Source organism: Fictibacillus solisalsi (assembly GCF_900103485.1).
GTDB classification, from domain to species: Bacteria; Bacillota; Bacilli; order Bacillales; family Fictibacillaceae; genus Fictibacillus_C; species Fictibacillus_C solisalsi.
In genome coordinates, this window is the sequence record NZ_FNHW01000001.1 from 728041 (window position 1) to 785037 (window position 56997).

Here is a 56997-nt window from a genome sequence, read left to right on the forward strand (position 1 = left end):
TGCTAAGTAGTAAAGACCAGATGATTGTCCAGATATAACGCATTTTGTTCACCTCAACTTTATGTAAACGACTTCTTCTTCTGATATAGTAACAAAAAATAAAGATTTTGTCTTTAAATCTTTAAGGAAATCATTTGAGAATAGGCATATCCCTTCTCCAGTTTCACAAAACGGACATAGTATAAGTAAGAAAATTTTGGATGAGGGGAGAAAAGTGAGCATCGAAGAGAGGAATTTCCGCTTAGATGGACAATGGAATACGATACATCTTCCTGAACAGCCAAACGGTTTTGCTGTCATGATATTTGGCGATTGCAATCATTTCGTAGATCAACAGACAAGTTTGTGGAAACAAAACAAGGATCGGTTTGAACTTATTCAAACGCTCAAGCAACAAGGCTATACCGTATTTTATTCCAATCTATATGGAAGAAATTGGGGTAACCAGGAAGCGGTAACTTTAGCAAGAAGAGTTTACCGTTATGTCATAAAATATGAAATTCTTAATTCATCTATTCATATTTTGGCGGAGGGTATGGGTGCGCTCGCAGCAATTGATTTTATAAATGACATGGAAGGGTCCATACGTTCTGCGGTTTTTCTTAATCCGTGCCTGAATCTTAAAAGCCATTTCCAGCAGGAGAAAAAGAACAAATTATTTTTAAAAAGAATCCGTAAAGAAATTAGCCAGGCCTACGGGGTTAATGAGCAAAAAATGGACGAATTTTTGGAAAGAACAGTAGCGCGTTTTACATTAAAACATGAAGTGCCGGTTAAAATTTTTCATGATGCAACGGGCACGGTTTATCCCTTTAAAGATCACAGCCGACCATTTGAAGCATCCTGCCTTGAAAAAGGATATGCTATTTCCCTGACTATACAAATGAGCAGTAAAAGTCAGGAAAAATTTCTGGCCGTGCCTCGGTTTTTCAGATTATATGAATCCATCCTGTAGCAATTTGCTGCAGGATTTTTTGTGAAAATCGATTGAGATGCATACTCAGCGGGATGAAAAATACGATATAGAGAGAGAAAAAGAACGGAGGAGCATTTGATGAAACGTGCTGTCGTTACAGGAGCCGCGGGATTTATTGGCTCACATTTGTGCACAAAGCTGCTGGAAGATGAGATCGAAGTAATTGGAATTGATTCGGCGCGGTCAACAGAGAAGTTGGATTATATTGGCCGTCATGCAAGTTTTGAACTGATCAACGAGCCCGTGGAACAAGTGGATTTAAAGAAAATCATTAAAAAAGCTGATACCGTCTTTCATCTGGCATGCGGTATCCATCCAAATGAAGAATGGAATGACATAGAAGATAAGGTGAAGCAGCATATTCAATCCACCAGGAGCCTGATCCAGGCGATACCTTCGAAAACAGTCAAGCTCATCTATGCATCATCCTATGATGTGTATGGAAAAAAAACAGGAAAAGTGACAGAAACCTCTTCAACCAATCCAGAAACCTTATTTGGCCTCATTAAGCTGACAGAAGAAAATTATATTCGTATGGCAGCAGCAAACCACCCGGTTTCTTACATTATTCTTCGCTTTCCCACGATATATGGTCCCTGGCAGCCATCGGAAATGACTTTCCAACAAATCATCAATGTTAACGAGCAGGACCGGGACACCATGAACATCCGAAAAGATTCTATAACCGAGGATGCCATTTATGTGGACGATGCCGTACGTGCATTATGCCTGGCAGCTGAAAAAGGAGAAAAACGGACCATTTATAATATAGGAAGCGGCACAAACGGTGAGTGGCGGAAGGGGTTAAAACTGCTCTCCATAAAAGAAGAGGACTTTCCAAAGGAAAAAAGGAACATGGTGGTTGTCGGTGAAAAAGCTCAACAGGAATTAGGATTTCATTCAGACATTCACATTGAAGAGGGGATAAAAAGACAAATACAGCATACTAGACAATGGAGAAAGAATGAAGGATGAAAAAGGGGAATTTTGTTTCCCTTTTTTTTATTCCTTCCATTATACTAGTTTAGGGGGATGACCGTGACGATAGAATGGGATGTGTTCGTGAACCATGAAGATCTTACAAGGGCTATTGGTGGCATGTTTGCTGGCCGCACTGACTGGATGTCAGGAAAAAAGGGAAGGAAAACTTAAAAATGCAGGGCTGTTCGTACAGGATACCATTAATGATCAAGGCTGGGCTGACCAGGGATACAAAGGCCTGATCAAGATCCAGGATACATACGGAAATGAAGTTGTATATAAAGAAAAAATGCAAATGAAAGGAAAAGTTAAGAAGGCAGTCAAAGAATTTCAAAAGGATGACGTCAATCTTGTTTTTGGACACGGGAAAATTTATGCTGATTTATTCAGTCAGATCAGCAAAGATTATCCGAAGATGCACTTTGTGAGCTTTAACGGCGAGGTGACAGGTAAAAATACGACAAGCATTCATTTTAAATCGTATGCGATGGGGTTTTTTGCCGGAATGGTTGCTGCAAAAATGAGCCACTCCAACCACCTGGGTGTGATCGCCGCTCAGGAATGGCAGCCTGAAATCAAAGGATTTGCCGAAGGGGCCCATTTTCAAAAAAAAGATATCACTGTCGATACCCAAGTGATGCACAGCTGGAGCGATAAGGATCGAGCGATTGCTTCATTCAAGCGAATGGCCGCTCAGGGTGCAGATGTTTTTTATCCGACTGGTGACGATTATACTGTACCGGTAATTGATGAAGTGAAAAAGAAGGCATTATATGCCATCGGATATGTAACGGATCAATCAGATTTGGGTCGTGGTACGGTATTGACAAGTACGGTGCAAAACGTAGAATATGTATATAAATCTGTTGCTGGACAGCATGATGCTGGAAAGCTTGAGACCGGTAATCTTCAATATGGCTTCAAGGAAAAAGCCATTACAATGGGGCGTTTCAGTCCCCGGGTGCCTTCTGCATTTCAAAAAGAGATCAGGAAGGGCATTGAAGAGTATAAAAAAACCGGAAAACTCCCCAACGGAAAATTCAGTCGAGATTGAGCGCAGGAGGAAGTCCAATGAATCAGGAATTGAATATGCAGTTTATGCAAATTGCCATGAAGCATTTGCCAGAAGGAAAAGAGCTTTTGGAGAAAAAAGGAGTAGAATTGTCCATGGAGGATATCCAGCCTATGCTGAATCTTCTTCTGAAAGTCATGAACGATGCATATGAACTCGGAAAACAAAATCAAGAATAACGTTTGTCAGTAAAGTAAAAGAGCCAACTTCACTTGTTGGCTCTTTTACTTTTTCCTGAAAGCCGTAAACAGAGGTGAAACCTGCTGTGCAACTTTCACGGTCTGATCGATGACAGCCATCAGCTTGTTGTAATCAAAATTCCCGTCGTTTGTCCGGAAGGCACTGATTAAAGGATTCGGCCTTGGGAAAGGCTGGCGGTAGGCCATTGGGATAAAAGGCGGCTCGCTGGGTGGAGGCGGCTGTTCCCTTGTTTGCCGGGGGGGTGGAAATGGGTGTCTGGCTTGCATGGCCGATCTTTGCCGCATCGGGGAGGGCAGCCCATTGCGAGGAAAATTCACATGTACCACTCCTGTATTCAGACTGATAAGCTCTATATATAATATGTCTGGATGAATAGATGGTGTGTTGTCCCATGTAATCAGCATACTGGACAAAAAATGAAAAATAAATTAAAATTAGTACCAGGTCTTAAAAATTGATACTAAACCAAATGCAGAAAGAAACAACATAAAAATATGGATAAAGGGGTAATAACATGAATGCTGGAATAATAGGTTTAGGTGCTTATGTCCCTGAAAAAGTGTTAACCAATTTTGATCTTGAAAAAATGGTGGACACCAGCGATGAATGGATTCGCACCCGTACTGGAATTGAAGAGCGAAGAATTGCGGCAGATGATGTTAATACATCACATATGTCAGAACAGGCAGCAAGGGAAGCTTTGGAAAATGCCGGGCTGAATGCAGAAGAGCTTGATCTAATCATCGTTGCCACCGTAACGCCTGATTCCCCATTTCCTTCTGTGGCTTGCTTGATCCAGGAAAGATTGGGAGCAGTTCATGCTGTAGCGATGGATATTAGTGCGGCATGTTCAGGATTTATGTACGGCATGGTGATGGCGAAACAATTTATTGAATCTGACACCTATAAAAATGTATTAGTGGTGGGAGCTGAAAAGCTGTCCAAGATAACCGATTGGAATGACAGAAATACAGCTGTATTATTTGGTGATGGAGCGGGAGCTGCAGTTATGTCCAAAGTATCTGAAGGAAGAGGAATTCTGTCCTTTGAACTGGGATCTGACGGCAGAGGCGCTAAACACCTGTACCAGGATGAGTACCTTCATATGAATGGGCGCGAGGTATTTAAATTTGCGGTACGCCAAATGGGTGAGTCCTCCATGAATGTGGTTGAAAAGGCAGGACTGACAAAAGATGATGTTGATTACCTTATCCCACATCAGGCCAACATCCGTATCATGGAAGCATCTCGTGAGCGGCTGGAGCTGCCAAAAGAAAAAATGGCAGTAACGGTTAATAAATATGGAAACACATCATCTGCTTCCATTCCTATGGCTATTTCTGATGCCTTAAAAAATGGTAAGATAAAAGATGATGACTTGCTTGTCCTCGTTGGATTTGGCGGCGGCCTGACATGGGGTGCCGTTGCGCTCCGATGGGGAAGATAGAAGATAAAAGCTGACTATTCTTCAAAGGAGAGTTGTATTAACAATGAAAAGACGCGTAGTAATCACAGGAATGGGAGCCATTTCTCCCCTTGGAAATAGTGTAGAAGAAACCTGGAACCGAATCATTGCCGGTGAATCCGGTGTAGGTCCATTAACTCGCCGGGACGCGGAAAAATTCCCGGTAAAAGTTGCTGCCGAAGCAACAGAATTTGATCCACATGAATATATGGACCGTAAGGAAGCAAGGAAAATGGACCGCTTTACTCAATTTGCCATCGCTGCGTCAAAAATGGCGGTAGCCGATGCCGGCCTTGATATCACAGACGAAATCGCACCTCGTGTCGGAGTGTGGATCGGTTCCGGTATTGGCGGCATGGACACACATGAAGAGCAGTTCCGCATCTTTGAGAAAAAGGGATACCGCAGGGTCAGTCCGTTTTTCGTACCGATGATGATCCCGGATATGGCAGCAGGCCAGGTTTCCATCATGCTTGGTGCTAAAGGAATGAATTCTTGTACTGTAACGGCTTGTGCTTCAGGGGCCAACTCTATTGGCGATGCATTTAAAGTCATTCAGCGTGGAGATGCAGATGCCATGATTTGCGGAGGAACGGAAGCACCAATTACAGATATGGCGCTTGCCGGCTTCTGTCAGGCTGGCGCATTGTCCTATAATGAAGATCCTGCCACTGCAAGTCGTCCGTTTGATGCAAACCGCAGCGGGTTTGTCATTGGTGAGGGTGCAGGAATTCTGGTTCTTGAAGACCTTGAATTTGCAAAAAAACGCGGAGCCAAGATTTATGCTGAAATCGTAGGATATGCCGGAACAGGAGATGCATACCACATTACGGCACCAGCTCCTGGCGGGGAAGGCGGCGTCCGTGCAATGACTCAGGCTGTACAGGACAGCGGACTGGCACCTGAAGAAATCGACTATATCAACGCGCACGGAACGAGCACTGATTATAATGATAAGTTTGAGACCATGGCCATCAAGGAAGTCTTTGGTGAGCATGCACACAAACTGGCTGTGAGCTCCACTAAGTCCATGACAGGACACCTGTTGGGAGCAGCAGGTGGAATCGAAGCGATTTTCTCAGTAAAATCCATTCAGGATGGAATTATCCCGCCTACGATTAATTATGAAACACCAGATCCGGAATGTGATTTGGATTATGTACCAAACGAAGCCAGAAAAGCGGAAGTGAATACCGTTTTAAGTAATTCTTTGGGCTTTGGCGGGCATAATGCTACCCTGATCTTTAAAAAATACAGCGAATAAGAGTAAAAGATGGTTGACCGCAATCAACCATCTTTTTTTATTTGCTCTAGATAATTCTTCTTACAAAAGAATAATTTGGACAACCTCTGACTATACTGTTTTTAACAAAATCGGTAAGTGAGGGGTAGCAAATGTTATATTTACGAGATGTTTGGGTGAATTGGTTTGAAGGTGAAGAAAATGGCTATAACGTTTGTGAGTTTCATGAGTGGAGGAAGGACGATTTCATCGAGCTTTTGGATCAGGTGCCAATTGTTAAAATAGAGTCTTCACTGTTTCACTACATCGAAAACGAACTCAGCGATCTTCCAGACTCCCTTTTAGATGAAGTACACCAGAAAGCATACGTGAGGAAAAACAACCAGAGAGTTCAACTGGACCATTGCTTTATCATCACTGATGAAATGAAAACCATGGTGATAGATACAATGGGCTACCGTATTCCCATCCGAAAAAGCAGGCTGATTCCAAGGCAGGAACAGCTCGTGTATGAAATGGCAGAGCAAATGGAGACCGTTTCTTACACGTTTACTCCGGATATAAAAGAAAAAGAGCATCATATTCTTTCGCCTGAGCCGGTTATGATGAGAGGACTTACAAGAAAAGAGCGTCAGCTGAAACAGCTTTTGTTCATGTTGCTTGACCAGCTGCATACGACCCAGAATGTCGCAGAGGTGAGATACTGGTATACCGAGTGGATGCCTGAAGAGTATATGAAAATCCAATCGATGGAATTTGAAGAAGCATGGGCGGCGTTGTATGCGGAAATCAAGGACGGCTGGAGCAATCAGCATTACGCCATTTGCGAACGGCTTGTAAAAGGGCAGCCCTACTTTGAAAAGATTTGGGAACTCGAAAATGGAACTCATGTAAACTAAAAACAACAAAACCTCCGCTTTATGCGGAGGTTTTCTTCTGTTATACACGTTTTCTGGCCAATCCCATGGCCCGTTCCGCTTTGTTCAGCATTTTGTTCGCCACGCGATTCGCTTTTTCTGCTCCATGATCCAGGATCTGATCAAGCTCATCAGATTCGATCAAATTGTAATAACGTTCCTGTATCGGCTTTAAGCGGCTTACGACAGCACTTGCCGTTCCTTCTTTAAAATCTCCGTAGCCTTTTCCTTCATACTTTTTTTCAAGTTCATGGATGGATTCTCCTGAGCACAGTGAGTAGATGGTTAACAGGTTGGAAATGCCGGGTTTGTTTTCTTTATCATATTTTACAACGCCATCAGAATCCGTAGTGGCCCGCTTGATCTTTTTGGTGATGACCGCTTCGTCATCCAAAATAGAAATAAAGGCGTTCACATTGGCATCGGATTTGCTCATTTTTTTCGTAGGATCAACAAGAGACATAATCCTTGCGCCAACTTTAGGAATGCGCGGCTCAGGTATGGTAAAGATTTCACGGTATTTATTGTTGAACCGTTCCGCAAGGTCACGTGTCAGCTCAATGTGCTGCTTTTGATCATCTCCAACAGGAACAAGCTCCGTACCATAAAGGAGGATATCGGCAGCCATGAGCGGAGGATAGGTCAGCAACCCTGCAGAAACCGCTTCTTTTCCTTTGGATTTATCCTTAAATTGAGTCATGCGTTCCAGTTCCCCGATATACGCAACACATTGCAGAACCCATCCCATTTTTGTGTGGGCAGGAACCTCTGATTGAATAAAAAGAGTGGATTTCTCCGGATCAATGCCGACAGCGAGGTACATGGCAGCAAGGCTGCGGCTGTTCTTTTTCAACTGAACCGGATCCTGCGGAACAGTAATGGCATGCTGATTCACCACACAGAAATAACAGTGATTATCCTCTTGAAAGCCCACAAAATGCTGCAGTGCCCCCAAATAATTCCCCAATGTTATGGTACCGCTTGGCTGGATACCTGAAAAAATAGTTGCCATAATGAAACTTCTCCTTTTAAATAATTTATTTACATACAAAAAAGGCCCATCCATCCCGTGAAAAGGGACGAATGGACCGTGGTGCCACCCTTGTTATTCCAAAAAAAAGAATATCTCTAACCCGTACTGTCATACGGCGCCCTTTCTATCGTGCGGACACACACGCCTGTTCCTACTAAATAATGTTCAGACAGGAGCTCAAAAGACCATTCCATGTTCATTCACTGCCTGTTTCCACCGGCCACAGGCTCTCTGGAAGCTTCAAAAACATGTACTTTTCTTTATCATCGCCATTCGTTATTCACTCAGTTAAAAATAGTATATAAAAATTACAATAGAATTGCAACCAGACTAGAAAAAACAAACAATACAGCTCCGGAACAAAGCAGAGGAAAGATAAAATTGCCAGATACCCGTTCGGACAGGCTGAAGTTTGAGGCTTCTTCCTGGCTCTCTGCGTACTCGGCTGACTTCGAGAATGATTTCACCACTTTTTTGACCGTCTTTGAAAAAAGGTCGAAGAATCCGCCTTTAACAACAAATAACACTAAGCCGATCAGGACCAGAGCAAGTCCCGCCATAAAAAGGTTGTCCACCACATGAATGAGATGAAGCTTTTTATCAGATAAAAATTCAATGATAAGTGATAGTACAACAGACCCTGCGGTTAATAGTGCTGAAGCCAAAAAACGTGACATCGATTTACTCCCATCATTTTCAGATTCATAGCTGTATTATCTATTTTACCATGAACACAAGACCGGAGCACACTACTTTATACCTATAAATTTTCCGGCCGTTTATTGAAAGAGAGTGCATATAGGTTCAGAGTTATTAGAAAATATAAAAAACGACGGGTAAGAAAGGAGGATATTTTACAGATTTTGTTGGAATTTATTGGATAGGGGAAGGGAGGAAAACGCTGGACGTGTATAGGAATTTAGTCCTATTTTTTGTTAAAGAAACGTAAATAAATTGGGCTTTTTGTAAAAGTCGTAAAAAAAAGTATATGCATAATAGTATGAAAACTTGTATAATACGAATGTGGGCAAAATGTCTGATAATTCACGAAGCTTTGGCTCACTAATTAGGTAAACAGAAAAAGGGGAGGTCAATCAATGAAGAAGTCAAAATGGTCGTTATTACTAACGATTGTGCTCGTTTTGAGCGTTTTCCTTTCTGCGTGTAGCGGTAAGAAAGAGGAAAAGGCAAACGGGAACACTTCAAGCAACGGAGGGGGTTCTAAAGAAAAGGTCCTAAACCTTATGGAAACTTCCGAAATTCCGTATCTTGACAACATCATGGCAGACGATCAAGTTTCTCTAAACTTGGCAAACAACGTATACGAAGGTCTTTATACTTTGAACGAGAAGGATGAGCCAGTTCTATCCGGTGCTGCTGAAGAACCAGAAGAGAAAGATGGCGGCAAGACTTGGGTATTTAAACTTCGCGATGACGCTGTTTGGAGCAATGGTGATCCAGTAACAGCAAATGATTATGTATTTGCTTGGAGAAAAGCTGTTAGCAAAGATACAGCTACTCAATACTCTTTCATCTATCAAGTTGCAGGCATTCTGAATGCTGACAAAATTCTAAACCCTGAAGATCCAATGTATAACAAAACGGATAAGCTTGGTATCAAAGCTATTGACGAACATACAATTGAAGTGAAGTTCGCTGGTCCAACCAGTGCGAAACCTTACTTAAAAGCAGTTCTTTCATTCCCGACTTTCTATCCACAACCTGAAAAGTTTGTTAAAGAACAAGGGAAGCAATTCGCTTTAGAAGCTGACAAAGCTCTTTACAACGGTCCTTTTGCTCTTACAAAATGGGAGCATGAAAAAGGATGGGTATTGGAAAAGAACGATAAGTACTGGGACAAGAAGAACGTAAAAGTAGATAAAATTAACGTAAACATCCTTAAGGATGAAGCAACTCGTATCAACTTGTTTGAAACTGGTAAACTAGACCGCACCTCAATTTCTGCGGAATACGTTGACCAATACAAAGACAAGAAGGACATTTTCAGCACTGTGCCTGAATCTTCTGTGTTCTTCCTTCGTATGAACCAAAAGAACAAAGCACTTGCAAACAAAAATATCCGCCATGCGCTTGACATGGGCTGGGATAAGAAGCAATTAACCGATGTACTTTTGAATAACGGATCTGTTCCTGCATACTTCTTGGTACCTTCCAAGTTTGTTAACGGTCCGGACGGAGCTGACTTCCGTGAGAAGAATGGCGACCTTAACAAAGGTGATGCTAAACAGGCAAAAGATTACTGGGAAAAAGGCTTGAAAGAGCTTGGAGTTAAGAAATTAGACCTTACTCTTCTTAACTATGACACTGATACGGCTCAAAAAGATGCACAGTTCATCAAAAACCAATTGGAGAAAAACCTTCCTGGTCTATCTCTGAAAATCAAAGCTCAACCATTCAAACAAAAGCTGAAGCTTGAAGAAAACATGGATTATGACATTTCTTATGCTGGCTGGGGACCTGACTATCCAGATCCAATGACATTCGTCGACATGTTTGTTACTGGTGGTTCTCACAACGAAATGAACTACTCCAACAAAAAGTATGATGAGCTAGTTAAAAAAGCTTCATCTGAAACAGATCTTAAGAAACGTTGGGAAATGATGCAGCAAGCTGAAAAAATCCTTATCGAGGAAGATGCGGCAATCAGCCCAATGTACCAACGTGGATATGCCTTTATCACAAAATCTAATATTAAAAACATCCACAACCACTCATTTGGTGGGGATTATAGCTACAAAGATTGGGACGTTGAGTAAAAAACAGATTGTTTTATAGCGGTACCAGGAGAGTATATGTCAGTAAGTCATATACTCTCCTTTTAACTGCAAATGACTTATTAGTAAAAATTTGTCGAAAATTCCAACGAGTTATTGTAGGATATTGTTTTGTCACTTAATATAGAGATATAGGTATTAAGCAGGGGTTTATTTTTTTAGGAGGTGCAATAGTGGTTCGTTTCGTACTAAAACGATTGCTTTACATGCTAATCACACTATTTATTATTACTTCATTTACGTTTTTCCTAATGAAGCTGTTGCCAGGTTCTCCGTTTAACAATGAAGAGAAATTAACAGATCAACAAAAATTTATTCTTAATGAAAAGTATGGATTGAATGATCCTGTTCCCGTTCAGTATTTAAACTACATGAGTAATCTGGTTAAAGGGGATTTGGGTGTGTCTTTCCAATATGATAACCGTCCTGTTTCCACTATGATTACAGAGAGAATCGGGCCTTCCGCTGTTCTTGGTGTTGAAGCGACGATTATAGGAACGATCATTGGCTTAATTTTAGGAATTGCTGCAGCATTAAAGCACAATACATCAATTGATTATTTGTCATCACTGTTTGCGGTTTTGGGAATATCCATTCCATCCTTTGTTTTTGCAGGGGTTTTACAGTATTACGTAGGGGTTAAGTTAGGATGGCTGCCCGTTGCCCTTTGGGACGGTCCGAAATATCATGTTCTGCCAGCACTTTCGTTATCTGTTTTTGTAATAGCAACTGTGGCCAGGTTCATGAGAACGGAAATGCTTGAAGTGTTGGGACAAGATTATATTACAACTGCTAAATCCAAAGGACTTTCTAACTTGGTCGTAATTTGGAAACATACCATCCGGAACGCAATGATTCCTGTTGTTACGATTTTGGGGCCGTTGGCGATCAACCTTATTACAGGAACACTCATCATCGAAAAAATCTTTGCCGTACCGGGTCTCGGTTTTCAATTTGTTTCATCCATCCAACTGAATGACTATCCAGTCATTATGGCAACGACAATTTTTTACAGTGTGTGCTTTATCATTGTCATACTGATTGTAGATATTTTATACGGAGTAATTGATCCTAGAATCAGGGTTGCAGGAGGCAAGGGATAATGAGCATGCATGAAAAACAACTAAACAACGACTTATTCCAACCTGCGGTCAGGTCTTCGGACGATGCCGAAAAAATCACAAAGGAAAGTACTTCCTTCTGGCAGGACGCCAGACGAAGATTGTTTGAAAACAAAGGGGCAGTTGCAGGGTTGATCATCATTGTGGCGATCTTGCTCCTTGCATTTCTTGGACCGCTATTCAGCCATAACGGCTTTGATGACCAGGATACAAGCCGTACCAACCTTCCACCGAGAATTCCTGTTCTTGAAAACGTAGGCTTTCTTGGTCTCGACGGAGTAGACATCCGTGGCGTAGATCAGTACAAAATGAAAAACCAAAAAGACAATTATTATTGGTTTGGTACAGATGCACTGGGAAGAGACCAGTTCGTGAGGGTATGGAAAGGAACACAGATCTCGTTATATATCGCCTTTTTGGCTGCGGCCATTGATATGATCATTGGTGTGGCTTACGGTGCGATTTCAGGATACTATGGCGGAAAAACGGATAATATCATGCAAAGAATAATAGAGATTCTTATTGGGATTCCTAACTTGATTGTTGTTATCCTGCTGATCCTGATTCTCGATCCGGGTATCATCTCGATTACATTCGCCATGGTTATTACCGGTTGGACCACGATGGCACGTATTGTCCGCGGTCAGATTTTAAAGTTAAAAAACCAGGAATTTGTTTTAGCCTCCCTGACTTTGGGAGCCAAGAGTTCAAGAATTGTAACAAAGCACATGTTTCCAAATATATTGGGATCCATCATTATTACATCTATGTTTACCATTCCGAGTGCAATCTTTACAGAGGCGTTTCTAAGCTTCATTGGTCTCGGGATATCACCGCCGACTGCATCTCTTGGATCATTGGTAAACGAAGGGTTTAAATCATTGCAAATTTATCCGCACCTTGTATTGTACCCGGCTGTAATTATTTCTTTAATCATGATCAGCTTTAACCTTCTCGGTGACGGCTTACGTGATGCACTAGATCCTAAGATGCGTAAATAGGGGGAGAAAATGATGAAAAAAATACTAGAATTAAATAATGTCAATGTCTCCTTTCATACGTTTGCAGGCGAAGTAAAAGCTGTCCGGGGGGTCAATCTTCATCTTGAAAAAGGGGAATCTCTTGCAATCGTAGGAGAATCAGGTTCCGGAAAATCCGTTACTTCAAAATCTATCATGAGATTGCTGCCTGAAAAAACGAGTGAAATTAAAGAAGGAGAAATCCTTTTTGAAGGAAGAGATCTTACCAAGCTTTCCAATCGTGAGATGGAAAAAATCCGGGGTTCAGAAATTTCAATGATTTTTCAGGATCCGATGACTTCTCTCAACCCTACGATGACAGTCGGAAAACAAATCATGGAAGGTCTTCGAAAACATCAGAATTTATCCAAAAATGAAGCGAAGGAACGTGCGATCAATTTATTGAAATTGGTTGGCATCCCAAATCCTGAGCTCCGTATTAATGAATATCCACACCAATTTTCAGGGGGGATGAGACAGCGTGTGGTGATTGCCATTGCGCTGGCATGTAACCCTAAGGTATTGATTGCCGATGAGCCAACGACAGCTCTTGATGTAACGATTCAGGCACAAATCCTCGACTTAATGAGAGATTTGCAGCAAAAGACAGGAACAGCCATTATCTTGATCACGCATGACCTTGGAGTAGTGGCGAATCTGTCTCAGCGGGTAGCCGTTATGTATGGCGGTACCATTGTTGAAACAGGAACAACCGATGAAGTTTTTTATAATCCAAAGCATCCGTATACATGGGGTTTATTGTCTTCCATGCCGAAGTTGAATTCTGCGGAAAAAGAATTAATGGCGATTCCAGGTACACCACCGAACTTGCTTAATCCGCCAAAAGGCTGCCCTTTTGCAGCCCGTTGCCCTTATGCAATGCAGGTTTGTGTAGATCACATGCCAGATGTGACCGATGTTACTTCCACGCATAAAACGGCATGCTGGCTTCTGGATGAGCGTGCGCCTCAGGTCGAACCGCCTGAAGCTGCATTAGTAGGAGGTGCCCGTTAATGGCAGTCGTTGAACGAGAAAAATTATTAGAAGTAAAAAATCTCAAGAAGCATTTCAATGTTGGAAAAAATGCTGTCTTAAAAGCGGTTGATAATGTCAGCTTTGATATATATAAAGGGGAGACTCTCGGACTGGTAGGAGAATCCGGATGTGGAAAATCGACGACCGGACGGACCATCATCCGCCTTTATGAAGCAACTGGCGGTAATGTAACCTTTGAAGGTGAAGATGTTCATGGCAAAAAGTCCAGAAAAGAATTAAAGTCGTTTAATCGCCGCATGCAAATGATTTTCCAGGATCCTTACGCTTCTTTAAACCCAAGGATGACAATCAAGGATATTATTGCCGAGGGAATAGACATCCACGGCCTGGCAAAAAACGATAAAGAACGTATGGAAAGGGTCTATGAGCTTCTTGAGACAGTAGGATTGAATCGTGCACATGCGAGCCGTTACCCGCACGAGTTTTCCGGCGGACAGCGTCAGCGTATAGGTATTGCCCGTGCGCTTGCTGTAGATCCGGATTTCATAATTGCGGATGAACCCATTTCAGCGCTGGATGTTTCTATTCAGGCTCAAGTTGTCAATTTGATGATGAAACTTCAGAAAGAGCGCGGTCTGACGTATTTGTTTATTGCCCATGACCTTTCCATGGTTAAGCATATTTCTGACCGTGTAGGTGTGATGTATCTTGGAAACATTGTAGAACTGGCAGCAAGTGATGAGCTTTACGAAGAACCGTTGCATCCATACACTCAGGCTCTTCTTTCCGCTATTCCTGTTCCTGATCCGGAAATGGAGCGCAGCAGGGAACGCATCATTCTTGAAGGCGATCTCCCTAGCCCAATCAGCCCTCCAAGCGGCTGCCGGTTCCGTACCCGGTGCCCGCACGCGATGGATGTGTGTGCCAGCAAAGATCCGAAATGGATGGAAGCACGGGAAGGCCACTGGGTAGCTTGCCATCTTTATGACAATGAGTTGAACACTGAGAATAAACAGCAGTAAATACAGCGATCTCCTGTATGTCGGGAGATCGTTTTATGTTATGTTAAGTAAGCAAGGAATCTTTTCTAGTGAGGTCATTGAATGAATATTACGTTTGTACTGGATAGTGCCAGCGATTATTGTGCAGAGCATCATGCATTATCCGTTCCTTTAGCCATTGTTCCTCTTAATATTACGTTTGGCAGCGACCATTTTTTAGATGGTGAAACAATCAGTACCGATACGTTTTACGAGAGAATGGCAAAAGAAGAACACCTTCCAAAAACCAGCCAGCCATCCCCACAAGCCTTTTTAAATGTATTTCAAAAAGAGATTGAAAAAGGGAATGAGCTTATATATGTAGGGCTTTCATCGAATTTGAGCGGAACTGTGCAAAGCGCATCCATTGCTAAGGGGATGCTTGATGAAAATGTCCAGAACAACGTCCATATTATCGATTCAGGTACTGCATCTGCAGGTGTTCAAGTGTTGCTGAAGCTGGCAGATTTTTTGGTCCGAGAAGGCAAAAACGCAAAGCAGGTTGTTGAGGAACTTGAACGACAAAAGGAAGCCATTATTGCCTACGTGCTTCTGGAGACATTGGAGAATGTTAAAAAAGGCGGGCGTATTTCAGCAGTTCAAGGTGCTATTGCGGAATTTTTAAATATTAAACCGCTTCTATCGGTACAAAATGGAATTGTTGAAACAGTGGGGAAGTTTAGGGGGAAGAAAAAGGGACTTTGCAAGCTTAAAGAGATCCTGCAGGTTTGGCACCATCAGAATCCCGAGAAAGAACTCTTTATCATTCACAGTCTTCCGTCAAAGCAGGAAGTAATCAAAGAGTTTGGCGAATTTTTCTCGTTTTCAAAATTTAAATCGGTTACATTTACACGCTTTGGAAGTACCATTGGAACTTATGCCAGTGAAAACGCGATAGGATTTATCCTTCATTAAATATTAAAAACACTCCGTATGTTTTGTTTATACGGAGTGTTTTAGATTTTCAGTCTCATATTGAGCATCCACCAATCGGTCCAATTTTTTAATGCGAGAAAGTGCGGTCTTTATATCCAGACTTCGATAATGATGCATACCGCCTGGCTCTTCGTCTGCTTCATCCGCCAAGGCCACGACACGTTGAAGAGGCAGCAGGTCCAACTGTCCTTTTGGAAGATAAGAATCAGTGTGAAGTAATATGGCTAAAGCAATTTCCTTGGCTTTGCGGGGATCCTCGCCAAGCTGGATCAACAGCTTATGTGCTCGTTCCGCGCCTTTTATGGCATGGATGTCATTCTCTTTGTAAAGGGAGTAATCCCATTGGCCATTTGTATACCATGTATAGTGTCCGATATCGTGCAACAGTGCGGCTTTAGTGGCAAGGTCAGGGTCGACTCCAAAGTCTTTTGCCAGCGAAAAGGCATGGTAGGCGGTAGCAATCGCATGAACTAGACCAGACCTGTTCAGGTACTTTTGTGCAGATGGGTGCTGAAAAATATCCGTTAGAGTTACATTTCTCATCGCGATTTCTCCTTTCGTTTTTCTTTAAAAAACCCCCCACCTTATTGAGAGGGCTTGTTTCTCCAGAAATGTATATTGTTATATACTATACCACCAATATCAGGGTGTATCAACACATAAAATTGTAAAATAATTGGCAGCGTTATCATCCAAACGAAAAATTAAAGAAGGGATCTCTCCCTTCTTTTATTAAAAATATTCGTTCCAGCGCTTGGTTACCAGTTCATTAATGTCTGGCCGTGTTTCAACCGTTTCAGGGTAAAAAGGTTTCATGCGTGCATCAATAATGATAGGTCCGCTGTATTTTAATTTATTCCGAGCCACCTCATGTTTCGCATACAAATCAAAAGCAGGGTCAAACCGGGTAAAGGTGGTCCATAAAAATTGTGACTGAGTAGCTGCAATGGAGGCATCATCCACCAGGAAAACAAGCTGCCAGTCGCTGAGCTGCTGAGTTGCCGTCTCCAGGAGTTTTTCAGCAAAATCAGGACCGTCTTCATAAGATGGACCTGAAAGGCATATACAACCTCCACAGTACGGCTGGACATCATGAATCCCCGGAATGGTTCCACCCTCATAGGACCTCTGCAATTCTCTGACAGGCTCACCAAGGCCCGTCATAACTGCTTTGCTGCCGGTGTTGAATTTTCGTCCCGTATAGTCCAACGTATCCATCGAAGTATCATTAAGGATCAGTAGATCACGTTCAGGCAAAAAGCGCTCAAGCACAGCTTCGAGCAACTGGGAAAAATCTTGCAAATCCACATCTTTATTCGTCACCATCAAGAACTTTGTTAACGTCAGCTGGCCTTCGCCCATAATACGCAGCGCATGGGCAAGTCCTTCTTTATAATAAGATTCACGGACAACTGCACCAGCAAGGGCATGGAAGCCTGTTTCCGCATAAGTCCACAATTGTTTAACCCCGTTCATTACAACTGGGAAGAGGGGGCTCATAAGGCGTTGAAGGTATTCTCCGATAAAGTAATCTTCCTGTCTTGGCTTTCCCACGACTGTAGCAGGGTAGATGGCATCCTTACGCTTCCACATCCGGCCAACTTCAAAAACAGGGAAATCGTGTGCCCATGAATAATAGCCATAATGGTCTCCAAACGGTCCTTCTGGTTCTCTAACATGCGGAGGCACATAACCGCCAAACGCGAATTCTGCTTCTGCGATCAATGGATGTGGATACCCAGGTGCGTAAGTAAGATTAAGCTTGTCACCCATGAGCATGGAAGTAAACATGAGCTCAGGGACAGCTTCAGGAAGCGGGGCAATGGCACTGATGGTAAGCGCCGGTGGACCTCCAAGGAATAAGGTCACAGGCAGCTTTTGATTCATCTGTTCTGCTTCATAATGGTGAAAGCCGCCGCCCTTATGAATCTGCCAGTGAATGCCCGTTTTCTTTTCTTCCCTAATTTCAATTCGGTACATACCGAGGTTGTGCTCATGTTTTTTGGGATGCTCCGTATACACAAGAGGAAGAGTAATGAAAGGATTGCTGTCCAGATGCCATCCAGTCAAGGCAGGCAGCTTCTTCATATTAATGTCCGTTGTATAGTGCTCCGTAACAGGAGCTTTAGAAGGTTTAACTGTTCTTGTTCCTATTTTCAAAACATCTTTTATCATACCTCTTTTTCCCCATAATTTTGTAGGGGAAGGCGGGAGGAGGTCATCGATTGAGTCTACGAGCTGCTGCACGAGGGCTTCGGGTTTTGGGCCGAATGCCAGCTCCACGCGCCGGATCGTGCCGAATAAATTGGTTACCACTGGGATGTCAGAGCCTTTCACATTGGTAAACAGCAAAGCAGGACCTTGCTCGTCAATCACCCTCCGATGAATTTCGGGGATTTCCAGATAAGGGTCAACCGGTGCATTTATTTCAATAAGTTCATTTTCTTGTCGAAGTTGTTGTATAAAGGTACGTATGTTAATATGCATGTATCCACCTCTAGTATGTAGTAATATCTTTATCTTCACAAAAAAACAACTTCCCGTAAAGTAGAAGCTGTTCAAAGGTCTCTTCTTTTTACATTTCTCCAGCTGGATTGAAACGATTTGGTACGGTCCACGAATTTTAAAACCGACCTCCCGCCAAACAACTTAAGTGAAAACCAATGTGAAATAATTCCCATGAAAGCGGTTAAACCGATGACAAAGACGGCGAGCAGAAGCAAATCCCGGAAAAACAAGGCCATCCAATCCCCTCCAGTGAAAAGGCATTCATTCTTCTTCATTGTATAAGATGTTTATCCCTTTGGAAAGAGGGAAAGCTAATTGGTGCTGAATTTACTAACTCTATAACTAAATAACTGCGTTAGGAGCTGGCTAATTATTATGAACTGGTATGACAAATTGAATCAATACTTTCCGATCGAGGAAATGAAATCAAAAGAACACATGGAACTCCTATTGAAGGATAAAGGAGACATCTACCATAAAGATGAAGGTCCTCATCATGTATTAATGTATGTTGAACTGGACGAATTTATCTTTATTGACTATTTATTTGTAGGAAAAGAGTCAAGAGGCCAGGGGCTTGGAAAAAAACTGCTGCAGCAACTGAAAGAAAAGCGAAAGCCAATTATTCTTGAAGTTGAGCCCATTGATTATGAAGACACAGATACCGAAAAAAGGCAGCGTTTCTACCGGCGGGAAGATTTTACCCATGCTTCAAAAATCGGTTACAGACGAAGATCCCTTGCAACCGACAAAGTGAATGAAATGGAGATTCTATACTGGGCTCCCGAGGGAGAAAGTGAAGAAAGTGTTTATGAAAACATGAAAAAGACGTATAATGAAATACACACGTACAAAGATAAAGAATTGTACGGTAAAGCATATGAGGATGTAACCGACGTATTAACCTTTCAGCACGATAAAGACGCCATAACCGAGTAATTTCTATGGCAAGGAGGTATCTGCATGAAAGCCAAGGAAAAGAAAAAACAGACCAAACGGGAGATGCTTAAAGAGATGCTGAAAAAGAATCTCAAAGGCTTATCAACTGTTCCCAAAAAAGGTCCCGCATCTCAAGCCAAATCAATTGCATAATCAAGGATATAGGATGAAAACTTCTTCATCCTATTTCTTTTTTTTATGTTTTGTGAAACTTTTTACCGGGTAATACGTCTATATAATAGAAATACATAATTTCGATTATGGTGTATAAGTTTTATTACATTTTTGTGAAGACCTTTCTTGTTTAAAGAAAATGTAGTATAATAAAAAATATGATTTAATAACTATTTTAAAGTAGATACTAAATCAGGAGTATGGGGAAGGAGAAGATCCATATGGTTACTCTATTTACTTCGCCGAGTTGTACATCTTGTCGTAAGGCAAAAGCGTGGTTAAAAGAAAATGAAATTCCATACCAAGAAAGAAATATTTTTTCAGAGCCTTTAAGCATAGAGGAAGTAAAACAGATTCTTCGAATGACGGAGGACGGAACGGATGAAATCATTTCCACCCGTTCAAAGACGTTTCAAGAATTAAACTTGAACGTTGAAACCATGCCTCTGCAGGATTTATATCAGTTAATTGCTGACAATCCAGGGCTATTAAGACGGCCAATTATCATGGATGAAAAACGACTCCAGGTAGGCTATAATGAAGATGAAATCAGAAGGTTCTTACCTAGAAAAGTCCGTACGTACCAGCTTCTTGAAGCACAGCGTATGGTTAACTAAAAAAACTTCTACAGACTAAGTTCTGTAGAAGTTTTTTTTATTTGGATTTTTTTACTTTTTTAACGAATGCACCTGCAAGCATGACACCGGCGACGATAAAGATGATCACGCCGTATTCCAACGCAGGATTTGTTCGGAAGAAGGGCTGCAGTTCCTTTTCGGATATAATCATGCCAGCCGCTGTATAAGCAAGAATGGCCGAACCGATATAAATTAAAAATGGAAATCGTTCCATTAAGTGTAGAATGGCTTTACTTCCCCAAATAATGATTGGCACAGAAACAAGCAGTCCAATAATAACCAGCGGAATGGAGCCGTGTGACGCTCCGGCAACTGCCAGTACATTATCCAGACCCATTGCAACATCGGCAACAACAATCGTGCGAATAGCTCCAATGAGGGACATTCCAGGTTTGATATCGTTTTCCTCATCATCGTCAGCAAGCAGCTGAAAAGCAATATAAATAAGAAGTAATCCGCCAATGAGATAAAGAAAAGGTACCTTCAGCAAATAAACAACGAGTACGGTTAAGATTACCCTTACAACGATAGCAAGGCCTGTCCCAATTAAGATCGCTTTATTACGCTGCTTCTCGGGAAGATTTCTGCTGGCTAGGGCAATAACAATGGCATTATCTCCTCCAAGAAGAATATCAATCGCTATAATTTGCAACAGTGCGATCAAAAAATCGGCTTCCACGAATCAAAAACCCCTTTCAGGTGATAAACCCCGGCATGTGTGTTAAAATATACGAAATGTTTTAATAAAGACCTTTGAATTATATGACAGCTGCAATAGGGCGTCAAGAAAAGCCATTTTTGATAAAAAAAGGGCAGAAAAATGGGTCAGCATTTTTATTTCCAACTTTGAACTTTTGTCATAGAATAAGAGTACAAGAATGAAGCAACTTTGGATTGAATTTTCTTATTTTAGGGAAAAGTGACTATACATCATACCCAGGGGAAAATATCCCTTCATAGGATACAATACGGATAGAAGGGAGAGAACGAAATGGAAATCGAAAGAGTAAATGAATTTACCATAAAGTTTTTCATTACGTATAGAGATATTGAAGACCGGGGTTTTGACCGGGAAGAAATCTGGTCTGATCGCGAACGGGGGGAAGAGCTGTTCTGGGAAATGATGGACGAAGCTCATCAACAGGAACAATTTCCGCTTGAGGGGCCGTTATGGATTCAGGTCCAAGCATTAGATAAAGGGCTTGAAATCATTGTAACAAGGGCCCAAATGTCCAAAGATGGCACGAAATTGGAGCTGCCGCTAGGTGATGAAAAAATTGATCTCCCTGTGGATAAAAATATCGAAAAAATACTGGATCAGCAGTTTGCCACAGATGATTCAGATATAGCAGACGATATTGAACTCGCAGATGAAGATTATCTCTCATTTCTGCTGGTGTTTAAGGATTTCGAGGACATGATCATGCTCTCTCATAATATTGACAGCACTCTGTTTGCCAACTCCCTGTACCACTTTGAAAATAAGTATTATTTGTATGTGACTTTCAATCCAGAAACGACAGATCGGGAACAAGATGACCTATTGTCTCAATTGCTTGAATATGGTGCTGATTCAGATGCCTCCATCCACCGGATTCAAGAATACGGAAAGCAAATTATTGCAGAGCACGCGCTTGAAGATGTCTCAACTCATTTTAATCTATAAGCAAACACCGATTTCATAACTGGAATCGGTGTTTTTTTAATTGAAAATTGCTTGGAGGTAACCTAAACTAAAAGAAAAAGGAGTGATGTCATGCTCGTTGCTTATTTGGACAACGGGACCCGAGTCAGTCTGTTAACCGGCTATACAAAAGAAGAGCTAAGAGAAATGCAGCGCAAAAACGGTTTTTACTGTCCGGAGTGCGGCAGCAGGATGCAGATTAAAGCAGGAACCATGAAAATATGGCATTTTTCCCACCATCCCGGTGTAAGTGACTGTTCCCTGTTTAAAGGGGAGTCCATGTATCACCTTCTTGGCAAAAAACTTCTATATGAACAGGCCAGCAGGAAATACTCCGATGTGCTTTTGGAACCGTTCTTTTCAGACATCTCCCAGCGGCCGGATTTTTTTATCCCCACTAACTCTCCTATTGAATTTCAATGCTCAACCATTTCCCCGTCTCTTTTTATAGAAAGATCGAAAGGCTATATCAGCAAGGGAATGGTACCAAAATGGATTTTAGGCAAAAAAAGACTGAAGATTTTGAGCCCGTTTATGTTTCAGCTTTCCTCATTTGATTGGCTTACTGCGAAGTTATCATCGCCACACCTCCCATCCCTGACTTATTTTTGCCCTGAAGAATCAAAAGTGCTTCATTTAGTTTCGATCATTCCAATCACCTCGACTCGTGTTTACGGAACCCTTTTTCAAATTCCACTAGAACAGTATTCTTTCGAAGAATTACAAGCCCCGCAAGCAGAAAAAAACAGCAATCCTCTTTTTCCTGTCAGCTCCTGGCTTCACATGAAAAAACAGTGGAGACTCTACGCCTTTAAACAAAACCACCCAACCTTTTACCATTTAAAAAAGCTATTTCTTCAAAATGGATCCGCCATAGCCTATTTCCCTTCAGAAGCAGGCATGCCCGTATTGGGATCTTACACATTGACCGAGCCTTCTTATGTCTGGCAATCCTACCTTCTGCTTTTAAGCATTATCCCTTTAAAAATGGGGGAGCACATCAGTCTTGGACGAGCCTATAAATCCATTCAATGGCTGATTGAGAAAAAACTGCTGACAATAAGGCAGCTGCCCCTTATTGAAATCCACTATTCGCATGCCGTTTTGAACTACCTCAATCTTTTATGTGCTTACGGTATATTAAAGCCGTCAGGCAAAAATGAATTTATAAAAATTCGTCAGCCTGTATTCCCGGGGACAATGGATAAGGCGTTAAAAAATGATTTTCATATCATGCAGTTCAGTGTAAAACATGGTTTGAATCCACTGTTTTCTGGTAAAATGTAGTTATGCACAATATTACAGTTGGAGGTGCAGCCATATGGCTCAAACAAAATCCAAGTCTCTTCCAAAAAGAGAAGAGCTGCCATTGCAGGATACATGGGATCTCGAAGCGATTTATGCAACCAATGACAAATGGGAAGAGGAATTTAGCGAAGTTAAACGCCTATTGCCTGAAGTGAAGCAATTCCAAGGAAAACTGGGTGAATCAGCAGATACGCTGTTTCAGTTTTTTCAAAAACAGGATGAGCTGACAAAAAAGCTTGGGAAGCTGTATACATACGCCCATATGAGATATGATCAGGATACAACCAACTCATTTTATCAGGGATTGAACGACCGGGCATCCAACCTTGCCACACAGGTGGGAAGTTCATTATCATTTGCCGTGCCGGAAATATTGTCCCTCCCGGAAGAAACGATTGACTCCTATATCAAGGAGAACAAGGATCTAGGGTTGTACAAACATGCTCTTGATGAAATCAACCGCCAAAGACCGCATGTTCTTTCACAAGAGGAGGAAGCACTTCTCGCTGATGTCAGCGAAGTAACGGCAAGCCCGAGTACAACCTTTGGCATGCTGAACAATGCAGATTTAAAGTTTCCAGTGATTAAAGATGAAAATGGCGAAGAAGTTGAAGTAACCCACGGAAGATATATTCGCTTTCTTGAAAGCGGTGACCGCCGTGTAAGGGAAGACGCTTTTAGAGCAGTGTATGGCACGTATGACAAGTTTAAAAACACCTTCGCAAGCACCTTGGCAGGTACTGTGAAAAAAGATAACTTTTTTGCCAGAACAAGAAAGTTTGATTCAGCCAGACAAGCGGCATTGAATGATAACAACATTCCGGAAGAAGTTTATGAGAATTTGGTCCAAACGGTAAATGATCATCTTCATTTGCTTCACCGGTATGTGGATATACGGAAGCGTGCCCTTAATCTGGATGAACTGCATATGTATGACCTGTATACACCGCTTGTCCAGGATGTGAAAATGGATGTAACCTATGAAGAAGCCAAGAAGCTCGTTCTGGAGAGTTTGGAGCCGATGGGTGAAGAATATAAGAACATCGTAAAAGAAGGGTTTGAAAAGCGATGGATTGATGTTCATGAAAACGCTGGTAAGAGGAGCGGTGCCTATTCTTCCGGAGCATATGGAACCATGCCGTACATTCTTCTTAACTGGCAGGACAATGTTAATAATCTTTTTACATTGACTCATGAAATCGGACATTCTGTTCACAGCTATTATACAAGAGAATCACAGCCTTATCCGTACGCTGATTATTCCATCTTTGTAGCGGAAGTGGCATCTACGTGCAATGAAGCCTTACTAAATCACTATATGCTGAACAAAACAAAGGATAAGCAGGAGAAATTGTATTTATTGAATCACCATCTTGAAGGTTTCCGGGGGACCGTCTTCAGGCAAACCATGTTTGCAGAGTTCGAACAGGCGATCCACGTACGCGCTGCGAATGGGGAACCTTTAACACCAGAACTTCTGACTCAGATCTATTATGATTTGAATGTAAAGTACTTTGGAGAGAATGTGGTGATCGACAAGGAGATTGGACTGGAATGGTCCAGAATTCCGCATTTTTATTACAATTTCTATGTGTATCAGTATTCCACAGGATTTAGTGCCGCAGCCTCACTTTCCAAGCAAATCCTGGAAGAAGGCGAAAGCGCGGTTTCCAGGTACATTGACTTCCTGAAAGCAGGATCCTCAAATTATCCAATTGAGGTACTGAAAAAAGCAGGAGTGGATATGACAACTTCCAAACCGGTGGAAGATGCTTTGAAAGTTTTTGAAGAAATTTTGGATGAGATGGAAAGCTTGCTGTTTGAACAATAAAAAGAAAGCTCCTTGCCGGTTACCGGCCTGGAGCTTTCTTTCATTGGTGAAAGAGCTTATTTAATTTATAACGGTAGTTAAGGCATAACATAAACAACAGAATGGTCACAAACAGAATAGGAACCGAAAGAGCAAACGGTATCATTTTCAACAACGACAAAAGAAAGAAATAAAAACCGCCGGCAAGCATGAATGCAGATAAGAGGAATAAAATGAGAAACACGATGAACAACCTCCTTGGAATTATTCTATTTGCATAAAGCAAAAAAAAGACGAACCATATAGGATTCATCTTTTTAAGAAAGGGTATATTTCCAAAAGGTGCCGTGTTTAACGGGCACCTTTTTCACTAGTTGCTGCAAAACCAGTTTCTTCATTGTTGTTTCAACTTCGCTTTCCGACATATTGTAGACGACTGCAAGTTCTTTGGTTGCCACAAAGCGATAAGTTTTCATAAATTCTTCGATCGGTGGAGGTGCACTGGGCTCCGGACGAAAACCCAGCATTTCTTCAATGATGGTCACATAAATGGAATATTGATAGCTTCCTGCTATTTTTAAGCCTTCATCTTCAGCTTTATCGTTAAACATGATCAGTGTGGGTATTTGGTCAATTTCCATCTCGTTGGCAAACTTCCAGTCACAATGCAATGCTTTAATAGCAGATTGTGAATGAATATCCTTCATAAACTCGCAAGCATCCAATCCAACCATTTCAGCAATGGAATAAAGAACGTCTTCTTTTGAGATATTTTGCTTTTGTAAAAATAAATGTTCTCTCAGTGTTCGCAAGAATTTGTTTCCTGACTGTTTGCCTTGAAGCTCCGCTGCCTTGATGGCAAGAAAAACCAGATAAGGTGCGAGAATTGGATCTTCCCGCCATAGATCGCCGTCACAGCTCATGCCTGTTCTGTTGCCAGTTTTATCCCACCTCTCTGCAATACGTTTTGCAGATGCATATCCTTTTTTTCTAAAAGAGTTCAGGGAATCCAACCGGCCGCCGATGATATGCCTTAATGTGAAATATTGGCCGTATTCAACTTGCAGCTTTTTTAATATAGGTTCAAGTGCCCAGCATTCGGGACACAAAGGATCAATAACAGAATAGAGTTCTAATGGTTTATGACAGTTGGAAGCAGCGATATTCCCCTTCTGCTTCGCTTCAAAAGGATACCCGGCTTCAGAAAATGTCAATAGTTATTCTCCTTTCCATGGCTATCATCGGACGTATTTACCATATGATAAGCAGTCATGGTTAGACGGCTGATAATAAAATCCCTTAAAGGGCCTTGCAGGGATACAGAGTCCATCGCTTTTTCCATACAGCCGAGCCAGGCTTTGGCATGGCGATTTGTAATTGGAAAAGGCATATGTCTTGCTCTAAGCATAGGATGCCCATGCTCCATTGTGTATAAAGAGGGACCTCCAAGAAACTGAGTTAAAAATTGTGTTTGTTTACGTGCTGTTTCAGTCAGATCATCTGGAAAAAGCGGAGCCAAAACCTCGTCTTGCTTCACAAAACCATAAAAGTTTGTAACCATTTCCTTTAAAACGGCTTCTCCACCCAAATGTTCATAAGGGGTCATATCCATATCATTCATGGTGAATACTCCTTCAAGCTTATATCAATATAAGAAAAATAACAGGGATGTTTCTGTTCAGATACCATTCATCCTGGAAAATCCGGAAGAAGAGTATTCCCGTTTTTCATTTGTGTAAACTTATTGTAGCAAGGGTATGGCATTCTTAGCAAACAATAGGTCTGAGGACTGTAGTTCACATAAAAAAAACACCCTTTTTAAGGGCGTTTTATACGTTAAGGGCTTGATAAGTATGTAATACTTTGGCCACATAATTTTGAGTTTCTTTAAAGGGAGGTATGCCTCCGTATTTGGCTACGTTTCCCGGGCCGGCATTGTATGCGGCCAGAGCCAATTTTTCATCACCGCGGTACTTGTCGAGCAACTGTTTGATATATTTAATACCGCCTTCAAGGTTGTCTTCAGCATGATATGGATTTCTGACCCCCAGGCCTCTGGCGGTTTCAGGCATAAGCTGCATAAGCCCCATTGCCCCTGCAGGGCTTTTGCTCATGGGGTTAAACCCTGATTCATGCTGTACAATCGATGTAATGAGTGCAGGATTCATATTGTGTTTGGAACTGATTTGATCAATAAGCTGGTGTACATCCTGATGCTGTTTGGAAGCAGGGGGTCGTGTAGCTGGCTTTTCAGGCAACTGCGCCTGCTGTAAAACAGTGGATACATTCATTCTCTCCTGGGATCCCGCCGTTGTCTGCTCGGGCATTATGCCCGCTGCCTCAAAAAGCTGTTCAAGAATCATGGCAAACGGTGAAGATGCAAAAGGGGACTGGATGCCGGCGGCACTTTCTTGCTTAAGGGATTGAAGCTGCAACATCATTCTTATCGCATTAATTTCCATTGATTTCTCTCCTCATCTATAGAACTAATATACCAAATGAGGAAGATATAAACAATTGGCTCTTAATTGTTTTTTGCTTCAAAAAAGCGCTGGATTTTGTTTAATGTGGTACGTTCAGGAATTCTGTAGCTTTTCAAAAGCTCCTTAAAATTCATCTCACCCTGCTTTCTTTCTTTTACCTCGTATTCCAGTTCAAAATCTGTGATGGAAAGGTACTGGTTTTCATCCAGAACCAGGATTCCGTCTTGATAAGGCAATTCTGCACGCTTGGTGGTTAGTGTGCCGAGATAAACAATGTCTTTAGGCTGAATTTCCAACTCCATCAGAATAGAGGGGATATCGCCATTAACCATAGAGTTTTCCTTCATGATTTGATGAAATTCTGACTCTGTCAGGGATTGATGGGTCTCAAGAAGACCGTCAGGATGGGGTTGCTTCAGGGTAAGTATGCGGCTGCCGTTCTTTTCGCGGATACGAAGTGCACATTTATGTTGCTTTAATGAGAAAGTGGGGGTATCGAAATAGTGGTTGATCTGAGTAATGAAAGATTCTTCCTTTAGGGACAGATCGTTCGAAATGCGAAAAAATTCATCAGGAGTCAGTAAATTCTTAAATTCAATTTCAACTTCTTGCTCCATGGCCAGCACTCCTTTTTAGTTGTTTTGCACGAATCTCATTATGACACAGGTCATTTTGATTCTCAAATGACAAAATGTCCACATACTTATGTTAAACTAGATGTAGAATATTTGTTTTTTTAGGAGGTACACATGGCAATCAGACATGACATACAACACGCAGGAACAGGTGAACAGCTTATTCTTCAGATTGATCAGAACGGTGTTTCCCAATGGAAGGATGGGGAAAGGATGCTGGTGGATTCCGATCAGCTGTCCTTTATCTATGTTCTGGAAACGAAGGATGACCTGGTTTATATCGGGCTGCCAGAGCCATTCTGGGGCAAGTTAAGCGAAGCCTTAACAGCCGGACTTCCTGTAGTACTGAAGGAAGCTGGAGGTGAGGAAGCCTTACCACTTGGTGCTCTTCATTCTGAACTGTCTTATCTGATAGAGAACATTAAAGATAACAGTAATTATGGAGAAGAGATGCTGGAAGCAGTAGAAAAAGCGTTTTCGGCTCATATTAAGTAAAGACAGGAAGGTGAATGAGAGTATGGACTGGGAAACCCTTCTCGCACCCTATAAACAAGCTGTTGATGAATTAAAGGTGAAGTTCAGGGGCATTCGCGAACAATATCAAAAAACGATCAAGCAATCTCCGATTGAATTTGTGACTGGAAGGGTAAAGCCTATTAATTCGATCCTCAATAAAGCCTGGCAAAAGAATATTCCGCTGGATAAAATTGAGGAAGAAGTTCAGGACCTGGCGGGATTGCGCATCATGTGCCAGTTTACGGATGATATTAAAAAGGTAATCGACATGCTCAGGAATCGGAAGGATTTTGAGATTGTTGAGGAGCGCGATTACATTACCAATAAAAAACCAAGCGGTTACCGGTCTTATCACCTGGTGATCCGCTACCCTGTACAAACCCTGGATGGAGAAAAGCCTCTTCTTGTAGAAGTGCAAATCCGGACCCTCGCTATGAATTTTTGGGCTACAATTGAACATTCATTAAACTATAAATACCAGGGCCAGATTCCAAAGGATATTCAGCTTCGTCTTCAGCGCGCCGCTGAGGCAGCAGGCCGGCTGGATGAGGAAATGGCTGAAATTAGAGGGGAAGTTCAGGAGGCCCAAATCGTATTTTCAGAACGGACGGACGACGGGCCTGGATCAGCTCCAACTACATAACTTCTTTGAAAGCAGGTGACTCATACGTGAAGTTTGCCATTATTTCAAAAGGCGACCAAAAATCGAATACACTGAAGCAAAAGATCAAAACCTATCTTCAGGAATTTGAATTGCAATACAATGAGATAGAACCAGATATTGTTATAACGGTAGGAGGCGACGGAACCCTTCTCCATGCCTTTCATCATTATGTGCATCGGATTAATGATACAGCATTCGTGGGTATCCATACCGGACACTTGGGTTTTTTCGCGGACTGGGTGCCGGATGAAGTTGAAAAACTGGTGATTCACATTGCCAAAACGCCTTATCAAATCGTGGAGTACCCGCTATTGGAGGTAACTGTTCGATATTTGGACGATGTGGACGAAAAAAGCTATCTCGCATTGAATGAATGTACCGTGAAAAGCGGGGAAGGTTCACTGGTGATGGATGTTGAGATTAAAGGAGATCTGTTTGAAACGTTCAGGGGAGATGGTCTTTGCATTTCCACACCATCTGGCAGTACCGCCTACAATAAGGCTCTTGGCGGGGCGATCATTCATCCATCACTGCCATCCATCCAGCTTTCAGAGATGGCGTCCATCAACAATCGTGTGTTCCGTACCATCGGTTCGCCACTTGTGCTTCCACAGCACCACACCTGCATGCTTAAACCGGTGAATGATGTTGATTTTCATATTACGATTGACCACCTGTTTTTGCTGCAAAAGAAGGTTAAATCCATACAATGCCGGGTGGCCGAGGAAAAAATCCGTTTTGCCCGGTTTCGCCCATTCCCATTCTGGAAACGGGTTAAAGAAGCATTTGTTACCGACTGACAGGAGAACTATGACAACATTTGTAATCAAATGGACGGTGAAGGAACACGAAGCCGGCTTGCTTCGTGAGTTTTTACGGGTCCATAAAAAAATTTCCAAGAGTGCGTTGGCTGATATCAAATTTTCCGGCGGTGAACTTCTTGTGAATGGGAAGCTGTCGACGGTAAGAAAAGCCGTTGCAACAGGAGACGAAATCTCGGTCCGTTTTCCTCCGGAAGAAATCAGTTCCTCGATGGCTCCGCTGCCGATCAACCTTGATATTCTTTTTGAAGATGATCACCTTTTGATCGTGAACAAGTCACCAGGCCTTCCAACGATACCGTCACGTTATCAAACGTATGGATCACTTGCACAGGCCGTTCTTCATTATTATGAAGAAAAAGGAATACAAAGCACGTTTCATGCCATCAACCGCCTTGATAAAGACACCTCGGGGCTGGTGATGATTGCTAAACACAGGTTTGCTCATTCATTATTCTCCATGCAGCAGAGAAACAAAGAAATCAAGCGGACCTATCTTGCCGGTGTTAGAGGAACATTTAACGAAAAAAAGGGTATCATATCTGCTAATATCGCAAGAAATCCGGAAAGCCTCATTGAACGGATGGTCAGTGAGCACGGACAAGTGGCAGTCACCCACTTTCGACTATTGAAGGAATTAGGGCAGAACAGCCTGGTAGCCCTTCAACTGGAAACAGGGAGGACCCATCAAATCCGTGTGCATATGTCACATATTGGTCACCCTTTACTGGGAGATGACTTATACGGAGGGCCGGTGGATGTAATCGGCAGACAGGCGCTTCACAGCTGGAGGGTATCCTTTTATCATCCATTTGAGGAAAAAAAGATGGCTTTAACTGCTCCGTTACCCAATGACTTAAATCGCTTATTTGGTCATGTTGAAGCAGAGGATTGGGGAATAAACGAATATAATTAGTAAAAAAAACAGCCATCTGGCTGTTTTTTTTTCTGTATTTTTACGAAAAAGGGATTTTGTGACGCCTGGGGAGAATATCAACTAAATATGACTTACGAGGAAAATACAAGCTAAAATCAAAATGTTACTGGCCAGAATTTCATATATACTGGCCAACATAATGATCTTACTGCCCGTGCCGCCTTATCCCGGGAAACTGCGGAACTTTTCCTCAACGTAAGGCATGGAAGAGGAGACCGAGACGAGTTCCTTTTCGGGATATCTAAATGCGGTAAGGCAGTTGCCGAACACGCAGCCTGTATCTATATTAATGGTGTTATTCAACTCCCTGGGTTCTTGGACGGGCGTATGTCCATAAACAATATAGGCTTTTCCAGAATATTTAGAGGCCCAGTCCCGGCGTACCGGTGTGCCGTCTGGATTCATTTTTCCGGTAATATCACCGTAAAGGACAAAGGTTTTCACCTGCTTGCCTTGTTTACCGATCAGGTCCTCTCGAATCCCGGCATGTGCGACCACAAGTTTGCCGCCATCAAGAACGAGATACAGCGGGGCATTTTCATAAAGGGAAATAAAATGCTCTTTGACCTTTTTGTATTGAGGGCGGCTGAGATCCTGGATCTCAGCTACCGTCGTTTCCAGTCCGTAATTAATCGTCACGTTACGGCCAATCAGGTAACGATACAGTTTGTTGCAATGGTTACCCGGTGTATACAATGCTTTATCAGCCGACACCAGTTCATAAACGTGTTCCATCATTTTCACCGACTCTGGGCCGCGGTCTGTTAAATCTCCAAGGAAGACAAGCTTACGGCCAGAATGAACCGGAAGATCTTCTTTCCACTCATATCCAAGTCTTTCTGTCAGCTGCACATACTCATCCCAGCAGCCATGTATATCACCTATAATGTCATATTTCATTTCATTCACCGTCCTTGATGGTTATTACTATAACCCCAAATCACTAAAAAAAACACCTGCATAGCAGGTGTTTATTCGAACATGTATTTTCTTGTTCTTGACCTTACATTAAGGACAAGACCAAAGGCAATCATCTGGGCGAGAACCGAGCTTCCTCCATAACTGATGAAGGGGAGAGGAATCCCTGTAATCGGCATTACCTGGATGTTCATTCCGATGTTCTGGAATACCTGGAAGGTGATCATTCCGATGACACCCGCACAGAGGTAGCTGCCGAATGCTTCATTGCTTTCCAATGCCGTGTTGATCATGCGGTACACGAATAAAAAGAACAAAGAGATCAGGACGCTTGTACCGATAAAGCCCCATTCTTCGCCAATCATGGAAAAGATAAAGTCGGTATGCGCTTCTGGAAAATACACGGAACCATTAGTAAAACCTTTACCAAAAAGCTGGCCTGATCCGACAGCCATAAGCGCATTACGTATTTGGTATCCTGTGTCCTTATGACCGTATGGATCCAGCCATGCGTAAAATCGCTGAAGCTGGTACTCATCCAAAATATAATCAAGAAAGAACTGAGGAAATGTAAAGTAAAGCCATACCAGCAGGCTGATAAAAAGAATCCCGATCAGGGCAATGATCGATAATAGCCTCCATCTGATACCTGAAACCAGCATCAAGCTGAGCGTGATCGCGACGAGCACCAAACCTGTACCTAAATCCGGCTGCATCAAAATCAGCAGCATGGGGGGCATGACAATCAATGCGATTTTTCCTATCAGGAGTAAATCCTCACGAAGGGTGCGCACAATATACTTTTCATTGTGTGTTGCGATGCAATTACTGATCGAAATGATCAACGCTACTTTCATCAATTCTGAAGGCTGAAGGGCAAAAGGGCCAAAGCGGAACCATGCCCGTGCACCATTAATGTTTGGAACAATGGATTCAGGTGCAACGATTATACCAATTAAGAGCACGATACCAAGTCCATATAAATACCATGAAAGTTTTCTAAACTGATCAAAATCAAGAATCATGACGCCAACGACAGCGAAACCGCCGATGGCATACCACATAATTTGTTTGATCACAAAGTTCGAATCATATTGAGCAACCTGTTGAGCACTGTAAATACCCAAGCAGCTCACACACATCAATAAAAACAACAAAAATATTAAATTATAATCAAGCTGCTGCAGCGGGGACTGCCTGTTAGTTTCCATTGCATTCATACTCCTTATTTCGATAACATGTTCTATCTTACCGAAATTTTTCAGGTTTGCATACTAATAAGAAGAGATTTAATTTGACAATTCCTTTACTTCTTCATTATAGTGGACAAAATCAAATGGTGCATACTAAAGTAAGAATGGTTTTCATAAATTTCATCTTGGGTAATAAGAGTTAATGGAAAAAAGGAGGTAGCTATGGGAGGCCATGCTTCAATCACATCACTCGTAATTGTTATTTTAACTGCATTTTTCATACCAATCATTCTCAGCAAACTGAAGATCAAGTTTTTACCGGTTGTGGTAGCGGAGATTATTGCCGGAATCATCATTGGAAAAAGCGGATTTGACATCGTTCATGCTGGAACATGGCTCGATATTCTTTCTGTGCTCGGCTTCATCTTTTTGATGTTCTTAAGCGGACTTGAAATTGATTTCTCTGTATTTGCGCCAAGCTCAGAAAAGAAAAAGCTGCCAAACGGTAAACGTGAACCGAACCGGCTCACAATTTCTACCCTTATATTTGCTTTGATTTTTATCGTTTCCTTCGGATTGTCCTTAATTTTTGTCTGGACAGGGTTTACGGACGATGCCTTTTTCATGACGCTGATCATTTCAACCATTTCACTGGGGGTGGTTGTGCCGACACTAAAGGAAGAGGAATTGTCACGCACCGGCATCGGTCAAATCATTCTCCTGATCGCGGTTATTGCCGACTTGGTGACGATGATTCTGCTTGCAGTCTTTGTATCCCTTCAATCAGGAGACAGCGCACAGATGTGGCTGCTGCTTATTCTTTTTGGGGCAGGAATTGTTCTATATTTTGTCGGAAAATACATGCGTCATCACACGTTCCTTGAGACGATGTCCAAAGGAACGGTGCAAATTGACACTAGGGCTGTTTTTACACTCATTATTGTACTCGTAGGGGTATCCGAATCCGTAGGTGCAGAGAATATATTAGGTGCCTTTTTAGCAGGAGTACTTGTTTCCTTGCTTTCACCGAACCAACATATGGTTCACAAACTGGACTCATTTGGCTATGGGTTTTTGATACCGATCTTTTTTGTCATGGTCGGTGTGGACTTGGATTTAAACTCGATTATCAAAGATCCTAAGGCACTGATTCTTATTCCACTGCTGCTGATTGGCTTATTGATCTCAAAATTCATTCCAATTCTGCTGTTGAGGAAATGGTACGACTGGAAGACGGTGCTTGCTTCTGGTTTCCTTTTGACCTCGACTCTCTCATTGGTCATTGCTGCTGCTAAGATCGGGGAACGGATCAAGGTTATTGATACAAGAACTTCATCAGCCCTCATCCTGACGGCGGTCATCAGCTGTATCATTACACCGGTGTTTTTTAAAAAACTGCTTCCACGGAAGAACAACGAAACGCCGAAAGAAGTTCTTGCCATTATCGGAGCGAACCAATTTACGCTTCCTGTGACCAAAGAACTGGACAGCAGCCGTTATGAAAAAAAGATTTATCATACCAAGCAGGTAGAGAAGGATCCTAAACAGCTTGAGACCTTTGATATCATTGAACTGGAGAATTATTCGATAGAAACATTAAAAGGATGCGGTGTGTTTGAGTCCGATATTCTCGTTGTCGCAACCGGGGAAGATGGCGTAAACGAAGCGATCGCCCAGGAAGCGAGTGACCATGGAATCAGGAGGGTGATTACCCGAATAGAAGATCCGGTCAAAAGGGAAGAGCTGTCCAATAAAAACATCGAAGTATATTCCGCCTTCTTCAGTTCGCAGGTTTTATTGAAAATGATGATAGAAAATCCTTCGGTTGCGAGTTTCCTTTCACGCAATGATAATTCCCTTTATGATATTCCGGTTAAAAATATGGATTATCATAAAACAGCCCTTCGTAATTTCCCGCATTTCGGTGATGCTATTATTGTGCGCATCTTCCGGGGCAAGGACTCTATCGTGCCGCACGGTGACACAGAGATCCTTTTCGGCGATAAATTGATAGTGACTGGAAGTCGGGATCATATCAAGCAATTAAAAAGGGTATTGCGATAAAACAAAACGCAGTAAAAGCTTACGAATTGACTTAAGCTTTTTTCTGCGTTTTTTCTATTGAAATCTGTTCATACTATTGAAAAAGGAGTGATATACATGACCATGCCTACTGTTCGCTGTCCCCGTTGCCACAGAGAGGCAGAAATCGACACCGTTCTGACAGCTCAGTCCAATCAAAATGTGATTTTTCATTGTTCAGGATGCGGGTATGAAGCAAGAAACATAGAAACCAGCAAAGGCTAAAGCGTAATGAAAGAGGATCGGTATTTCCTTTCTTTTAAAATCTGTTATACTAATATTAGGACTAGGTACTAATAACAAATGCTAAATAAAGGTCTAAGGAGGAAATACAAAATGAACCTTTCACTTGAAAATCGTACATATGTGGTCATGGGTGTGGCCAATAAACGCAGCATCGCCTGGGGGATCGCCCAAGCTCTATCCAATGCAGGTGCACGCCTGATCTTCACTTATGCTGGAGAACGCCTGGAGAAGAATGTAAGAGATCTTGCCGAAAGCTTGGAACGCAAAGATTCCATCGTCCTGCCATGTGACATTACAAATGATGAGGAAATTAAATCTACTTTTGAACAAATCAAAAGTGAAGTAGGCGTCATCCATGGACTGGCCCACTGTATTGCTTTCGCGAATACCGATGAATTAAAAGGGGAGTATTTGAATACCACACGAGAAGGATTCCTTCTTGCACACAACATTTCATCTTATTCATTGACGGCTGTTGCCAAAGAAGCACGCGGACTGATGACAGAAGGAGGAAGCATCGTAACGCTTACGTATCTTGGAGGAGAGCGTGTTCTCCAAAATTACAACGTTATGGGTGTAGCCAAAGCTTCCCTTGATGCGAGCGTGAAATATCTTGCTAATGACCTGGGCAAAGATAATATTCGCGTAAATGCCATATCCGCGGGACCAATCCGTACACTCGCGGCAAAAGGAATTGGCGACTTCAACAGCATTTTGAAACAAATTGAAGAAAAAGCGCCACTCCGCCGCAACACAACACCAGAAGAAGTCGGCGATACCGCACTCTTCCTAATGAGTCATCTTTCAAGAGGCATCACAGGGGAAACGATTCATGTGGACAGTGGGTACAGCATTTTAGGAAACTAATCCTTGTCATATCTGAATATTTTATTTTTCTGAGTGACAGCCTAGATAAGCGTTTTAAAAAATCGGTACAGATGCAGAAATATCTTTCACATTTGTGATAATAATTAATCCGCCAGCCAGTATATTGGCTGGTATTTTTTATGATGAATCCTGCAAAAGAAAGGATAGTTCATAGAAGATCTATCGTAGCCGATCATCAAATGGCAAATTCACTGAAATTTACAGAGCCGATGGATTTTCTTGGCTCCATTTCCTTTGATAACAGGACCGGGGTTATGATCGGTTCCTTCCTCCTCCACCAATGGCATCCAATAAACAGGCAAGAATCCGACAGGTATAATAAAGCTTTGGTTTTGATTTGTTTTTCTCTGTACTATTAAAAGAAACTGATTTGACTAGTCAAATCAGTTTCTGGTTGTATTAAGCTACTACCACTCGGAAGCCTTCGATTTTTCGGCAGTCCAAAATTAATGGATTGTTTCCGTCAGCAAATTCTACACAACAATTTTCTGAGTCACCACAACCGCCTATAAAAATTAAATTAGCAAATTCCAAGCCACTTAATATTACATCAACTGTTGTACCACTTGCTAGTTTTCGAAGCCGCTTGCATATGCAACTGTCACAATGATTCTTTCCCATATTTACTCGCTCTCCTTAAATATAAATTCCCCTGAAAAAAATCAGGTTTCTATACTATATTGATGTGGACAAACTTTTGCATATGTTATCTCCTATTTTTTACAAAATGGGGCTGTAACTCATAGTTTTTCCTGGAGTATTAATGGTTCGTCCAAACCAATTCCTATTTTTTTCATATATAAATAAAAGAGAGATTTAAAGGCTCTCACTATCAAGGAAAAGAGGTAGGGAAATGGCAGCAAGCACACGAATGGCACGTTTTAGACAGTTAAAAGGAGTTCTCCTAACTGAGCTTATTTGTACGTCTGGCGTTTCGTTTTTAAATGTGGTCGTTACTGAAGTCGGAAGACAATACATTGTTGTCACGCAGGAAGGTTCCGGTGGCGCTGGTACCTTTGTTGTTAACATTGATAATGTTGTTGCGGCAAATATGTGACCAAATGACTCCAACTCTGTTGGAGTCTTTCTACGGATTAAAGAATGAGGAGGAATTAAAACGCTAAAGGTATTGTTTATTACAAAGAATCATGAACATTATATTGAAAAAAGCAGTTTCTATTTACAAGAAGAACTGGCCAGGAAGTGCCATCTGGCTGTCTGGGAATTTGATGGCAAATTATCAGACATTCTCCTTCAGCTTCCGTTTCAGCCTGATTTTATTCTTGTCAATGATCTAAAGCCGGATTATAGTCCGCTCATATGGGGATTAAAAGAATCTCCTGTACCGTATGGAATCATCTTCCACGATTTGCAATACAAGATCTACCGCAGAAAACAATTTATTGAAAAGGAAAACATTCGAACCATTTTTTCAGTATACCGTGATCCGTTCAAAAAATGGTATCCGGAATACACGGATCGAATGATTTGGCTCCCGCATCATGTAAATATAAACATTTATAAAGATTATCAACTGCCTAAAGAAATTTCCTGGCTTATGGCAGGATCTTTAAATCCTCATTTATATCCTTTTCGCACCCTGATGCATCATTTCTTAAAGAATGAGAAAGCGTTTGTCAGTTATGCCCATCCTGGATACCGTAATGTTATTGATGAGAATGGCTGGCTGCTTGGTGAACGTTACGCGAAGGAAATTAACCGTTCAAAGATGCTGCTTACCTGTGATTCTGTTTATCGATTTCCAGTTTTAAAGTACTTTGAGGCAGCGGCATGCAAAACGTTGGTTCTTGGTCCTTCCTCAAAAGAACTTGAAGCTCTTGGTTTTATTGACGGACAGACGTTCATTTCAGTATCAGAACATGATTTTAAAGAAAAGTCCATGTATTATCTTAACGATAAGGAAGCGAGAGAAAGCATTGCCGAGAAAGGATACAACATGGTAAGAGAAAGGCACTCGACAGAAGTTCGTGTCCACCAGTTATTAACATATATTGAGGAAATTGTGAGGCGATCCAATGGTTAAAAAGGTTTCAATTATTATCCCTTTTTATAACTGTCCATACGTTGGCCAGGCTATAGAAAGTGCAATAAACCAAACACACCAGTCGGTAGAAGTGATCGTGGTGAATGATGGTTCAACAAAATATACAGAAGGGATTTCACCTTATCTAGATCGGATTATTTATATCGAAAAACCAAACGGAGGTACAGCAAGCGCTTTAAACAAAGGGATTCAAAACATGACCGGTGACTATTTCTGCTGGTTGAGCTCAGATGATGTTTTTTATACCGAAAAAGCAGAAGTTCAATTAAAGAAAATGAATGAGATGAACTCACCTGTAAGCTATACCAATTACTATCCAATAGACGAAAATGGGGAAATATTCGCTCCTCTTCAAGGGGTTTATGTTGAAGGACGTATTCCATTTCTTCAAAGGATGCAAATTGGAAATATCATTAACGGCTGTTCCGTCATGATTGACCGAAATATTTTTAAAGAAATTGGTATGTTTGATGAGAGTCTTCCATTTACTCACGATTATGATCTCTGGCTGCGCATCTTGCATAAATATGAATTCCTTTATATACCAGAGCCATTATTAAATTATCGGGTACATCAGGAGATGGGTACTAAAAAGCATGCACATGAGATTAGTGCAGAAATAAGAAAAGTACAGCAGCGGCATTCCGCATCGATGAAACTCTTATTTTCTCTGGAAGAAAGATATTCAGGAGCGATTAAAATACGTCCACAGCCGATTAATAGGCGGATTTATTAACACGAAGGAGCGTGTCCATAATGAAAAAGAAAAATATAGTCTTTCATGAAACATTGATCACAAAAAAAAGACCGTCGCATGTTTCATGGACACCACTCAGTGATATTATGGATGACGGAGCTTTCAGGATCAGGGAAATCCACCATTGCCCATACTATGGAAAAAAGAGAGCTGTTCACCCTTGTTGATTAGACGTCATCAATATCAAAAAACTCCCGGCGATTGTAAATTAACTATTTTATGCATTACCCGGGATCGTTCACAGCAGATGGAAAAAAGCAGCTATTATCTTATGGAAGAGTTAAAAAAACATTGTAACCTTGTTATGTGGACAGAAAACGGCCATATTCAAAGGATTTTATCACACCTTTCAATTACCCCTGATTTTATATTGATGAATGACTTTCTCGATCCCCGATTGTGTCCTTCTATACACGGTTTAAACAGTGTAGATATCCCTAAAGGCATGATTTACCATGATATTTCATATGAGTTGGAAATCCGGAAACGATACGCAATAACAGAAAGAATTGACTGCGTTTTTACTCATTACCGTGACGCCTTTCTCAAATGGTATCCTGAGTTATCCGAACGAATGATTTGGCTTCCTCATCATGCCAACCCGGATGTGTACAAAGATTATCATCTGCCAAAAACGATTAACTGGCTGATTATGGGAGCGTTATTGCCCCACATCTATCCTCTAAGAGTCATAATGTTAAATACGATGAAAAACTATCCCGGTTTTGTCCATCATGGCCATCCTGGTTATACCACAGTACAAAATATAGCTAATGGAACATTAATTGGAGAAGAGTATGCGAAGGAAATCAACCGTTCGAAAATCTTTTTAACTTGTAATTCAGTTTACGAGTATACCTTAATGAAATATTTTGAAGTCATGGCGTGCAAATCATTGCTGCTAGCACCTGAGAGCAAGGAAACGGCCGATCTTGGAATGATTAATGGTGTTCATTTTGTAGCCGTCGACCGCTATGATTTTTTGGAAAAAGCTCAATATTATTTAGCCAACGATGAAGAACGTGAACACATTATAAATAACGGTTATCAATTGGTTATGGCCGCCCACACAACTCAAATGCGGGCTTTGGAGCTTATTTCACACATAGAAAAAATGATTAAAAAAAATGTTTAGCAGATTTTTAGACTTCCATGAGACTTGTCTATTCATTTTCATTTGATTTTCATAGAGTATTAGAGCAAATTTAATTTGCGAATGAAAGGAGAAGTCTATGAAGATTCTTACTATTCTTGGAACACGGCCAGAAATTATAAGATTAAGCCTTATTATTAGAAAACTTGATCTTTTGGCAGGCAAGCATATCATTGTTCATACAGGACAGAACTTTACGTATTCATTAAGTGATGTTTTTTTCAAAGAACTTGGCATAAGAAATCCAGATTATGTGATCAGTGAAAAAAAACAAACGGTCGGCGAGCAGCTCTCTGTAATGTTCAGGGAGATTGAAAAAGTATTAATAAAAGAAAAGCCTGATAAGGTTTTGGTGCTGGGTGATACCAACAGTGCACTTGGAGCAGTGATCGCTGAAAGACTGGATATACCGGTTTATCACATGGAGGCAGGCAACCGATGCTTCGATTGGAGAGTGCCTGAAGAAAAGAACAGGAAGATCATTGACGCAGTTTCCAGTTTTAATCTACCTTATACTCCAAAGAGCAGGGAGAACCTGATGAGGGAAGGCGTTCCTGTTCAGCGGATATTTGTTTCCGGTAACCCAATTTATGAGGTTCTTTCTTTTTACAAAGAGGCCATTGATAACAGCAACATTCTGAACGAATGTTCTCTGGAAAAAAATAATTATTTTTTAGCCACGATTCACAGGGCGGAAAATGTGGATGATCCTTATCATTTAAAAGAAATATTCGAAGGGCTAAACCAGGTCGCGGATACATTTGGCAAGAGAATGATCGTCAGTATTCATCCGCGAACCAAGTCCAAACTTGAAAATAGAACAGATATTCGGATGAGTTCAAAGCTGGAGTTTTATGAGCCATTTGGCTTTTTTGACTTTGTCAGCCTGGAGAAGAACGCCTTCTGTGTGCTGACAGACAGCGGAACCGTTCAAGAGGAATGTTGTATTTTTCATGTTCCAACCGTAACGGTCCGGAAAACAACTGAAAGGCCGGAAACAGTTGAATGCGGAAGTAATATAGTGTCAGGGCTTCAATCCGAACCCATTTTACGTGCAGTAAAAGTAATGGCCGGACAGCCTGCATCCTGGGTAATTCCTGAAGGCTATGATGATCCGCTCGTATCAGATAAAGTTGTGAAATACCTATTAGGAGGAAGGTAAAATTGTTTAACAAGAGGATTTTAATTACTGGAGGTACAGGTTCATGGGGTTATGAACTCGTAAAACAATTGTTGCAGAAGCAGCCAAAAGAAATACGGATATTGTCGCGAAATGAAGCCAGCCAAGTTGCCATGCAGCGGCAATTTGACCATGATCCAAGGCTTGTGTTCATGATTGGTGACATCAGGGACCGTCAGGCCATTGACAACGCAAGCGCAAATGTAGATTATGTATATCATCTTGCAGCATTAAAACATGTTCCCATATGTGAACACCAGCCATATGAAGCGTTAAAGACCAATGTATATGGAACCCAGAATGTGATCGAGGCCGCAATTGCCAATAAAGTAAAAAAAGTAATCTATATTTCCACTGATAAATCGGCAAATCCTGCCAATTTTTATGGAATGACGAAGGCGATCGGTGAAAAGCTCATCATTCATGCTAATCTATTGAGCGAACATACAAAGTTCGTTTGTGTCAGAGGCGGGAATGTGCTGGGAACGAATGGAAGTGTCATTCATGTGTTCAAGGACCATATTGAAAAAAAAGGTATGATTGGGATAACTGACCGAGGAATGACCCGTTTCTTTTTAACCCTGCAAGATGCTATTAAGCTTCTGTTTAAGGCAACGTATGAAAGCCAGGGTGGGGAAATTTTCGTGATGAAAATGCCTACCTGCAAAATCCTTGATCTTGCTAAAGTACTCATCTCCCATTCAGGAAAAAAAGCCGTGGGAATTCATGAACTCGGAATCCGTCCAGGCGAGAAGATGCATGAAATCCTTCTTTCCGAATATGAAAGCATTACGACTGTTTATTTTGATGAAGAGTATTTTGTTATTTTGCCAACCATCGAAATTAAAGGGTTAAATGAATATTATGCAGACTACAAAAAAGTAGAGTTGGAGAGCTACAGCTCCAGCGAAGATTTGATGTCCCAAGAAGAGATTCGTGAAATGCTGAAAAAGGGTGGCTTCATTGAATGAAACTCTTAGTCTTGGGAGGCGCTGGGATGGCAGGCCATGTAATGTATCACTATTTCAAACAGAAAAAACAATACAAGGTGTTTTCTACAACAAGAAGGGGAACTGACGACTCTCTTTTTTTCGATGCTAAAAATGAATCGCAGCTCGAACAAATCCTTTTCTCCATTAAGCCTGATATTGTTATTAATTGCATTGGGATATTGAACGATCAAGCTGCAAAGCATCCCTTAGAAGCTATACAGGTAAATAGTTTGCTCCCTCACAAAATTGTGTCTATATTAGAAAAAACAGGTGGCAAATTAATTCATATCAGTACAGACTGTGTTTTTTCGGGTGAGAAGGGCGACTACAGTGAAAAGGATATTCCCGATGGCACCTCTATTTATGCGCGAACAAAAATACTTGGTGAGATCAACTCTCCGAATCATCTTACAATACGAACCTCAATTATAGGCCCTGAACTCAAAGAAGGTATTGGCCTTTTCCAATGGTTTATGGCTCAAAAAGGAAAAGTAAATGGTTACAAAAAGGTATATTGGAATGGGGTCACTACCCTTGAACTGGCAAAAGCCGTTGAAACTGCTATTGAACAAAAGATTTCAGGATTATACCATCTGACAGCTCCTTCTAAAATCTCCAAGTACGAACTCCTTCACCTCTTTCAGAATGTCTTTTCTAAATATGATACAGAAATATTGCCTTGCGACGAATTTGAGATTGACCGGACATTAACATGTACTCGAAAAGATTTTACCTATAACGTGCCTTCCTATATTGAGATGCTTGAAGAATTAAAAGGCTGGATTTCTTATCGTGCAAACTAAAAAGAAATTGCTGATTACCGGAGCAGGTGGATATACAGGATTGCACGCAAGCCGTTACTTTTCAGACAAAGGATGGGATATTTTGTGTGTATCACGTTCCGCGGGGGTGTCATGCGATATAACTGATGCCGGAAAACTGGAAACGCTAGTTTCTGATTACTGCCCTGATTACTGCCTTCATTTGGCAGCCGTCAATTCAGTTCCTGTATCCTGGACATCTCCTCAAACCTCAATAGCCGTAAATGTGATGGGGACTCTTCATTTATTTGAAGCCATAAGAAAATTTGCCCCTGGTTGCAGAATTGTCGTTACTGGCTCCATTCTCGAAAAAAACCTTCAATCAGAAGAGCTCCCGCCTCATCCATATAGCCTGAGCAAATCATTTCAGACCCTGTTATCAAGATCATGGACATCTTTTTATGGTATGGATATCATCGTGGCGAAGCCATGTAATTTGATTGGACCGGGATCCTCCACGGGAATTTGTTCCCTGTTAGTAAAGAAAATTATAGACATCGAGCAAAATAAAGCTGAAAATCAAATCCTCCTAAATAATCCGAACAGCACTCGTGAATTTCTCGATGTTAGAGATGCTGTTTCTGCCTATGAGGTTTTGTTCGAAAAGGGTCAAAAAGGGAGCAGTTATGAAATTGGATCAGGGATCAGACGTTCATTAGGCGAGGTTCTAGACGAGCTCGAAAACCATACTGCCATCAAGTTAAATATCATTTCTCACCCCCTTTCAGCTGTAGATCACTTTTTTACACAGGATCTTAAACCCATAAAAGACTTAGGATGGGAACCTGCCCTTTCATTTTCTAAGTCTATATCCGATGTATTTCACTATTATAGAACGGAACATTAAAGAGAAGTTACTTCAAGCTAACGTAATCGTTAGTTAGAGTGTAATATATGTGTTTAAATATTCTTTTGTTGTGGGACAGAAGAAGAGGCTGTCCAAAAGTCTCTAAAATGAAAGCAGGAAGGAAAAAAACGACTCGTTTTTCCTTCCTGCTTTTCTTCGTTGTTCATTTTTGTTGAAAGCAGCCAGGAGGATGACTGCTACTTTCAGTAGATTGTGGCAATCTGTACAATCTTCGCATTCATCAATCTTGAAGCTTTGTGCCAGACCGGATCGGTTCTTTTCGTTAGCTAGTTCTTAATGGTATGCCATTTGGACAGATAAAATAATCATCGAGTTTCTCATACACACATTCTTTGCGTTCCTTACATCATTTTTATATGTCGGATTTTCCTTCAAATAGCTTCCATAAGGAATAAGAAAATCAAATAGCGGTTCCTTTTCTTCTCCTCCTGCAAACAAATAGTGTTCTTTACTGCCATAACCGGCATCCGCAATCACGGTTTTCGGCTCGGTAAAGAAGGCCCCGCCAGTTTCTCCAAGTGAGGGATGAAACACTGCGTGTGGCCGGCTTTGGTGAATCAATAAAACGAAACGTTCTCTGCCGCCATCTGTATGTTGTATCCTGGTTTCAGCTTGCCGTTCTTCATATGGTCTTCCTTTCATTCGCATAGAAGTCCCGTAGGTGTATGTTTTTGCGTAATTGTTCCGATCTCTGAACTGTTCGTTCTGATTCTTATATTTTGCTAAACAAGGCAAGACAAGAAATCTTGACGAATCAACTTCAGGGGTTCCTTGTAGGTACTGCACTTCTGTTACGTTTCTCGGTATCCGTTTCCTTCCCAACGCTTCTCAATGAGTGAAGCTGTTGATGTGGTACAGCGTTTCTTGAATTTTTCTTTCAAATTCGCTTCATGTTTAAGGGCGATTTTTTCCAAACGAAAGAATACTTGTTGGCATACGTTTCGATCTTTGTGTCATCCGAAAAGTAGTGATCCATCGCAATTTACACGTCTTGAAGAGTTTCCTGCTGTTTCAAACAACTCATCCATCAATGCTTTCATCGGTTGGCTGAGAAAATTATTCCAAGTTCGGAAGAATCATTTTTTTATATTTTTTAATACTATTAAAAAAAGGGCTGCCAGAAAGTCAGTATACACTGACTTTCTGGACAGCCCCTTTTTTATTTAAAAGCCTCTATTCAGAAAAAGTATTAGAACCTGGTAGTCGCAATGCCAGAAAAGGTGATGGGACCTGTAATTAAGGCATTATTCAGCAGATTAGAGTTTACAAGCTCTGCGGTTATTGAATAGGCATAGTTGCTTCCGACCGGAACATTTAGATCAATCGCCTGGAAAGTCACGGTTGCATTTTGGGCGACAGAGAGCTGAAGTTCAGTTACCGTGGAAAAGATGATACCTGTATCTCGGTATATTTTAAATAGCACAGTAGGATTTCCTAACGAAGCACTGATACCTACCGTTGCATTCAAGATTACTCTGTTGTCGGGAGCAGGAATACTTAAACCGAATGCTGCCAGTTTAATAGGAGTGGAAGGAACGTTAATATTTAAAGAACCACTGGAATCAGTGGGTACGCTTGAACCAGACCCTAGATAGGTTGGCATAACAATCACCTCCTTTCTATTAGTTTATGTAATAGATTAAGAGGTGATTGTGTGTTTAACTCTATAAAAATATATTTTTTAATAGATTCCAAGAGAACGCAGCATCGCAGTAAAGCGCATGGCGTATTGCGACGGTAAAAAATTCTGCTGTACATGTGCATATGCGTTTCTTTTTATACGTTGGCTGATCACAGGATTTTCGAGAAGTTCCAATGCTTCCTTAATTCCTGCATGAAGATCATGAACAGGGAAATGTTTGCCTGTACGGTCATGGATAATAAAACTTTTTGTCCCGTCTGAATCTGTACATAATACCGGACATCGGCAGCACATTGCCTCTAGAACAGCATAACCAAATCCTTCTACTTTCGATGTTGACAGCAAAAAACCTCCAGAGTCCCCGATTTGTGAATAATAATCAGGCATTTTCCCATGGGGAATATTATCAAAAAAGGTGATGGAATCCTGAAGTCCCATATTGTGAATGCACGTAGTAAAGTTTTCTTGTTCTTCCTTTTTTACTACAGAAAGGTCTAAAAACATCCATAATTGGAGATGCGTATAGGTTTTTTTAAGATCATGGACGATAGCAAGGCAATCTTTCCAATTTTTGTTATCCTCAATCCTGCCGACCCAGCCGATGACCGGATAGGAAATCTTCGGCATTTTATGGTGGCGGAAGGTCTGAGTATCAATGCAATTATGAAAGCAGTAATGAGGTATATCTGGATAATATTTATTAGATAGCTCGATAATATGGGGAGTTCTGGGGATGAGAATTGCGTCTGCATGATTTACTACATAAGGGAGACTTCCCAGGAACCATTGTTCAGCAGCGGCAAGACCTCCAAGCCCCTGAACTTCATAAATAACCTTGCCTTTATACCCCCATTGTTTCAGCTTTGAGACAAGAGGAAAGTGCGAACAGATTAAAACGGCATCATATTCATTTTCAAAAATAATCCGCTGAATCTCGTCTTCTTCTTCAGTGAGAAAAGTTGTTTCATCTTTAATATTTTGCAGTCCGGGACCTTCCCAAAAGTAAAGGAAATGAAAGGATATTCCATATCGCTGTAAGGCTTTGCTCCGCTGTCTGGCAAGCGTTTCCACTCCACCACTCGGGTAATAATAAATAAATAATATTTTCATTATGGACTCCCTTCTGAATAAATTACCAGCTGTAATCATGTTCATAGCCGGAACGAATAAGTAAATCACCTGCTTTTTCTTTGAAGATTTGTTTAATCAATCCATCAAATTCATTATTCCACGAGCCGATTTTTCCTGAACGGAAGGTTGCCGAAGATTGGGGATTAATATTTCCAATCATATACTCTAGCATTTCTTCCTTAGAAACTAGTGAAACTATATCCCCGTATAAATAGTTAACAATTCTCGATAGAGTTTCTTTTCGATCCTCTTCGTTTCTGATTAAATCCTCAAAGCGTACATGTAAGGTGTCTTCATCTTCAAGCCATCGATAGAACCGTGACATATACGTTTGAAAATCCGGCCAACGTGGAGTTCCATATAATAAAGTAATCAATTTCAGTTTTACAGTCATTTCAGGGGAGTTAAAAAGGGTATGCAAAGGATGTTCAGACCAGTTCTTCCCAATGAAATATGCAAGTGAGACCAGGACATCTCTTGGATCCCTATATAGGAAGATGTGTTTCATTTGTAAAGATTGAAGAATATCAGCATATTCCTTTGTATAAAACACATGTCCAAGCCCAAATTCATTTGCTTTAAGCTCGGTTAAGCGGAAATGGTGGTCTCTATACAATTCCAGAAAAAATTCAGGCTTCTGGGTGATGGTATCAAAAAAAAATTTCTTTTTTCCGTTTTGGATATCCATGGAGATCCCTGGAATTCCATTTAAAATTTGATGAAGCATATGAGTCCCGCTTTTCGGAACTGAGGTCATTAGAAACGGAGGCAAAGACGTATTGGTCATAAATGTATATTACTCCTTAACTTTTATTGAAAATAAATGTTTCAGGTTAAAGCAATCTCCTTTGTTCGCTCCAACCATTGCCAAACGCATATATTTTTGAACAGCCTCGGGTTTTAACGGGGGATACGCCTGTAATAATAGGGCAGCGGTTCCGGAACAGAATCCGGCAGCGATGGAAGAACCGGAGAGTGAAATATAATCTGAGTTTAGTACAAAGGGTTCAAGCTGTTTTGCAAGGATGGAATTGGGCGATAGAGGCCCAGCAATGCTAAGACCCGGGAATAGGAAATCCGGTTTATCAAACCCTGAAATATTGGAGAGGACACTTGTGAAAATACTGCTAACCACTGGGCTTGTTTCAGATGTTTCTCTGTCATTTACTGCACCAGCGGCAATGACAAAAGGATGATGAGCGGGGGAAATGATAGTTCCGCCAGACGAAACATTATCCACTGCAGTAGAAACTACTATACCTGATTCAACGGCAAGAGCTGCTGAAACACTTAAAGGGTCATAGTGGCGAGCTTCCTGCTGGATGGCCAGCCCTAATGAAAGATTTATAATTCTGATATTATGCTTTTGTTGATGCTGAATGCAATAATCGATTCCTGCCATAACAGATGACATAAAACCAACTCCGTTTTTATCCAATACTTTGATGCCCAAGAGATTAGCTTTAGGAGCAAGTCCCGCATAATTCCCCTTTGAAGCAAAACCATTCCCGGCTATACACCCGGAAATGTGCGTCCCATGCCCGTTATCATCATACGGCTGAGAAATGCCATTGACAAAGTCTTTAAATTCTTTTATACGGTTTACAGGATTTGTGAAATCTGGATGGGGGAAAATTCCTGTGTCCAGAACAGCAATGGTAACTCCTTCACCTGTCAAACCATGTTCTTTATAGATATAATCTGCGTTCATTGTTATTTTGGCTTTGTTACAGAAGGCATATAAAAGACGATCTAGATAGAGACCTTCGACTTCAGAAAGGGATGAAATAATACGTATTGTTTCTAAAGATAGTTGACCGCTAATAAAAGGTAAGTTGGCGTATTGGTATTTTATAACGTCATGGGCAGGAGATAGAAGGCGATGCAATTGATCTGGTGATTGGGGGTTTTTCATCTTTATAATGACTGGAACTGATTCATCATTTGAATCTGTCAATGTCAACAGGTGCTCAATGAGGGATTGATCCATTTTATGATTGAATTGTGTATGGCCGTCCATTAAACCTTCCTTCCTCAAAGATTTTTTTCCTGCGTTTTGCATACTATATCATATGAAACTGTAAGAAGAATTGTATAGGGACTTGTTTATAAATAGGGCTTTCGCGGCAGAAAAATAGCCGAACAAATAACCGAAGACAAGCGAATAGCATAAAGTGATTGTAATGTATCTGGAAAGAGGGATGGTTTTGTTGAAGAGAATGAGAGGGGTATTATGCTAGTATCTGTTGTAATGCCTGTTTATAATGGTGAAGTTTATTTAAGGGAATCTGTTGATAGTGTCCTAAATCAAACCTATAAACATTTCGAATTAATCGTTGTAAACGATGGATCCACAGACCGTACGAAAGATATTTTGAATTCATTAAATGATGATCGAATAAAGGTTATTCATCTTGAACACAACGGTGGAGCCGCAAATGCATTAAATATTGGCATTAAAGAAGCGAAAGGGGAGTGGATCGCTATTCAAGATGCTGATGACATCTGTTTACCCAACAAGTTAGAGGAACAGATACGTTATATCCGTGAACATAAGGATGTAACGGCTGTAGGTTCTCTTATAGAATGTATTTCTGGTCATGCTGAAGTTTCTAGGAGAAATCTGCAAATAGAAGCCACTAGAAATCATCTATCTTCTAAAGAGCATATAAACGCATATCGTTTCTATTTAAACCCTTTTTGCCATGGATCTGTTTTATTTTCTAAATCAATCTTTGATCAAGTAGGCGGCTATGACCTTCAATATAAAATATGTTATGACTATGATTTATGGTTAAGGATGCTTGAGAGAACCTCTATTCATAAAATACCCATTGTGTTGTATCAGTATCGTGTCCATTCTGATTCGATCAGCCGAAACAATCAGGAAATAATAAATGAAGATTGGTTAGTAGCATCTAAGCATATCAAAAAAAGATTAAAGGACAGGTATAAAAGAGAGCCGAGTTTTATAGTATTTGGCAAAGAAGAGGCATGCAAGGATTTTAAACAAGTCAGTTTAATTAATAGGATAGTTGTATCAGAATATTTTTTTAAAGATTTTGACGATGATGATATGCTACAGCTTTATAAAGAGAGGTGCATCGATGGGATTATTTTTTTAGAAGATATTAGCCTGATAAGCGTGTTTTATAAACTGCAGGAAAAAGGGCTAGAGCTGAATAAAAATTTGTATAAAATTTGGGCAGGATATTATAAATAACACTGTTGCATGGATGAGAATGTGTAATAATCGTCTTGGAAATGGAGGCAGCAGCATGTCCATTTTAGTTACTGGAGGCGCAGGTTATATTGGCACACATACGTGTGTTGAACTTTTAAAGAAAGGCTATGACATTGTCGTGTTAGATACTTTGTCTAACAGTAAAAGAGAATCAGTGAACCGGGTAATGGAGATCGCCTGCAGAAATTTTAAATTTGAACACGTGGATCTTGTAGAGAAAAAGGAACTTGAAAGGGTCTTTACTGAGAATAAAATTGATGGTGTCGTTCACTTTGCCGGATTAAAAGCAGTTGGAGAGTCGGTTGAAAAGCCTCTTGATTATTATCGAAATAATGTAATAGGCACGATTGTGCTTTGTGAGGTCATGCAGCAGTTTGGTGTAAAAAACATGGTGGTTAGTTCTTCTGCTGCGGTCTATGGTACAACCCAAAAAATGCCAATAGCAGAGGATGCACCGCTTGGTCCCGCCAACCCGTATGGCAGGACGAAGTTTATGATGGAAGAAATACTTCGAGATCTGTATGTTGCAGATAAAGAATGGAGCATTGCTATCCTGCGATATTTCAATCCCGTTGGAGCACATGAAAGCGGCCGGATCGGGGAGGACCTGAGCGGAATCCCAAACAACTTAACACCGTATATTACACAGGTTGCTATCGGGAGATTAAAGGAAGTTAATATCTTTGGAAATGATTTTCATACTAAAGATGGTACAGGAGTCAGGGATTATATCCATATCACAGACCTGGCAAAGGGACACTTAAAAGCCTTAGAAAAAGTGTTGGCTGGAAATGGTGTGGAAGCTTATAATCTTGGGACTGGAATAGGATACAGTGTGATGGAAATGATCGCCGCGTTTGAAAGAGTAACTGGACAAAAGATACCTTATAAAGTCGTGAACCGCCGTCCTGGTGACGTTGCTGTTAGTTATGCAGATCCTGCTAAAGCCAGGAGAGTACTCGGCTGGGAAGCGCAAAAGGGTCTTGATGAAATGTGTGCTGATGCTTGGAAATGGCAGAAGAACAATTTTTATGGCTTCAATAATAAAAAACAACCAGTTAAAGAAGAATGAATGCTAGTTTCAATTATAATGGCAGTTTACAATGCTGAAAGCTATGTTGAAAAGGCTATAAAACGTATTTTACTGATCGATCCTATGACATTCATGTGTCAATAAAAGATTATGCATTTAGATAAAAAATCAAAGGGCAGCTTATTGCTTAAATTTAGGGACTAACCAGGCTAATGGTAGTTTGATTGCGATTGCTCCTTAAGAGGGATGCAGTAATTTTTCTTAACTGTTATAAATTATTAGGAGTTTATGAGGAGTTAAAACAACAGGGGTTGATTTTTAACGATAATTTGTTCAGGGTCATGGTTTGATCTCTACTTACTAAAATGCAATTTGTAATGGATAATCGTGGTTTTTGCCTATACATCCCCGTGGTTGGTGAATAGATTAAACTAATACGACGTATTTAGGTTTCGGGGGTGTGCGATGCTTAACGCTGGGAATGAACGGATATTAATCATAGCGCCTCACTCTGATGATGAGGTATTGGGCTGTGGAGGATTGATTGAAAGAGCATGCGGGTTAGGAAATCAAGTGAAAGTTGTCATTGCAGCATTAGGAGACACAACATTCATTCATTCTGGAATGAAAGTGACGGCTGATATTAGAAAAAAGGAATTGTCCGATGCCTTATCATTACTAGGTTGTGGGGATTATGAAGTAATGTTTGAAGACAAAGAAGGGATTTTGGACACCATTCCGCAAAAACAATTAGTATCAAAAATTGATGACATCTTGATCAGGTTTAAACCCTCAATGGTTTTCATCCCCTATCCAAGTTTTCATCAGGATCATAAGGCGCTTTTTCATGCCTGCATGGCCAGCTTAAGGCCGCAGCCGAATCAAAATTATAAGTTAATTGCTATGTATGAATACCCTTTAATCGTCTGGCAGTATCCTCGAATTAACAATGCCGGTGAACTTTACTTGGATCTTAGGGAAAAAATAGAAATGAAGGTAGAAGCAATGAAGTTGCATGTTTCCCAAATCCGTGAGTCCCAACATCTTATTTCACCAGAAAGCATAAAGAAATGGGCAGAAAAAAGAGGGATGGAGATCGGGTGCCAATATGCTGAGAAGTATTATATTTTACGTGCACAGCTTTTCTAGCATCATGCAAGGATTAAAAGAGTCATTAAGGAGGGGCTTTTGCTGAATAACTATTCAATAAGACCCAAAAGCAGAAATTTTGGTTTCGACAGGGGAAAACCTATTGATCGATTTTACATCGAGAGATTTTTAGAAAATAACCGTAGAGAGATACAAGGACATGTTCTTGAAATAGGAGATAACTTTTATACAAGGACCTATGGAGATAATGTTACAAAAAGCGATGTGCTGAACCTCATCTCTTCACCTGAAGCAACGATTGTTGGTGACTTGGCAACAGGAGAAAATATTCCCCAAGGTGTTTTTGATTGTATTATTCTTACCCAGGTCATACATGTCATTTATGATATTAAAATGGCATTAAAGCATACATTCAACGCGTTAAAACCAGGGGGAACATTGCTGTTAACGACTTCTGGTTTAAGCGCTAGCTGCCGAACAGATTTTCATGGAGACTATTGGAGACTTACTGATACTTCATTAAGAATGCTGTTGAATGAACTTGTTGATGAAGAAAGGATAGAAATTGATGTATTTGGCAATGTAGCTGTAGCAAAAGCATTTCTTGACGGTTTGGCAATTCATGAAATCCCTGAAGCCATTTTAGGCATTAAGGATGACCATTATCAGGTGATTCTAACCGCAAAAGTTAAAAAATAACGATGATAAGAGCAGATAAGAATTGCTCTTTTTTTTATTGATACAAACATCAGTACAATCAGGAAGGGATAAAGTGCATATAAAATAACAAGGAATATTTTCATTTACAGGATATTATAAATTTTAGGAGGTGTTTAAGTAGTTGGATAAAGAAGTGACCGTTTTAATACCTTCATTTAATTCAGGAATCTATTTAAGAGAAGCGTTGGAAAGTGTATTTAATCAAACGTACCCCTTTTGGAAAATTATTGTAGTGGATGACGCATCAACAGATGAAAGTTTGTCCCATGCTGCGGATCTATTGGAAGATCAAAGAATTACACTTATCCGGAATAAAAAAAACGCAGGCCAATCGGTGTCACAAAACAGGGGGCTTGCAAAAATAAATACAGAATTCTTTTTGCAATTAGACGCTGATGACTGGCTTCCGGAAAACACATTGGATGTATTAATGCATACAGCAAGGAATTTATCTGAAGAAGTAGCATTGATCGTTGGCGATGTTATGGAAGTGACTGAAATCAAAAATAAAAAAAAGTACAGATATGTTTCTAATCAATGGGACAATACCAAGCAGGAAAAATATGAGCTGTTGCTTTCTAATTATATTCCCTGGCCAAAGTTTTACCGGACAGCATTAATAAAGAAGATGGGTGGATGGGCAACCGATGACCCGTTTAATGGCAGGCATGCAGAAGATCTCCGTATGTTTTTACGGCTCATCGGAGAATACCGCTTCTACTATATACCGCAGACTATATTAAATTATAGAATACATGCCACAAATTCCACCCATCAAAAAGACGTATACAAAGAGGCTGTAGAGTGGATCGTTCGCGATGCTCTTCACCGGTGGGGAAATGAATATGAACCAGTATTTAAGACAATCAGGGGTGGTTGGAGAGTAGTTAAAAAGTTAAAGCGGATTGAATAGGAAGGGGCGGTGAACATGGACGAAAAAGTAACGGTCTTAATCCCCTCGTATAACCCTGGCAAGTATTTAAGAAATGCAGTAGAGAGTGTATTGAACCAGACATATCACGGCTGGAAAATGGTCATCGTGGACGATGCTTCGACGGATGACAGTTTATCAACGATACAAGATTATCTATCTGACCCCCGTATATTCCTTTTAAAAAACAAACAAAATTTAGGACAGTCCAAAACTCAAAACGCTGGTTTAGAGCAAATAGATACTCCTTTTACTATGATGCTGGACAGTGATGACTGGTTTTTTCCTGACACACTTGAAATTCTGATGAATGAGGCAAAAAGTCTATCCGATGAGGTAGCTTTGATCTGCGGTAAAAAGACCATCATCATTGAAAATATGGAAGGTGAAGTGGTATATAAGATTCTGGATATAAAGGGTCGTTCATTTGACGATCCCTATGAATTTTTGCTGGAAAATTTCATTCCGTATCCCCGTTTTTACCGGACATCTGCACTTAAAAAAGTAGGAGGGTGGCCAACGGATGATCCATACGAGGGACGTTATCTGGAGGACCGTCGCATGGATGTTCTATTGATCAAAGACTATAAAATTAAATGGATTGATAAGATGCTCTATAATTATAGAAAACATATCAACAATGTGACAGTTAATAAGAAAGCGATTTTAAATGAAATGATTAAATGGAATATTCATTATGCGCTGAATAAATGGGGGAATAAGTTTGAGCCTCAGTTTTCAATAAATAAAAACGGCTGGGTTGAATTAAGCTCACTTCTACCCAAAAAATTGGACACTGATTCCTAAAAAAAGACTGTCTCAAGAGGCTCGTTTGAAAACGATCTGAATGAGACAGCCTTCTGTTTATTTAGTGAGTTGTTTTCGAATTCATGCCTTAATTCATTTAATTGGGAAATGAGGAAAGATAAACATTTATTGTTTTTCGTAATCCTTCCGCCAGGCTTACCTCAGGTTCCCAATCAAGTATTTTTTTTGCCTTGTCAATGTTTGGCCGTCTTTGTTTGGGGTCATCTATGGGCAGAGGCAGAAATACAATATCACTGGGTGAATTGGTCAGTTCCTTAATTAATTCAGCCAGATTTAAAACGGTAATCTCATTCGGATTGCCTATATTTATAATTTCACCATTTGCGGCATCATTTTCCATCATTAACCTAATGGCACGGATGGTGTCATCTACATAGCAAAATGACCTTGACTGTGAGCCGTCTCCATAGACCGTAATTTCCTCTCCCTTTAAAGCCTGATTTACAAAGTTAGAGATTACACGGCCATCGTCATTTCTCAAACCGGCAGAATACGTGTTAAATATCCGGGCAACCTTAATCTTCACCCCGAAGAGTCTGTGGTATAAATAGCAGAACACTTCTCCAAGCCGTTTTCCTTCATCATAGCAGGCCCTCGGTCCCCAGGTATTAACATTGCCCCTGTAATCTTCAATCTGAGGATGGATTTCTGGGTCCCCATAAACTTCACTTGTACTTAAAAACACCATTTTGGCATTGTGAATTTTACTCAGTTCTAACATGTTTTTTGTTCCAAGGGTATTGATTTCTATGGTTTCAAAAGGGAATTTTTGATAGTATTTGGGGGATGCGGGAGAAGCGAGGTGATAAATTTGGTCTATGTCTGTTATTTCCTTTAGTTGAAAGAGGTTTTCTGAGCAAACATCATGTTTTATAAAGCTGAAGTTGGGATGAACATTTAACTTATCAATATTTTGCATCCTGCCTGTAGAAAGATTATCAATTCCTAAAATGCAGCAGCCTTCAGATAAAAGTGTTTCTGCCAGCTGGTATCCCAAGAAACCTGCTACCCCGGTAATTATTATTTTCTCCAATGCACATCACCTCACATGTGATTATTCGCAGCCTATTCCTTCATAAATATAGCCAATAGATTTCATCTCAGCTGCATCGAGCATGTTTCTCCCGTCAAAAACAATAGGGGATTTCATTTTATTTTTTAGATCAGGCCAATCAATCTTTTTATAATGAGGCCAGTCCGTACAGATTAAGATAGCATCTGCATTTATCATAGCTTCTTCTGCAGAAGCTTTTTGAAAAACCTTATCCATTAGATCGCCAGGGAGTTTGGCAACGGGATCGTGGATTTCTACCATTGCTCCTTCGCTTATTAAGTCTTTTATGATTTTCAAGGAGGGCGACTGCCTTATATCATCTGTTTGAGCCTTAAAGGAAAGCCCCAATACAGCAATTTTTTTTGCTGACAAACTGATTAATCTTGTTTTTATTTTCTTTAAGAGATAGCCCGGCTGATTCTCGTTAACTGCATGAACCTTCTCCAGAATCGAAAGATCTACATTGTTTTTCTTTGCAGTATCGATTAAGGCCAGCACATCTTTTGGAAAACAAGATCCGCCATAGCCTATTCCAGCATCTAAAAATAATGGACCAATTCTTATATCTAATCCAACCCCTTTAGCGACATCCTGCACATTAATATGCAATTTGTCACAAAGTATGGCTATTTCGTTAATGAATGAAATTTTAGTGGCCAAAAATGAATTAGCCGTATATTTAATTAATTCTGCAGCGCTTGGTGAAGTCACTATAAATGGTGCCTTTATTCCCTTATATAGCTCTTGAAGGAGTGCGGTTGCTTGATCATTTTCACTTCCAAGAATGATTCGGTCTGGATAAAGGGCATCATGTAAAGCACTGCCTTCTCTTAAAAACTCTGGATTGGATAATACGTCAAAAGAGACAGGATCTTTCTTTGTATATTCGATCCACCCCTTTACTTGTTTAGAAGTTCCCGCAGGTACCGTGCTTTTGATGACGATTATTTTGTATTCATACAGGTTTGAACCAATGAATTCAGAAGCTTCTCGTAAAAAATCCAAATTGGCGCTTCCATCTTGATTTTGCGGAGTACCGACACAGATGAAAATAAGGGGATTATCTTTTATAGCTTTTTGATGATCCATTTCAAAGGTAATGTTTCCAGAAGCTATGTGCTTAGTAAGCAGCGTGTCTAAACCGGGTTCGTAAAAAAATAGAATGCCTTTCTGCAAATCATTAATTTTCTTTTGATCAACATCTATCACTGTTACCGAATGTCCCAATT

The 56997-nt window shown here is 40.8% G+C and carries 62 protein-coding genes, 1 pseudogene and 1 other annotated feature (2 of these 64 cut by a window edge); of the genes and pseudogenes, 41 read left to right on the top strand and 22 right to left on the bottom strand.

The features are described 5' to 3' along the window. Window positions 1-43, bottom strand: the 5' end (the start) of a protein-coding gene (locus BLT53_RS03765; protein WP_061968958.1) for a YjzD family protein. 149 nt of this gene lie to the left of the window's left edge; only the first 43 of its 192 coding nucleotides appear in the window; it begins with the start codon at window positions 41-43; the stop codon falls past the left edge of the window. Window positions 44-214: 171 nt separating this feature from the next. Here BLT53_RS03765 and BLT53_RS03770 point away from each other — a divergent pair, with 171 nt between their 5' ends. From BLT53_RS03770 to BLT53_RS03785, 4 genes are all read left to right on the top strand, one after another. Next, the gene (locus BLT53_RS03770) at window positions 215-955 is read left to right on the top strand and encodes a hypothetical protein (RefSeq protein WP_090232888.1); all 741 of its coding nucleotides are present in this window, start codon (window positions 215-217) and stop codon (window positions 953-955) included. 99 nt (window positions 956-1054) lie between these two features. Next, window positions 1055-1951 carry an NAD-dependent epimerase/dehydratase family protein gene (locus BLT53_RS03775; RefSeq protein ID WP_090232889.1) on the top strand — a complete coding sequence of 299 codons (897 nt, stop codon included), beginning with the start codon at window positions 1055-1057 and terminating at the stop codon, window positions 1949-1951. 94 nt (window positions 1952-2045) lie between these two features. Next, window positions 2046-3011, top strand: coding sequence for a BMP family ABC transporter substrate-binding protein (locus BLT53_RS03780; protein WP_090232891.1), 966 nt, complete (start codon window positions 2046-2048; stop codon window positions 3009-3011). Between the two features lie 17 nt (window positions 3012-3028). Beyond that, a complete protein-coding gene (locus BLT53_RS03785; RefSeq protein WP_090232892.1) occupies window positions 3029-3208 on the top strand; it encodes a ComZ family protein in 180 nt (59 codons plus the stop codon). Between the two features lie 45 nt (window positions 3209-3253). Here the strand turns inward: BLT53_RS03785 and BLT53_RS03790 are convergent, their stop codons facing one another. Continuing rightward, window positions 3254-3547, bottom strand: coding sequence for a YppG family protein (locus tag BLT53_RS03790; RefSeq protein WP_170834220.1), 294 nt, complete (start codon window positions 3545-3547; stop codon window positions 3254-3256). 197 nt (window positions 3548-3744) lie between these two features. On the opposite strand from BLT53_RS03790, the gene BLT53_RS03795 reads away from it, so the two are divergent. The 3 genes from BLT53_RS03795 (at window position 3745) to BLT53_RS03805 (ending at window position 6837) form a co-directional block, all read left to right on the top strand. After that, window positions 3745-4677 (top strand): beta-ketoacyl-ACP synthase III, encoded by a 933-nt coding sequence (locus tag BLT53_RS03795; protein WP_061968972.1) that lies wholly within the window; start codon window positions 3745-3747, stop codon window positions 4675-4677. A gap of 43 nt (window positions 4678-4720) precedes the next feature. Then, entirely contained in the window at window positions 4721-5959 is a 1239-nt protein-coding gene (gene fabF / locus BLT53_RS03800) for a beta-ketoacyl-ACP synthase II (RefSeq protein ID WP_090232896.1), read from the top strand. Window positions 5960-6090: 131 nt separating this feature from the next. Then, complete coding sequence (locus tag BLT53_RS03805) at window positions 6091-6837, top strand: YjbA family protein (protein ID WP_090232898.1); 747 nt, start codon at window positions 6091-6093, stop codon at window positions 6835-6837. A 40-nt stretch (window positions 6838-6877) separates the two neighbouring features. Here BLT53_RS03805 and trpS read toward each other — a convergent pair whose 3' ends face one another. Continuing rightward, on the bottom strand, window positions 6878-7867 hold the full coding sequence (trpS, locus tag BLT53_RS03810) for a tryptophan--tRNA ligase (RefSeq protein ID WP_090232899.1): 990 nt from the start codon (window positions 7865-7867) through the stop codon (window positions 6878-6880). A 60-nt stretch (window positions 7868-7927) separates the two neighbouring features. Beyond that, window positions 7928-8164, bottom strand: a binding site (T-box leader). 32 nt (window positions 8165-8196) lie between these two features. Continuing rightward, window positions 8197-8565 carry a DUF3899 domain-containing protein gene (locus BLT53_RS03815; protein WP_090232900.1) on the bottom strand — a complete coding sequence of 123 codons (369 nt, stop codon included), beginning with the start codon at window positions 8563-8565 and terminating at the stop codon, window positions 8197-8199. 420 nt (window positions 8566-8985) lie between these two features. On the opposite strand from BLT53_RS03815, the gene BLT53_RS03820 reads away from it, so the two are divergent. The 6 genes from BLT53_RS03820 (at window position 8986) to BLT53_RS03845 (ending at window position 15774) form a co-directional block, all read left to right on the top strand. Beyond that, window positions 8986-10665: a peptide ABC transporter substrate-binding protein gene (locus BLT53_RS03820; protein ID WP_090232902.1), complete on the top strand. Its 1680-nt coding sequence runs from the start codon at window positions 8986-8988 to the stop codon at window positions 10663-10665. 191 nt (window positions 10666-10856) lie between these two features. Beyond that, window positions 10857-11786: an oligopeptide ABC transporter permease gene (gene opp3b, locus BLT53_RS03825; RefSeq protein ID WP_090232903.1), complete on the top strand. Its 930-nt coding sequence runs from the start codon at window positions 10857-10859 to the stop codon at window positions 11784-11786. 5 nt (window positions 11787-11791) lie between these two features. After that, complete coding sequence (gene opp3C / locus BLT53_RS03830) at window positions 11792-12805, top strand: oligopeptide ABC transporter permease (RefSeq protein ID WP_090236684.1); 1014 nt, start codon at window positions 11792-11794, stop codon at window positions 12803-12805. 12 nt (window positions 12806-12817) lie between these two features. Continuing rightward, window positions 12818-13837, top strand: coding sequence for an ABC transporter ATP-binding protein (locus BLT53_RS03835; RefSeq protein ID WP_090232904.1), 1020 nt, complete (start codon window positions 12818-12820; stop codon window positions 13835-13837). After that, entirely contained in the window at window positions 13837-14841 is a 1005-nt protein-coding gene (locus BLT53_RS03840; protein WP_090232905.1) for an ABC transporter ATP-binding protein, read from the top strand. The genes BLT53_RS03835 and BLT53_RS03840 overlap by 1 nt, the downstream gene beginning before the upstream one ends. 81 nt (window positions 14842-14922) lie before the next feature. Then, window positions 14923-15774: a DegV family protein gene (locus tag BLT53_RS03845; RefSeq protein WP_090232907.1), complete on the top strand. Its 852-nt coding sequence runs from the start codon at window positions 14923-14925 to the stop codon at window positions 15772-15774. Between the two features lie 27 nt (window positions 15775-15801). Here BLT53_RS03845 and BLT53_RS03850 read toward each other — a convergent pair whose 3' ends face one another. The 3 genes from BLT53_RS03850 to BLT53_RS03860 form a co-directional block, all read right to left on the bottom strand. After that, window positions 15802-16338: an HD domain-containing protein gene (locus BLT53_RS03850; RefSeq protein WP_090232909.1), complete on the bottom strand. Its 537-nt coding sequence runs from the start codon at window positions 16336-16338 to the stop codon at window positions 15802-15804. Between the two features lie 189 nt (window positions 16339-16527). Further along, window positions 16528-18282 carry a UbiD family decarboxylase gene (locus tag BLT53_RS03855; protein ID WP_090232910.1) on the bottom strand — a complete coding sequence of 585 codons (1755 nt, stop codon included), beginning with the start codon at window positions 18280-18282 and terminating at the stop codon, window positions 16528-16530. Between the two features lie 71 nt (window positions 18283-18353). Continuing rightward, window positions 18354-18539 (bottom strand): hypothetical protein, encoded by a 186-nt coding sequence (locus tag BLT53_RS03860; protein WP_090232911.1) that lies wholly within the window; start codon window positions 18537-18539, stop codon window positions 18354-18356. A 139-nt stretch (window positions 18540-18678) separates the two neighbouring features. Here BLT53_RS03860 and BLT53_RS03865 point away from each other — a divergent pair, with 139 nt between their 5' ends. From BLT53_RS03865 to spxA, 3 genes are all read left to right on the top strand, one after another. Further along, window positions 18679-19242 carry a GNAT family N-acetyltransferase gene (locus BLT53_RS03865; RefSeq protein ID WP_090232913.1) on the top strand — a complete coding sequence of 188 codons (564 nt, stop codon included), beginning with the start codon at window positions 18679-18681 and terminating at the stop codon, window positions 19240-19242. A 24-nt stretch (window positions 19243-19266) separates the two neighbouring features. Continuing rightward, window positions 19267-19395, top strand: coding sequence for a hypothetical protein (locus BLT53_RS25580; protein ID WP_280138791.1), 129 nt, complete (start codon window positions 19267-19269; stop codon window positions 19393-19395). A 242-nt stretch (window positions 19396-19637) separates the two neighbouring features. Beyond that, window positions 19638-20033: a transcriptional regulator SpxA gene (gene spxA / locus BLT53_RS03870; protein ID WP_061969003.1), complete on the top strand. Its 396-nt coding sequence runs from the start codon at window positions 19638-19640 to the stop codon at window positions 20031-20033. Between the two features lie 37 nt (window positions 20034-20070). On the opposite strand, the gene BLT53_RS03875 is transcribed toward spxA, so the two are convergent. Next, window positions 20071-20733 (bottom strand): TerC family protein, encoded by a 663-nt coding sequence (locus BLT53_RS03875; RefSeq protein ID WP_090232915.1) that lies wholly within the window; start codon window positions 20731-20733, stop codon window positions 20071-20073. Window positions 20734-21045: 312 nt separating this feature from the next. Here BLT53_RS03875 and mecA point away from each other — a divergent pair, with 312 nt between their 5' ends. The 3 genes from mecA to pepF all read left to right on the top strand — a co-directional run bounded on the left by mecA (window position 21046) and on the right by pepF (window position 24877). Beyond that, window positions 21046-21720 (top strand): adaptor protein MecA, encoded by a 675-nt coding sequence (gene mecA, locus BLT53_RS03880; protein WP_090232917.1) that lies wholly within the window; start codon window positions 21046-21048, stop codon window positions 21718-21720. A 90-nt stretch (window positions 21721-21810) separates the two neighbouring features. Then, window positions 21811-23025, top strand: coding sequence for a competence protein CoiA (locus BLT53_RS03885; RefSeq protein WP_090232918.1), 1215 nt, complete (start codon window positions 21811-21813; stop codon window positions 23023-23025). A gap of 34 nt (window positions 23026-23059) precedes the next feature. Next, entirely contained in the window at window positions 23060-24877 is a 1818-nt protein-coding gene (gene pepF, locus BLT53_RS03890; protein ID WP_090232920.1) for an oligoendopeptidase F, read from the top strand. Between the two features lie 296 nt (window positions 24878-25173). Here pepF and BLT53_RS03900 read toward each other — a convergent pair whose 3' ends face one another. From BLT53_RS03900 to BLT53_RS03915, 4 genes are all read right to left on the bottom strand, one after another. Beyond that, the gene (locus tag BLT53_RS03900; RefSeq protein ID WP_170834392.1) at window positions 25174-26019 is read right to left on the bottom strand and encodes a ClpXP adapter SpxH family protein; all 846 of its coding nucleotides are present in this window, start codon (window positions 26017-26019) and stop codon (window positions 25174-25176) included. 47 nt (window positions 26020-26066) lie between these two features. Continuing rightward, entirely contained in the window at window positions 26067-26477 is a 411-nt protein-coding gene (locus BLT53_RS03905; protein ID WP_170834222.1) for a globin domain-containing protein, read from the bottom strand. A 208-nt stretch (window positions 26478-26685) separates the two neighbouring features. Then, on the bottom strand, window positions 26686-27318 hold the full coding sequence (locus BLT53_RS25585) for a lytic transglycosylase domain-containing protein (protein WP_090232925.1): 633 nt from the start codon (window positions 27316-27318) through the stop codon (window positions 26686-26688). A gap of 62 nt (window positions 27319-27380) precedes the next feature. Beyond that, window positions 27381-27956 carry a CYTH domain-containing protein gene (locus tag BLT53_RS03915; protein ID WP_090232927.1) on the bottom strand — a complete coding sequence of 192 codons (576 nt, stop codon included), beginning with the start codon at window positions 27954-27956 and terminating at the stop codon, window positions 27381-27383. Between the two features lie 132 nt (window positions 27957-28088). On the opposite strand from BLT53_RS03915, the gene BLT53_RS03920 reads away from it, so the two are divergent. Genes BLT53_RS03920 through BLT53_RS03935 form a run of 4 tightly spaced genes read left to right on the top strand, consistent with a single transcriptional unit; the run spans window position 28089 to window position 30891 of the window. Beyond that, window positions 28089-28469, top strand: coding sequence for a UPF0738 family protein (locus tag BLT53_RS03920; RefSeq protein WP_090232929.1), 381 nt, complete (start codon window positions 28089-28091; stop codon window positions 28467-28469). Between the two features lie 22 nt (window positions 28470-28491). Then, the gene (gene yjbM / locus BLT53_RS03925; RefSeq protein WP_090232930.1) at window positions 28492-29133 is read left to right on the top strand and encodes a GTP diphosphokinase; all 642 of its coding nucleotides are present in this window, start codon (window positions 28492-28494) and stop codon (window positions 29131-29133) included. Window positions 29134-29159: 26 nt separating this feature from the next. Next, window positions 29160-29954 (top strand): NAD kinase, encoded by a 795-nt coding sequence (locus BLT53_RS03930; protein WP_170834223.1) that lies wholly within the window; start codon window positions 29160-29162, stop codon window positions 29952-29954. 10 nt (window positions 29955-29964) lie between these two features. Continuing rightward, window positions 29965-30891 (top strand): RluA family pseudouridine synthase, encoded by a 927-nt coding sequence (locus BLT53_RS03935; protein ID WP_090232933.1) that lies wholly within the window; start codon window positions 29965-29967, stop codon window positions 30889-30891. 183 nt (window positions 30892-31074) lie between these two features. Here the strand turns inward: BLT53_RS03935 and prpE are convergent, their stop codons facing one another. Both prpE and BLT53_RS03945 read right to left on the bottom strand, forming a co-directional pair. Next, window positions 31075-31812, bottom strand: coding sequence for a bis(5'-nucleosyl)-tetraphosphatase PrpE (prpE, locus tag BLT53_RS03940; RefSeq protein ID WP_090232935.1), 738 nt, complete (start codon window positions 31810-31812; stop codon window positions 31075-31077). Window positions 31813-31883: 71 nt separating this feature from the next. Then, window positions 31884-33041, bottom strand: coding sequence for an FtsW/RodA/SpoVE family cell cycle protein (locus BLT53_RS03945; protein WP_090232937.1), 1158 nt, complete (start codon window positions 33039-33041; stop codon window positions 31884-31886). Between the two features lie 204 nt (window positions 33042-33245). Here BLT53_RS03945 and BLT53_RS03950 point away from each other — a divergent pair, with 204 nt between their 5' ends. The 3 genes from BLT53_RS03950 (at window position 33246) to fabI (ending at window position 36218) form a co-directional block, all read left to right on the top strand. Then, a complete protein-coding gene (locus BLT53_RS03950; RefSeq protein ID WP_090232938.1) occupies window positions 33246-35087 on the top strand; it encodes a monovalent cation:proton antiporter family protein in 1842 nt (613 codons plus the stop codon). A 96-nt stretch (window positions 35088-35183) separates the two neighbouring features. Further along, window positions 35184-35330: a hypothetical protein gene (locus BLT53_RS24920; RefSeq protein ID WP_090232940.1), complete on the top strand. Its 147-nt coding sequence runs from the start codon at window positions 35184-35186 to the stop codon at window positions 35328-35330. Window positions 35331-35441: 111 nt separating this feature from the next. Continuing rightward, entirely contained in the window at window positions 35442-36218 is a 777-nt protein-coding gene (gene fabI / locus BLT53_RS03960; protein WP_090232942.1) for an enoyl-ACP reductase FabI, read from the top strand. 420 nt (window positions 36219-36638) lie between these two features. Here fabI and BLT53_RS03970 read toward each other — a convergent pair whose 3' ends face one another. After that, window positions 36639-36860, bottom strand: coding sequence for a hypothetical protein (locus tag BLT53_RS03970; protein WP_090232945.1), 222 nt, complete (start codon window positions 36858-36860; stop codon window positions 36639-36641). 232 nt (window positions 36861-37092) lie between these two features. On the opposite strand from BLT53_RS03970, the gene BLT53_RS03975 reads away from it, so the two are divergent. The 9 genes and pseudogenes from BLT53_RS03975 (at window position 37093) to BLT53_RS04010 (ending at window position 44054) form a co-directional block, all read left to right on the top strand. Further along, complete coding sequence (locus BLT53_RS03975) at window positions 37093-37296, top strand: hypothetical protein (RefSeq protein ID WP_090232946.1); 204 nt, start codon at window positions 37093-37095, stop codon at window positions 37294-37296. A gap of 72 nt (window positions 37297-37368) precedes the next feature. Then, entirely contained in the window at window positions 37369-38283 is a 915-nt protein-coding gene (locus BLT53_RS03980) for a glycosyltransferase family protein (RefSeq protein ID WP_090232948.1), read from the top strand. Next, on the top strand, window positions 38276-39040 hold the full coding sequence (locus BLT53_RS03985) for a glycosyltransferase (RefSeq protein ID WP_090232949.1): 765 nt from the start codon (window positions 38276-38278) through the stop codon (window positions 39038-39040). Before BLT53_RS03980 ends, BLT53_RS03985 begins: the two co-directional genes overlap by 8 nt. Before the next feature lie 20 nt (window positions 39041-39060). After that, window positions 39061-39223 (top strand): annotated as a pseudogene (locus tag BLT53_RS24635) (adenylyl-sulfate kinase); the annotation flags it as partial. Window positions 39224-39332: 109 nt separating this feature from the next. Next, entirely contained in the window at window positions 39333-40196 is an 864-nt protein-coding gene (locus BLT53_RS03990) for a glycosyltransferase family protein (protein WP_170834224.1), read from the top strand. 97 nt (window positions 40197-40293) lie between these two features. Then, complete coding sequence (gene wecB / locus BLT53_RS03995) at window positions 40294-41376, top strand: non-hydrolyzing UDP-N-acetylglucosamine 2-epimerase (RefSeq protein WP_090232952.1); 1083 nt, start codon at window positions 40294-40296, stop codon at window positions 41374-41376. 2 nt (window positions 41377-41378) lie between these two features. Then, window positions 41379-42365, top strand: a complete 987-nt coding sequence (locus BLT53_RS04000; protein ID WP_090232954.1) for a polysaccharide biosynthesis protein — start codon at window positions 41379-41381, stop codon at window positions 42363-42365. Then, window positions 42362-43189, top strand: a complete 828-nt coding sequence (locus BLT53_RS04005; protein WP_090232955.1) for a dTDP-4-dehydrorhamnose reductase family protein — start codon at window positions 42362-42364, stop codon at window positions 43187-43189. Before BLT53_RS04000 ends, BLT53_RS04005 begins: the two co-directional genes overlap by 4 nt. Next, a complete protein-coding gene (locus tag BLT53_RS04010) occupies window positions 43179-44054 on the top strand; it encodes an NAD-dependent epimerase/dehydratase family protein (protein ID WP_170834225.1) in 876 nt (291 codons plus the stop codon). The genes BLT53_RS04005 and BLT53_RS04010 overlap by 11 nt, the downstream gene beginning before the upstream one ends. 294 nt (window positions 44055-44348) lie before the next feature. Here the strand turns inward: BLT53_RS04010 and BLT53_RS04015 are convergent, their stop codons facing one another. The 5 genes from BLT53_RS04015 to BLT53_RS04035 form a co-directional block, all read right to left on the bottom strand. Further along, window positions 44349-44717 carry a hypothetical protein gene (locus BLT53_RS04015; RefSeq protein ID WP_090232959.1) on the bottom strand — a complete coding sequence of 123 codons (369 nt, stop codon included), beginning with the start codon at window positions 44715-44717 and terminating at the stop codon, window positions 44349-44351. Between the two features lie 547 nt (window positions 44718-45264). Further along, complete coding sequence (locus tag BLT53_RS04020) at window positions 45265-45678, bottom strand: hypothetical protein (protein WP_090232961.1); 414 nt, start codon at window positions 45676-45678, stop codon at window positions 45265-45267. A gap of 78 nt (window positions 45679-45756) precedes the next feature. Continuing rightward, the gene (locus BLT53_RS04025) at window positions 45757-46827 is read right to left on the bottom strand and encodes a glycosyltransferase family 4 protein (RefSeq protein WP_170834226.1); all 1071 of its coding nucleotides are present in this window, start codon (window positions 46825-46827) and stop codon (window positions 45757-45759) included. A gap of 22 nt (window positions 46828-46849) precedes the next feature. Then, the gene (locus tag BLT53_RS04030; RefSeq protein ID WP_090232963.1) at window positions 46850-47635 is read right to left on the bottom strand and encodes a sulfotransferase domain-containing protein; all 786 of its coding nucleotides are present in this window, start codon (window positions 47633-47635) and stop codon (window positions 46850-46852) included. Window positions 47636-47644: 9 nt separating this feature from the next. Continuing rightward, window positions 47645-48868, bottom strand: coding sequence for a S8 family serine peptidase (locus tag BLT53_RS04035; protein ID WP_170834227.1), 1224 nt, complete (start codon window positions 48866-48868; stop codon window positions 47645-47647). 213 nt (window positions 48869-49081) lie between these two features. On the opposite strand from BLT53_RS04035, the gene BLT53_RS04040 reads away from it, so the two are divergent. The 6 genes from BLT53_RS04040 to BLT53_RS04065 all read left to right on the top strand — a co-directional run bounded on the left by BLT53_RS04040 (window position 49082) and on the right by BLT53_RS04065 (window position 54693). Further along, window positions 49082-50071, top strand: coding sequence for a glycosyltransferase (locus tag BLT53_RS04040; RefSeq protein WP_090232967.1), 990 nt, complete (start codon window positions 49082-49084; stop codon window positions 50069-50071). A 55-nt stretch (window positions 50072-50126) separates the two neighbouring features. Then, window positions 50127-51164 carry a UDP-glucose 4-epimerase GalE gene (galE, locus tag BLT53_RS04045; RefSeq protein ID WP_090232968.1) on the top strand — a complete coding sequence of 346 codons (1038 nt, stop codon included), beginning with the start codon at window positions 50127-50129 and terminating at the stop codon, window positions 51162-51164. Window positions 51165-51590: 426 nt separating this feature from the next. Then, a complete protein-coding gene (locus BLT53_RS04050) occupies window positions 51591-52274 on the top strand; it encodes a PIG-L deacetylase family protein (protein WP_090232970.1) in 684 nt (227 codons plus the stop codon). Between the two features lie 39 nt (window positions 52275-52313). After that, window positions 52314-52934 (top strand): methyltransferase domain-containing protein, encoded by a 621-nt coding sequence (locus BLT53_RS04055; protein WP_170834229.1) that lies wholly within the window; start codon window positions 52314-52316, stop codon window positions 52932-52934. A 142-nt stretch (window positions 52935-53076) separates the two neighbouring features. After that, a complete protein-coding gene (locus BLT53_RS04060) occupies window positions 53077-53868 on the top strand; it encodes a glycosyltransferase family 2 protein (protein WP_090232973.1) in 792 nt (263 codons plus the stop codon). Window positions 53869-53883: 15 nt separating this feature from the next. Then, window positions 53884-54693 (top strand): glycosyltransferase family 2 protein, encoded by an 810-nt coding sequence (locus BLT53_RS04065; RefSeq protein ID WP_090232974.1) that lies wholly within the window; start codon window positions 53884-53886, stop codon window positions 54691-54693. 97 nt (window positions 54694-54790) lie between these two features. Here the strand turns inward: BLT53_RS04065 and BLT53_RS04070 are convergent, their stop codons facing one another. Together BLT53_RS04070 and BLT53_RS04075 are read right to left on the bottom strand one after the other, a co-directional pair. Beyond that, the gene (locus BLT53_RS04070; RefSeq protein ID WP_090232975.1) at window positions 54791-55747 is read right to left on the bottom strand and encodes an NAD-dependent epimerase/dehydratase family protein; all 957 of its coding nucleotides are present in this window, start codon (window positions 55745-55747) and stop codon (window positions 54791-54793) included. 21 nt (window positions 55748-55768) lie between these two features. Then, window positions 55769-56997 carry the 3' portion of a UDP-glucose dehydrogenase family protein gene (locus BLT53_RS04075; RefSeq protein WP_090232976.1) on the bottom strand. It continues 61 nt past the right edge of the window, so the window shows 1229 of its 1290 coding nt (coding positions 62-1290); its start codon lies off the right edge, out of view — the gene reads right to left on this strand; it ends in the stop codon at window positions 55769-55771.

What these genes read in the sequence shown, in the direction of transcription:
- BLT53_RS03775 (WP_090232889.1), top strand. Translation starts at nt 1,055, where the DNA reads ATGAAACGTGCTGTCGTTACAGGAGCCGCGGGATTTATTGGCTCACAT.
- BLT53_RS03780 (WP_090232891.1), top strand. Translation starts at nt 2,046, where the DNA reads ATGAAGATCTTACAAGGGCTATTGGTGGCATGTTTGCTGGCCGCACTG.
- BLT53_RS03785 (WP_090232892.1), top strand. Translation starts at nt 3,029, where the DNA reads ATGAATCAGGAATTGAATATGCAGTTTATGCAAATTGCCATGAAGCAT.
- BLT53_RS03795 (WP_061968972.1), top strand. Translation starts at nt 3,745, where the DNA reads ATGAATGCTGGAATAATAGGTTTAGGTGCTTATGTCCCTGAAAAAGTG.
- fabF (WP_090232896.1), top strand. Translation starts at nt 4,721, where the DNA reads ATGAAAAGACGCGTAGTAATCACAGGAATGGGAGCCATTTCTCCCCTT.
- BLT53_RS03805 (WP_090232898.1), top strand. Translation starts at nt 6,091, where the DNA reads ATGTTATATTTACGAGATGTTTGGGTGAATTGGTTTGAAGGTGAAGAA.
- trpS (WP_090232899.1), bottom strand. Translation starts at nt 7,867, where the DNA reads ATGGCAACTATTTTTTCAGGTATCCAGCCAAGCGGTACCATAACATTG.
- BLT53_RS03815 (WP_090232900.1), bottom strand. Translation starts at nt 8,565, where the DNA reads ATGTCACGTTTTTTGGCTTCAGCACTATTAACCGCAGGGTCTGTTGTA.
- BLT53_RS03820 (WP_090232902.1), top strand. Translation starts at nt 8,986, where the DNA reads ATGAAGAAGTCAAAATGGTCGTTATTACTAACGATTGTGCTCGTTTTG.
- opp3C (WP_090236684.1), top strand. Translation starts at nt 11,792, where the DNA reads ATGCATGAAAAACAACTAAACAACGACTTATTCCAACCTGCGGTCAGG.
- BLT53_RS03835 (WP_090232904.1), top strand. Translation starts at nt 12,818, where the DNA reads ATGAAAAAAATACTAGAATTAAATAATGTCAATGTCTCCTTTCATACG.
- BLT53_RS03840 (WP_090232905.1), top strand. Translation starts at nt 13,837, where the DNA reads ATGGCAGTCGTTGAACGAGAAAAATTATTAGAAGTAAAAAATCTCAAG.
- BLT53_RS03845 (WP_090232907.1), top strand. Translation starts at nt 14,923, where the DNA reads ATGAATATTACGTTTGTACTGGATAGTGCCAGCGATTATTGTGCAGAG.
- BLT53_RS03850 (WP_090232909.1), bottom strand. Translation starts at nt 16,338, where the DNA reads ATGAGAAATGTAACTCTAACGGATATTTTTCAGCACCCATCTGCACAA.
- BLT53_RS03855 (WP_090232910.1), bottom strand. Translation starts at nt 18,282, where the DNA reads ATGCATATTAACATACGTACCTTTATACAACAACTTCGACAAGAAAAT.
- BLT53_RS03860 (WP_090232911.1), bottom strand. Translation starts at nt 18,539, where the DNA reads ATGGCCTTGTTTTTCCGGGATTTGCTTCTGCTCGCCGTCTTTGTCATC.
- BLT53_RS03865 (WP_090232913.1), top strand. Translation starts at nt 18,679, where the DNA reads ATGAACTGGTATGACAAATTGAATCAATACTTTCCGATCGAGGAAATG.
- BLT53_RS25580 (WP_280138791.1), top strand. Translation starts at nt 19,267, where the DNA reads ATGAAAGCCAAGGAAAAGAAAAAACAGACCAAACGGGAGATGCTTAAA.
- spxA (WP_061969003.1), top strand. Translation starts at nt 19,638, where the DNA reads ATGGTTACTCTATTTACTTCGCCGAGTTGTACATCTTGTCGTAAGGCA.
- mecA (WP_090232917.1), top strand. Translation starts at nt 21,046, where the DNA reads ATGGAAATCGAAAGAGTAAATGAATTTACCATAAAGTTTTTCATTACG.
- BLT53_RS03885 (WP_090232918.1), top strand. Translation starts at nt 21,811, where the DNA reads ATGCTCGTTGCTTATTTGGACAACGGGACCCGAGTCAGTCTGTTAACC.
- pepF (WP_090232920.1), top strand. Translation starts at nt 23,060, where the DNA reads ATGGCTCAAACAAAATCCAAGTCTCTTCCAAAAAGAGAAGAGCTGCCA.
- BLT53_RS03905 (WP_170834222.1), bottom strand. Translation starts at nt 26,477, where the DNA reads ATGAATGATATGGATATGACCCCTTATGAACATTTGGGTGGAGAAGCC.
- BLT53_RS25585 (WP_090232925.1), bottom strand. Translation starts at nt 27,318, where the DNA reads ATGGAAATTAATGCGATAAGAATGATGTTGCAGCTTCAATCCCTTAAG.
- BLT53_RS03915 (WP_090232927.1), bottom strand. Translation starts at nt 27,956, where the DNA reads ATGGAGCAAGAAGTTGAAATTGAATTTAAGAATTTACTGACTCCTGAT.
- BLT53_RS03920 (WP_090232929.1), top strand. Translation starts at nt 28,089, where the DNA reads ATGGCAATCAGACATGACATACAACACGCAGGAACAGGTGAACAGCTT.
- yjbM (WP_090232930.1), top strand. Translation starts at nt 28,492, where the DNA reads ATGGACTGGGAAACCCTTCTCGCACCCTATAAACAAGCTGTTGATGAA.
- BLT53_RS03935 (WP_090232933.1), top strand. Translation starts at nt 29,965, where the DNA reads ATGACAACATTTGTAATCAAATGGACGGTGAAGGAACACGAAGCCGGC.
- prpE (WP_090232935.1), bottom strand. Translation starts at nt 31,812, where the DNA reads ATGAAATATGACATTATAGGTGATATACATGGCTGCTGGGATGAGTAT.
- BLT53_RS03945 (WP_090232937.1), bottom strand. Translation starts at nt 33,041, where the DNA reads ATGGAAACTAACAGGCAGTCCCCGCTGCAGCAGCTTGATTATAATTTA.
- BLT53_RS03950 (WP_090232938.1), top strand. Translation starts at nt 33,246, where the DNA reads ATGGGAGGCCATGCTTCAATCACATCACTCGTAATTGTTATTTTAACT.
- BLT53_RS24920 (WP_090232940.1), top strand. Translation starts at nt 35,184, where the DNA reads ATGACCATGCCTACTGTTCGCTGTCCCCGTTGCCACAGAGAGGCAGAA.
- fabI (WP_090232942.1), top strand. Translation starts at nt 35,442, where the DNA reads ATGAACCTTTCACTTGAAAATCGTACATATGTGGTCATGGGTGTGGCC.
- BLT53_RS03970 (WP_090232945.1), bottom strand. Translation starts at nt 36,860, where the DNA reads ATGGGAAAGAATCATTGTGACAGTTGCATATGCAAGCGGCTTCGAAAA.
- BLT53_RS03975 (WP_090232946.1), top strand. Translation starts at nt 37,093, where the DNA reads ATGGCAGCAAGCACACGAATGGCACGTTTTAGACAGTTAAAAGGAGTT.
- BLT53_RS03985 (WP_090232949.1), top strand. Translation starts at nt 38,276, where the DNA reads ATGGTTAAAAAGGTTTCAATTATTATCCCTTTTTATAACTGTCCATAC.
- BLT53_RS03990 (WP_170834224.1), top strand. Translation starts at nt 39,333, where the DNA reads ATGGAAGAGTTAAAAAAACATTGTAACCTTGTTATGTGGACAGAAAAC.
- wecB (WP_090232952.1), top strand. Translation starts at nt 40,294, where the DNA reads ATGAAGATTCTTACTATTCTTGGAACACGGCCAGAAATTATAAGATTA.
- BLT53_RS04005 (WP_090232955.1), top strand. Translation starts at nt 42,362, where the DNA reads ATGAAACTCTTAGTCTTGGGAGGCGCTGGGATGGCAGGCCATGTAATG.
- BLT53_RS04015 (WP_090232959.1), bottom strand. Translation starts at nt 44,717, where the DNA reads ATGAAAGGAAGACCATATGAAGAACGGCAAGCTGAAACCAGGATACAA.
- BLT53_RS04020 (WP_090232961.1), bottom strand. Translation starts at nt 45,678, where the DNA reads ATGCCAACCTATCTAGGGTCTGGTTCAAGCGTACCCACTGATTCCAGT.
- BLT53_RS04025 (WP_170834226.1), bottom strand. Translation starts at nt 46,827, where the DNA reads ATGAAAATATTATTTATTTATTATTACCCGAGTGGTGGAGTGGAAACG.
- BLT53_RS04030 (WP_090232963.1), bottom strand. Translation starts at nt 47,635, where the DNA reads ATGACCAATACGTCTTTGCCTCCGTTTCTAATGACCTCAGTTCCGAAA.
- BLT53_RS04035 (WP_170834227.1), bottom strand. Translation starts at nt 48,868, where the DNA reads ATGGACGGCCATACACAATTCAATCATAAAATGGATCAATCCCTCATT.
- BLT53_RS04040 (WP_090232967.1), top strand. Translation starts at nt 49,082, where the DNA reads ATGCTAGTATCTGTTGTAATGCCTGTTTATAATGGTGAAGTTTATTTA.
- galE (WP_090232968.1), top strand. Translation starts at nt 50,127, where the DNA reads ATGTCCATTTTAGTTACTGGAGGCGCAGGTTATATTGGCACACATACG.
- BLT53_RS04050 (WP_090232970.1), top strand. Translation starts at nt 51,591, where the DNA reads ATGCTTAACGCTGGGAATGAACGGATATTAATCATAGCGCCTCACTCT.
- BLT53_RS04065 (WP_090232974.1), top strand. Translation starts at nt 53,884, where the DNA reads ATGGACGAAAAAGTAACGGTCTTAATCCCCTCGTATAACCCTGGCAAG.